Genomic DNA, 56,967 nt, shown 5'->3' with positions numbered 1-56,967 from the left:
CATGAAGAAGAAGAACGAATGCAGCGACAACGCGGTCGCACGTGCCTCGACCGAGAGCTCGCTGGCAAACATCTGAAGACAGCCATGGGCGATGTAGAAGCCCCATCCCATCACGATGAGATTGAGCGCCTGCACCTCCCAGCGTAGGCCGAAGGCGACGACAACGAGCTGCGAGGCCACCAGTGTCATGCCCGCGATCATCATTCGCTTCATGCCCAGCCATGGCAGCAGGCGCGACACTGTCAGCGTGTAGAACAGGCCGCCGACCGCAAAGCCCGCGATGACGAGACCGGCGATCGAGAGCGAGGTCTGACCGAGCTCGAACAGGAACGAAGCGATGTAGGGAAACAGGCCGAGCACGCAGCAGCCTTCGATGAACACCGCCGAATAACAGACATAGGCGTTCGGGTTGGTGAAGATGGTGCGATAGCCGGCCTTCAGCGCCGACAGGCTCGTCTTCGGCGGATGCTTGACCTTGGCGCCACGAAAACCGGCGGCGACCGCGATCGATGCAACGATCACGAGAACGCCGAGCACCGCCAGCACGCCGCGCCAGCCGAGGAAATCGCCGATCAGGCCGGAAGCCGAGGCGCCGAGGAGATTGCCGGTCATCGCGCCGGCGAGCGTGCGGCTGATCGCGACCTGGCGTTTCTCCGGACCGACGAGATCGCTGGTCAGGCTGAGCGCCACCGGAAACACGCCTCCGGAGCCAATGCCGGCGAGGATACGGGTCGCGAACAGAACCGAGAACGAGGTCGAGAGCGCCCCCAGGATGTTGGCAAGGCCGAGCAGCGCGAGGCAGCCGATCATCAGCCGCGTCTTGCCGAACAGATCGGCGGCGGCGCCGACGATCGGCTGGATGATCGAGAAGGTGAAGGCGAACACCGCGGCAAAGCCGGCAGCGGTCGCGATGCTGACGCCAAAATCCTCGGCGACGTGCGGCAGCACCGGATCGAGCGCGCGCGCAGAGAGCGCTGCGGCGAAGCTTGCACCGGAGATGACGTAGAGCGCGGCCGGCAGGCCGTGATCGTGCGGCCGCGCCTCGCTTTGCTGCATCAGCGCGGGTCGGCTTTGGTAGAATCTTTGGCGAGCGCGTCGAACGCCATCAGCTTCCGGATCAGCCCTTCGAACTCGCGCAGCGGCACCATGTTGGGTCCGTCGGACGGCGCGCTGTCGGGGTCGGGATGGGTCTCGATGAAGACGCCGGCAACGCCGACAGCCACGGCAGCGCGTGCGAGCATCGGCACGAATTCGCGCTCGCCTCCGGAAGACGTCCCCTTCCCGCCCGGCTGTTGCACCGAATGAGTCGCGTCGAAGATCACCGGTGCGCCGGTGGTACGCGCCAGGATCGGCAATGCGCGCATGTCGGAGACCAGCGTGTTGTAGCCGAAGGAGACGCCGCGCTCGGTGACGAGCACGTTGGGATTGTTCGCGCTCGTGATCTTGGACACGACGTTCGCCATGTCCCAAGGCGCGAGGAATTGGCCCTTCTTGACGTTGACGACCTTGCCGGTCGCGGCGGCCGCCAGCAGCAGATCGGTCTGCCGACACAGGAAGGCGGGGATCTGCAACACGTCCACCGCCTGCGCTACCTCGGCGCACTGCGCAGCGTCATGCACGTCGGTCAGGACCGGCAGGCCGAGCGACGATTGGATTTCAGCGAAGATCGGCAGCGACTGGGCAAGCCCGAGGCCACGCGCAGCCGAGGCGCTGGTGCGATTGGCCTTGTCGAACGAGGTTTTGTAGACAAGGCCGATCTGCAGCCGCGCGGCGATCTCCTTCAGCGCGGAGGCCACCTCCAGCGCATGCTGGCGGCTTTCGAGCTGACACGGCCCGGCAATGATCGAGATCGGCAGATCATTGCCGAATTTGACCTTGCCAATGGTGACGACCGGCGCCGCTGATGTCGAAGAGCTCAAGGCAAATCCCTCGTTTCGGCGCGACCATAGCCGCGATGAAGGGCGGATCAACCCGATTCGGCCTGGGCTTCCAGAATATCAGGGTTGCGCCCAAGCTCCCCGCGACGCCCTCGCGCCGGCAGCCTCTACTTCACCGCCGAGAAGGCGGTCGGCGTCAGCAGCTGGCTGACGATGTTGCCGACGATCTGGCCGTCCGCCTCGCTCTCAGCGCGCCCTTTCATCCAGTCCGGATCGGTCATGAAGGCGGCCCACTTCTTCTCGCGCTCGGCGAGTGACTCCCAGGCCAGGAAATAGGTCAGCTCCTGGTTGGATTCGCCGATCAGCGTCGTGAAGAACCCGGCCTGCTTGATGCCGTGCTTTTCCCACACCTTCAGCGTGACGGTCTCGAACCGCTTGAGCAGTGCCGGCAGGCGGCCGGGCACGCAGCGATAGATGCGCATTTCGTAGATCATTATCGTTCCTCCCTGATCAAGTCCGGCGGTTATAACGGCTGGCCCTGACGGTGTCTTGAGGCCGCTCGGCCGCCCCCTGTGGCGTTCCGCGCATGGCTAGGGCCCGCTCAAAGTCGGGTCCTCGAGAGCCGGTTCCCGCAATGCTGCCGCAATGATACGGCCGCTAGATTGGCGTGATTGAGGTTGAGGTGCGGATCATGCGGATTTTGCTCGTCGAGGACGAGGCCGAGATGGCCGACGCGCTGGCGTCAGCGCTGAAGCGCTACGACATGGTGGTGGACCATGCCCCCACGCTCGCCGAGGCGGAAGAGGCCATTTCTGCCGACGTCCACGCCGCCGTCCTGCTCGATCGCCAGCTTCCCGATGGCGACGGTCTCACCCTGATCCCGAAACTCAGGGCGCGCGCCGACGGCGTGCCGATCATCGTGTTGACGGCGCGCGGCGAACTCGCCGACCGGGTCGCCGGACTAGACTGCGGGGCGGATGATTATCTGGCAAAACCGTTCGCGGTGGAGGAATTGCTGGCGCGGCTGCGCGCCGTGCTGCGCCGGCCCGCCGGGCTGCAGCCCGACATCATGCATGCCGGCCGCCTCGCCTTCGATTTCGGCCATCGCGAGGCAAGCATCGACGGGGCTCCGCTCGAGCTGCCGCGGCGCGAGCTCCTCGTGCTGGAAGCCCTGGTCCGTCGCATGGGCCGGACCGTGCTGCGCTCCGCGCTGGAAGAAGCCGTCTACAGTTTCGACGACGAGATCCAATCGAATGCGCTCGATACGCACGTGTCGCGGCTGCGCCGCAAGCTCTCAGAAGCCGATGCCCGCGTGGAGATCCACGGCATCCGCGGCGTCGGCTATCTGCTGAAGAAGCTGCCATGAGCAAGCACGACGATCCCTATTGCCTGCGCTCACGGCTGAGCTGGCGCCTGCTGTCGCTCCAGGCGGCGCTGCTCACCGCGCTCGTTGCCGTCGTCGTCGGGGCATTGTGCGCGTCGGGCTTCGTGATCGCCGATCGCGACGAAGATCGCGTGATCGACATCGTCCAGCACGCGCTCGCGCGCGATACGCAAGGCAACCTGACCCTGCGATCGACGACCGAGCTGAAGCAATTGCGCGGCGAGACCCCCGACCTCTGGTTCCTGGTCCGCGACAGGCAAGGACATTCGGTCAGCGAAGGCGCCGTGCCGGCCGAATTCGCCGCGATCGGCAGCGGCCTCGATCAGATCAGCCAGGCGCGGCTCGGCTGGCAGCTGTTCGAGGACGATCCGCGCAAGCCCCCGGCGCGACTGAAGCGGGTCGATACCGACGCCGGCAATGTGCAAATCATCACGGCGACGCAGGGCAGACTCACCGGCGCCAAGGCGCTGTTCATGACATCGCTTGCATTGCTCGGCATCGCCCTGCCCGGCCTGCTCCTCATGGGAACGGCGACGTTCATCGCCACACCGATGATCGTACGGCGCGCCTTCAAGGGACTCGACACCACGGCGGACCAGGCGCGGCGCATCGACATCCACCAACGCGGCGCGCGGCTGTCGCTGGACCGGATTCCGCTGGAGGTCGTGCCGCTCGTGACCGCGGTCAACGACGCGCTGGCGCGACTCGACCAGGGCTATGCCCGCCACAAGCGCTTCGTCGCCGATGCCGCCCACGAGTTGCGTACACCGATTGCGATCCTGAACACGCGGCTGGAGTCGCTTCCGCCAGGGCCGGACAAGACCCGGCTGCTGGAGGATTCCGCGCGGCTGGCAACGCTTGCTGAGCAGTTGCTGGACATTCAGCGGCTCGACCGCTGCGGTCATCCCTTCACGCGCGTCGACCTCGTTGCCATCGCGCAAAGCGCGGCCGCGGATCTTGCACCGCTGGCGATTGCCGCCGGCTACGAGCTGGCGCTCGATGCTCCCGCCACGCCGATCGAAACGATCGGCGATGCGGCGGCGCTGGAGCGCGCGCTGACCAACCTCGTGCAGAATGCGATCCAGCACGGCCCTCGCCGCGGCACCATCGGCATTCGTGTCAGCAGGCCCGCGAGCATCGAGGTCACAGACGAAGGCGCCGGCATTCCGGCCGATCAGCGCGACGCGATTTTCGAGCCGTTCTACCGGCTGACGCCGCTCGATCGCGGTGCCGGCCTCGGCCTCAACATGGTGCGCGAGATCGTGCTCCTGCATGGCGGCGACATCTCGGTCGCGGACGGAGCGATCGGCGGCGCGTGCTTCAGGATGACGCTGCCGCCAATCCGGGAGAATTGACGCAATCGACATGCGGCACGCAATGCTGTCGCAATGCACTCAAGCGATGGTTCGGCCGCCTCACTTCTGACCTGCGAGGCGCAACCAAGATGCCGGAGTGCGCATGCCCAACGACTTCCTCTCGTTCTTCCTGTCATGGATGGCGGCCCCGCGTCGCGTCGGCGCGATCGCGCCGTCAGGCGCGGCGCTCGCCGATCTCATCACCCGCGAGATCACTGCATCGACCGGCCCTGTTCTCGAGCTCGGCCCCGGCACCGGCGCGTTCACCTACAAGCTGCTCAAACGCGGCGTGCGCCAGCAGGACCTCACGCTGATCGAATACGGCTCCGACTTCATGAAGCTGCTCCAGATGCGCTTTCCCAACGCGCGCGTGTTGTGGATGGATGCGGGGCGGCTGGCCACGGAGCGCCTCTATGACGGCGCGCCCGTCGGCGCGGTCGTGAGCGGCCTGCCGCTGCTCAACATGTCGACACGCAAGGTCATCTCGATCGTCGGCGGCGCGTTCAGTCATGTCCGACCCGGCGGCGCCTTCTACCAGTTCACCTACGGCATGAGTTGCCCGATCGCGCGGCCCGTGCTCGACCGGCTGGGCTTGCGCGCAAAGCTGGTGGACCGTGCCCTGCTGAACGTGCCGCCGGCCGCCGTCTACAAGCTGACGCGACGGCCGCAGATGAAGCTCGTCACGGGATCGCTTGCGCCTGATACGTCAATGCCGGCCGCGCCGGAGCAGATGCATCACGCACGCGACTACATCGCGGCGCGCTGAGCCGATTACACCAGCCGGCTCTGCACCATCGCCGCCCGGATGAACGACGCGAACAGCGGATGCGGCTCGAAGGGGCGTGACTTCAGTTCGGGATGGAACTGGACGCCGATGAACCAGGGGTGATCCTCGTACTCGACGATCTCCGGCAGCACGCCGTCGGGCGACAGGCCCGAGAATTTCAGCCCGTGCTGTTCGAGGCGATCCTTGTAGGCGGTGTTGACCTCGTAGCGATGGCGGTGGCGCTCGGAAATCTCGGTCGCGCCGCCATAGACCTCCGAGACGCGGCTGCCGCGATTGAGCGCCGCGGGATAGGCACCCAAGCGCATCGTGCCGCCGAGATCGCCGGCATTGGTGCGCTTCTCGAGCTCGTTGCCGCGCAGCCATTCCGTCATCAGGCCGACCAGGGGCTCCTTGGTCGGGCCGAACTCGGTGGAGTTGGCCTCCTCGATCCCGACGAGATTCCGAGCGGCCTCGATCACCGCCATCTGCATGCCGAAGCAGATGCCGAAATACGGCACGTCGCGCTCCCGCGCGAACTGCGCCGCGCGGATCTTGCCTTCGGCGCCGCGCTGGCCGAAGCCGCCGGGCACCAGAATGCCGTTGACGTGCTCGAGGAACGGCGCGGGATCTTCCTTCTCGAATATCTCGCTTTCGATCCAGTCGAGATTGACCTTCACCTTGTTGGCGATGCCGCCATGCGAGAGCGCCTCGATCAGCGACTTATACGCATCCTTCATGCCGGTATATTTGCCGACGATGGCGATGGTGACGTTGCCCTCGGGATTGCGGATGCGCTCGTTGATCTGCTGCCAGCTCCGCAGCTCCGGCGGAATCCGCGAGCCGATGCCGAAGGCGGCAAGCACTTCGTCGTCGAGGCCTGCGGCATGGTAAGCCTGAGGGACAGCGTAGATGCTGTCGGCGTCGCGCGCCTCGATGACGGCGCTCTCGCGCACGTTACAGAACAGCCCGAGCTTGCGCCGTTCCTCCTTCGGGATCTCGCGATCGGTACGGCAGAGCAGGATGTCCGGCTGGATGCCGATCGAGCGCAGCTCCTTGACGGAGTGCTGCGTCGGCTTTGTCTTCAGCTCACCGGCGCTCGGGATGTAAGGCAGCAGCGTCAGATGAATGTAGATGGCGTGATCGCGCGGCAGCTCGTTCTTGAGCTGGCGGATCGCCTCGAAGAACGGCAGGCCCTCGATGTCGCCGACGGTGCCGCCGATCTCGACCAGCACGAAGTCGTAATCGTCGTTGCCGTCGAGGACGAAGTCCTTGATGGCGTTGGTGACATGCGGAACCACCTGGATGGTCGCGCCGAGATAATCGCCGCGCCGTTCCTTGGAGATGATGTCCTGGTAGATGCGCCCGGTCGTGATGTTGTCGGCCTTGGTCGCAGGCCGCCCGGTGAAGCGCTCATAGTGACCGAGATCGAGGTCGGTCTCCGCGCCGTCATCGGTCACGAACACTTCGCCGTGCTGATACGGCGACATCGTTCCGGGATCGAGGTTGAGATAGGGATCGAGCTTGCGGAGGCGGACCTTGTAGCCCCGGGCTTGCAACAGGGCACCGAGTGCCGCTGAAGCCAGACCTTTGCCGAGCGAAGAGACCACGCCGCCGGTGATGAATATGTACCGCGCCATGGGGCTTAACCTCTAATCCCTCGAATTCGATTCGCCAAAGCGATTCGTATTCCGCCCCAAAGATTTTGCGGGCCTGTGGGTGAGCCAAAACTAAGAGTGGTGACAGAGCCTTGATGGGGATTGTTGACGCAGGACGGTAGAAGCCGCCCTGCATGGCCCCCCTGCTTTATTGCGAACGCGGTACCTGCGGGCCGCTCGGTGCCGGAGCCTGCTGCTGCTCGTCGGCCTTCTTCAGCGAATCCAGGATGCCGCCCGAGGTCGGCGGCGCGATCGGCCCGCCTCCGGCCGGCTGGCTCTGCGACGCCGGCGCGCCGATGATCGACGACGGCTTGCGGTCGTAACCGGCATACCAGGACAGGAACAGGCTGGTGAGGAAGAAGCCGACGGCCAGGATCGCGGTGGTCCGCGTCAGAAGGTTCGCGGTGCCGCGGCTCGACATGAAGCCTGCGCCACCTCCCATGCCGAGGCCCCCGCCTTCCGACTTCTGGAGCAGGACGGCGCCGATCATGACGGTGACGATCATGAGGTGAATGACGATGACAACAGTCTGCATAGTGTCCTTCCGTCACAAGCCGACAGCGCCGAGACGGCGGCCAATCGTGCTTCGCGGGTTTTCCTGAAGTTGCGCGGTGTTACACGATCGGACGGGGCATTGCCACCCCCGATCAGCTCCGGACCAATGGTTTGAATGAGCTAGGAGCAGCCCACCCTAGTTAGGACAGCCCTTGGCAATCGCAAGGAATTCGGCCGCCTTCAGGCTGGCTCCGCCGACCAGCGCGCCATTGACGTTCTTCACGGCCATCAGCTCGGCCGCGTTCGAGGGCTTGACCGAGCCGCCATAGAGAATGCGCATTTTGGCGCCGTCGGCTTTGAACCTGGAGGTCAGGAATTCCCGGATAAAGCCATGAATCTGCTCGACATCCTGGGACGTGGGGGTCAGGCCGGTACCGATCGCCCAGACCGGCTCATAGGCCACGACCAGGTTGGCGGCGGTCGAGCCGTCCGGCAGCGAGCCGTTGAGCTGGCCGCGCAGGATATCCAGGGTCTGGCCGGCATCGCGCTGCGCTTGCGTCTCGCCGATGCAGACGATCGCCGCCACCCCGGCGCGCCAGGCGGCCTCAGCCTTCTGCCGGATCAGGGCATCGCCCTCGCCATGGTCGGCGCGGCGCTCGGAATGGCCGACGATGATGGCGGTCGCACCCGCATCCACCAGCATTTCGGCGGCGAGATCGCCAGTATGGGCGCCGGAGGCCTTGGGGTGGCAATCCTGGGCCCCCACCGCGACCTTCTTGCCGCGTGCCTTCTCGGCAAAGGCTGCGATCAGGGTCGCCGGCGGGCAAACCAGCAGGTCGGCTTTGCCGGCCACCTCTGCCGCACCATTGAGCATGGCGTCGAATTCGGCAGTCGAGGCCTTCAGGCCGTTCATTTTCCAGTTGCCGGCGATCAGGGGGCGGATGGCATCGGTCATGTCAAATTCCAGCAAAATTCGGTTTGTGCATGCGCTAGCAGAGGTCCCGCGGCAGTTCCAGAGACCAGGGGCTTTTAACCGCAGGGATCGAAAGCCTGCCGGACCTGAGGTTGCGGGGGGAAAGCCACCACTTTATGATGATTGATCAATTTGGTGACGCGCTTTTGCGGAATCTGCATTAAGACGCGCTCCCGTTCCCCTCCTGCCAAACAAGTTGGACCAAATGCTTCGAGGAATGCGCAAGGCCTCATCAAACTGGCTCGGCAAGACCATCATGGCCGTTGTGATGGGCGTGCTGATCATCAGTTTCGGCGTTTGGGGCATTGCCGACATCTTCAAGGGCTTTGGGCAATCCACCGTGGCCAAGGTCGGCCGCACCGAGATTTCGTTGAACGAGTTCCGCCAGATCTACACCGATCGCCTCCAGCAGATCAGCCGCCAGTTCGGCCGTCCGCTGTCGCCTGACCAGGCGCGCGCCTTCGGCCTCGACCGTCAGGTGCTCCAGCAGACGATCGCGGAAGCCGCTCTCGACGAAGAGGCGCGCCGGCTCGGCCTCGGCCAGTCCGACGACCAGATCCGCCAGCTCATCATGAACGACCCGAACTTCAAGGGCGTCGGCGGCAGCTTCGATCCGAACCGCTTCCAGTCCGTGATCCGCAATTTCGGCTATACCGAGCAGCGCTACGTCTCCGAGCAGCGCAAGGTCTCGCTGCGCCGGCAGATCACCGGCACGGTCGGTGCCGGCCTCGAGCCGCCGAAGGCGATGCTCGACGTGCTGACGCGCTTCCAGAACGAGCAGCGCGCCATTGAATTCGTCAGGCTCGACGCAGCCCAGGCAGGCACCATCGACGCGGCCTCGCCCGAGGCGCTCGCGGCCTATTTCGAGGATCACAAGGTCCAGTTCCGCGCACCCGAATATCGCAAGATCGCGTTCGTCGTGGTCTCGCCGGAGGAGATCGGAAAGTGGAGCGAGGTGTCGGACGACGACGCCAGGAAGATGTTCGACCAGCGCAAGGACCGGCTCGGCACGCCGGAGAAGCGCCAGATCCAGCAGATCGTATTCCCCAACGCCGCCGAGGCGCAGACCGCACGCGAGCGGCTCACCAGCGGGACGTCGTTCGAGGATCTCGGCAAGGAGCGCGGCCTGAGCGCATCCGACGTCGATCTCGGGCTCGTGACCAAGTCTTCGCTCGATCCGGCGACCGGCGATGCCGTCTTCGCGCTTCCCGCGGGTGAGATCAGCCAGCCGATCCAGGGCCGTCTCGGCACGTCGATCGTCAAGGTCGACAAGATCGAGCCGGGCACCGAGGCGAACTACGCGAGCCTTGCCGGCGACATCAAGCGCGAGATCGCGACCGAGCGCGCGCGTGTCAAGGTCGCCGATCTCCGCGACAAGATGGAAGACGAGCGCGGTGGAGGTGCCAGCGTGATCGACGCGGCGCAGAAGCTCGGCCTCACCGCCGTGACCATCGACGCCGTCGACCGTTCCGGCCGCGCCCCGAGCGGCCAGCCGGTCTCCAACATTCCGCAGGGCCTCGACGTGGTGTCGCAGGCCTTCAACACCGATGTCGGCGTCGACAACGACTCGATCTCCTTCAAGGGCGGCTATGTCTGGTACGACGTGCTCGCCATCACGCCCTCGCGCGACCGCAATCTCGACGAGGTTCGCGACCAGGTCGAGGCGCGCTGGCGGCAGGACCAGATCGCGACCAAGCTGAAGGCCAAGGCGACCGAGATCGTGCAGAAGCTCGAATCTGGCGGCAAGCTCGCCGACGAAGCCGCCGCGGTCGGCGCCAAGGTCGAGACCGCCACCGGCTTCAAGCGCGACGACTCGCCCGCCAGCGTGCCCGCAACCGTCGTGTCGGCAGCCTTCCGCATCGCCAAGGACGGCGTCGGGCAGTCGCCGGTGACCGGCGGCACCGAGGTGATCGTGTTCCGTGTCACCGAGATCGTCGATCCCACGGTCGACGCCGCTTCCGAGGCGGTCAAGAAGCTGAAGGACAGTATCGACCGCGCGCAGACCGAGGAGCAGGTCGCTTCCTACGTCAACAAGCTTGAAACCGACATCGGGACCACCATTAATCAGGCCGCCTTCGCGCAGGTGACCGGCGCGAACCAGTGAGTTGAAAGCACGCGATGGACGACCTGAAATCGATCATTGGAAAAGTGGCGACCGGCGCCAGCCTGTCGCGTGACGAAGCGGCTTCCGCCTTCGACGCCATGATGTCCGGCGAGGCTACGCCCTCGCAAATGGGCGGCCTCCTGATGGCGCTGCGGGTGCGCGGCGAGACCGTGGACGAGATCACCGGCGCTGTCTCGGCCATGCGTTCCAAGATGCTCACGGTCGATGCGCCCGCGGACGCCGTCGACATTGTCGGCACCGGCGGCGACGGCTCCGGCTCCGTCAATGTCTCGACCTGCGCCTCCTTCATCGTTTCAGGCGCCGGTTTGCCGGTGGCCAAGCACGGCAACCGCGCGCTGTCGTCGCGCTCGGGCGCCGCCGACGTGCTGGCTTCGCTCGGGGTGAAGATCGATCTGAGGCCGGAGCAGGTCGGCCGCTGCGTGCGCGAATGCGGCATCGGCTTCATGTTCGCCCCCGCCCATCACCCCGCCATGAAGAACGTCGGCCCGACCCGGGTCGAGCTTGCGACACGCACGATCTTCAATCTGCTCGGCCCCTTGTCCAATCCGGCCGGCGTGAAGCGGCAGATGGTCGGCGTGTTCTCCCGGCAATGGGTGCAGCCGCTGGCGCAAGTGCTCAAGAACCTCGGCTCCGAATCGGCCTGGGTCGTGCACGGCTCCGATGGCCTCGACGAGATCACCCTCACCGGCCCGACCTTCGTCTCCGCGCTCCACAATGGCGAGATCCGGAATTTCGAGGTGACGCCGGAGGACGCGGGCCTGCCGCGCTGCGAGGCCGGTGCACTCAAAGGCGGCGACGCCGACGCAAACGCCATCGCCTTGCAGAGCGTGCTCGAAGGCAAGCCGAGCCCCTACCGTGACGTCGCGCTGATCAACGCCGCTGCCGCATTGGTCGTGGCCGGGCGTGCCAGGGACCTCAAGGAAGGTGTCGTGATCGGCGCAAAATCACTCGACAGCGGCGCGGCGAGCGCGCGGCTGAAACACCTGATCGCGGTCTCGAACGGCTGAGCCTGACATGTCGGACATCTTGACCAAGATCGAAGCCTACAAGCGCGAGGAAATCGCTGCGGCCAAACGCGCGCAGCCGCTGTCGGCGGTGGAGGCGAAGGCCAAGGCTCAAGCGGCACCGCGCGGCTTCGTGCGCGCGATCAAGGCCAAGCACGCCAATGGCGACTACGCGCTGATCGCGGAGGTCAAGAAGGCCTCGCCGTCAAAGGGCCTGATCCGCGCCGATTTCGATCCGCCGCTGCTCGCCAGGGCCTATGAGGCCGGCGGCGCTGCCTGCCTGTCGGTGCTGACGGACACGCCCTCGTTCCAGGGCCATCTCGACTTCATGGTGGCGGCCCGCGCGGCGACGTCACTGCCGGTGCTGCGCAAGGATTTCATGTTCGACACTTATCAGGTGGCGGAGGCCCGCGCGCACGGCGCCGACTGCATCCTGATCATCATGGCGGCGCTCGATGATGCCGCGGCAAGAGACCTCGAGGACGCCGCCATCGCCTATGGCATGGACGTGCTGATCGAGATCCACGACCGCGCCGAGCTTGACCGCGCGCTGAAGCTGCGCTCGCCGATGATCGGCGTCAACAATCGCAATTTGCGCACCTTCGAAACCACGCTTGCGACCAGCGAAACATTGGCGCCGCTGATCCCCGGCGACCGGCTGATGGTCGGCGAGAGCGGCATCTTCACGCCTGCCGATCTCGCCAGGCTCGAGCGCGTCGGCATGTCGACCTTCCTGGTCGGCGAGAGCCTGATGCGGCAAGCCGACGTTACCGCTGCGACGCGCACGCTGCTGGCGCGCGAGACGACGGCGCGCGCGACAGGCACGCGTTGACATGGCCCGCAAGCCGACCACTACGAAACCAGCCAAGACCAAGACCGGCCCTGCCCTCACCCATATCGGCGCCTCCGGCGAGGCGCGGATGGTTGACGTGTCGGACAAGCCCGCGAGCGAACGGCTCGCGGTCGCGGAAGGACGCGTCGTCATGACCAGGGCGACGCTTGACCTGATCGTGTCCGGCAACGCCAAGAAGGGCGACGTGCTCGGCACCGCCCGCATCGCCGGCATCATGGCCGCCAAGCGCACCTCGGAGCTGATCCCGCTCTGCCATCCGCTCGCGCTGTCGAAGGTGACTGTCGAGATCGAGCCCGACGCAAAACTGCCGGGCTGCCTCGTCCGCGCCAGCGTGAAGGTCACGGGCCCGACCGGCGTCGAGATGGAAGCGCTCACCGCCGTCTCGGTCGCCTGCCTCACCATCTACGACATGATCAAGGCGGTGGAACGCGGCGTGCGCATCGAAGGCATCCATCTGGTCGAGAAGGTCGGTGGCAAGTCCGGCCATTACCGCGCCTGATTGCGCGGTTACTTCAGCGACGCGCTGATCGACGCGAATTTTGTATTGAGCTTGCTGCCAAGGCCGTTCACCACGGTGATGATCGCAAGCGCGATGCCGGCGGCAATCAGGCCGTACTCGATCGCGGTTGCTCCGGTTTCGTCGGCGAGAAAATTCTTCAAAGTATTCTTCATGATCGTATCCTCTCTGCGTCGTTGCGGAGACGCTCGCAATTCGTGTGCCAATGCGGACTTGAGGATCGCCAGCACCTTAGATGGTTAAGCTTCGATTGATCGTCGCGACGGTCGGCAGAATTGTCCGGCCGCGCGGAAGCTTCCGGCAATTCCTGCACCTCTCGCGGCCCGCACATTGATTGCTTTTGTGAGTGTCCATTCACGGCGCGTTAACCCAGCTTCCTAACTTTGCCTCCACTCCGTTCCCGTAAACCAACGGATGTTTCCGGGGCCAAGGATTGACCCTGACGTGTGCACGACAATGATCGATCATGATGACGAGATTCGGCAGTCGCCTTTTTGACCAGGCCTTCGTGCGCAGCGGACCGATCCGCTGGCTGGTGGTGGGCGGCACGTTGCTGATCGCTGCGATCGCCGTCGGCGCGACGCTGATGGCGCAGAACTTCCGCGAACGTGCGCTGCGCAGCTCCGGCCGCGAACTCGAAAACACCGTGCTGATGCTGGCTCATCATTTCGACCAGCAATTGCAGGATTTCGCGGTCATCCAGAAGGATTTCGTCGACCACGTTCGCACGAACGGCATCACCAGTGCAGCGGACTATCGCAAACGCCTCTCCGGCCAGGACCTCCACCGGATGCTGCGTTCGAAGATCGAGGCACTGCCCTACATGGGCGGCGTCAATGTCATCGATGCCGAAGGCAATGTGATCAATTCGTCGACGGCATGGCCGGCCCCGAAAGTGAACGTTGCCGATCGCGCCTATTTCCGGACCTTCCGGTACGATCCCAATGCTCCCGACGTCCTGATCGAACCACTTTACAGTCGTATATCCGGCGCCTGGACCATCCTGATCGTGCGCAAGATCGTCGGACCGAACGGCGAATTCATGGGTGTGGTCGGACGCGGCATCGAGCCGGCAAGCTTCGAGAAGTTCTTCGAGTCCGTCGTGCTCGGCGACGGCGCGACGATCTCGATGCTGCACCGGGACGGCACGCTGCTCGCCCGTTATCCCCATTCCGGCGAATTGATGGGGCGGAATTTCAAGAACGGTCCGTTCGCGCATCAAAGGGTCTTCGGGCTCGACCATTTTGCCGGCCGCTTCATGAGCCCCGTCGACGGCGAGGACCGGCTGATTTCCTCGCACGCCCTGCCTCACTTCCCGATCCTGATGATGGCCACCACGACACGCGCGGCGGCCCTGACGGACTGGCGCGAGCAGATCGGCATCCTGATCTCGGTTGCCGCCTCTTCCGCGCTCGCCATCGCGGGCGTGCTGATCGCGATCGTGCGCAAGCTCCTGGAGCAGCATCGCCTTTCGCGGGAACGGCTGACGCTGGAAAAGCAGCGCCTCGACCGCGCCGTCAACAACATGACCCAGGGCCTGCTGCTGTTCGACGCCTCGCAGCAACTCGTGATCTGCAATCAGCGCTACATCGAGATGTACGGGCTGTCGGCCGACATCGTAAGACCCGGCTGCAGCTTCCACGACATCATTACGCACCGCAGAGCCACCGGCTCGTTCACCGGCGATCTGGACGCGTACGTCGCGCGGGTCCTGCGCGACATCCATGTGCGCAATTCCATGGTGGTCGAGACCTCCGACGGTCGCTCGATCCAGATCCTCAACGAACCGCTCGCGGACGGCGGCTGGGTGGCGACGCATGAGGACATCACGGAGCGCCGGCGTATCGAGGAGCGCATCACCCATCTCGCTCATTACGACGCGCTGACCGACCTGCCCAACCGCACCATGTTCCACGAGCATCTGCGCCAGGAACTCAATCTCGTCGCCCGGGGCGAACAACTCGCGGTGCACTACATCGACATCGACGAGTTCAAGGGCGTCAACGACGCGCTCGGGCATCTCGTCGGGGACGAACTCCTGAAGTCGGTCGCGCAGAGCCTCCACCGGTGTGCGGGTCCGGCGGATTTCGTGGCGCGGCTCGGCGGCGACGAATTTGCCATCGTACAGAGCGCGGTGACATCGCTGGATCAGGTCAACGAGCTCGTCGCGCGGCTGTTCGAGGCCATCCGCGCGCCGTTCGACTGCATGGGCCATCATCTTGCCGCCGACGCCAGCATCGGCATCGCGCTGGCGCCGGAACATGGAACGGCGCTGGACCAGATCCTGAAGAACGCGGACATGGCGATGTACGCCGCCAAAGCCGCCGGACGCCGCACCTATCGCTTTTTCGAGCCGGAGATGGACGCCAAGATCCACGAGCGGCGGCAACTCGAGATCGACCTGCGCCACGCCATCGCCCATGGCGGTCTCGATGTGTATTACCAGCCTTGCCTGAGCCTGAAGGACGACCGCATCACCGGCTGCGAGGCGCTGGTGCGCTGGCGCCATCCCGAGCGCGGCATGGTCTCGCCGGCCGAGTTCATTCCGATCGCCGAGGACACCGGCCTGATCAACGAGATCGGCGAATGGGTGCTGGCGACCGCCTGCCGGGACGCGGCGAACTGGCCCGACGACATCCGCCTCGCCGTCAACGTCTCGCCGGTGCAGTTCAAGAGCGGCACGCTGGCGCTGAAGATCATGGCGGCGCTCGCCGCCTCCAATTTGCCGGCGAGCCGGCTCGAGCTCGAGATCACCGAGGCGGTGCTGATCCGCGACGACGACGCCGCGCTTGCGATCCTGCATCAACTCCGCGCCATCGGCGTGCGCATTGCGCTCGACGATTTCGGCACCGGCTACTCCTCGCTGAGCTATCTGCACCGCTTCCCGTTCGACAAGATCAAGATCGACCGCTGCTTCGTCAGCGACATCGCCGGCCCCGACGGCTCCGCCAGCATCGTGCAGGCCGTCGTCAATCTCGCGGCCGCCCGCCGCATGACCACCACGGCCGAGGGCGTCGAGACCGAGGAGCAGCAGCGGCTGCTGCGCGCACTCGGCTGCTCCGAGATGCAGGGCTATCTGTTCAGCGCCGCGAAGCCCGCCGACAAGATGCTGGAGCTGTTTGCAGCTCATCGCAGCCGTCTCGCCCAGCGCAATGGCGAGGAAGGCCGCCGCCGCGAGGCAAGCTAGGGCTAGGATCCGCCCGTCCAGCTTGACGGTGAATGCAATTGCTGGAGTTGCAGCTCCATCCCCGCGACGAGGTGCTGGTCGAGCGCGATCGTGCCTGGCGCTGGGCCGAGCGCGATGGCTGCTACCGAGGTGGGACAGCGTCCCCAAAACGAATTCGCCCGGGAGCGGTCCTCCGCTCCCGGGCGATTGTCTGGACGCCGCAAGATTTAGTTCGGCACCGCAGCCTTCGGCGCCGGCTTGGCGGCGACCGCATTCGCGGTCTGACCGTGCAGGAAGTCGTAGGCCGTATGCAGGGCCTTGTCGTCTTTCGCTTCCGGCGGGACATAGGACTGCGATCCGGTCTGCTCGGTGCCATCGGCCGCCTGGAGATGGCCGCGCATCTGGGACTCCGCCATGGTGTCCATCCGGCCCTTCAGCTCGGGCGGCACGTCCTGGAGGATCTCGATGTCGGGCGCGATGCCCTGGGCCTGGATCGAGCGGCCCGACGGCGTGTAGTAGCGCGCCGTGGTCAGCGCCAACGCACCATTTCCGGCGCCGAGCGGGATGATGGTCTGCACCGAGCCCTTGCCGAACGAACGCGTGCCGATGATGGTCGCGCGCTTGTGATCGTGCAATGCGCCGGCCACGATCTCGGAGGCCGAAGCCGAGCCGCCGTTGACCAGAACCACCAGCGGCTTGCCCTTGGTGAGGTCGCCGCCATGCGCGGTGAAGCGCTGGGTCTCCTCGGCATTGCGGCCGCGGGTCGAGACGACCTCGCCGCGCTGCAGGAAAGCGCTCGACACCGACACGGCCTGGTCGAGCAGGCCGCCCGGATTATTGCGCAGGTCCATCACGTAGCCGACCAGCTTCTCCGGCGGAACGTCCTTCGAGATCGATGCGATCGCCTTCTTCAGGCCATCGGTGGTCTGCTCGTTGAACGAGCTGACGCGGATATACCCGATATCGCCGTTCTCGACGTGGAAGCGCACCGGGCGCACGTGGATGATCTCGCGCTTGATCGCGACGTCGAGCGGGGCGTCGGCCCCCTTGCGCACGATCGTGAGCTTGGTCTGGGTCTCGACCGGCCCCTTCATCTTGTTGACGGCCTGCTCGAGGGTCATGCCCTGCACGGCATCGCCGTCGATCTTGCTGATGAGGTCGCCCGACATGATGCCGGCCTTGGACGCCGGCGTGTCGTCGATCGGCGAGACGACCTTGACCAGGCCCTCCTCCATCGTGACCTCGATGCCGAGCCCGCCGAACTCGCCGGAGGTGGTCTCCTGCATCTCGGTCCAGGCCTTGTCGTTCATGTAGCGCGAGTGCGGATCGAGCGAGGTCACCATGCCGGTGATCGCGCCTTCGATCAGCTTGGCATTGTCAGGCTTCTCGACATAGCTCGCCTTCACCCGCTCGAACACTTCGCCGAACAAGTTGAGCCGGGAATAGGCGTCATCCGCGCTCGCTGCCGCCCGTGCTGCCCATATGCCGCCGTGCGGACTGGCTACCAGAAGGGTCAGACACGCTCCAGTGAGCGCGCCCAGTGGAAACAGCAGGGTTTTCCGCATGGATAGGCTGGCCTTTTTGCTTCGCGGTTCGATGGGGCTGGGGAGCCGCCATGCAAATGGCGATCCAGCCTGTTTCTCACAATACCATTCTGGTTTCTTCAAGGCCGGGATGCCACGCCGGCGGGTCCACCGTAAAAATCCCTTCGTCCGGGCCTAAACATTTGGCAACGTTGCAGGACCGGTTCGCGCGCAGCGGGGGTCGGCTGGCCGGCTCACGCCTCGCAGCCATGCGATTTTAGGATGGTTTTGGCGACCCGGACGGGTTAGGCGATGAGATAAGGCTTCAAATTCTCGGGAGGATAACAATGAACGAAGCACCCCGCATCCGGCCGGAAAGGAACGTCGAGCTCGGCGCCAGCACCGAGCCGTTCCAGAATCTGCATGAATTCATCCGGAAAGCACGTTCCAACCTCAACCAGAATGCCTGGGATTATATCGTCGGCGCGGCCGAGACCGAGACCACGATGCGGCGCAACCGCATGGCGCTGGACGAGATCGCCTTCCGCCCGCGCGTGCTGCGCGATGTCCGCAAAGTCACCGGCTCGGTCGAGCAATTCGGCCGCAAGATGCGCCTGCCTGTGGTGCTCGCCCCCGTCGGCGCGCTCGAGATCTTCGACCCGGATGGTGCGGCGAGCGTGGCACGCGCCTGCGGCACTTTCGGTGCGGCGCACATGCTGAGTTCGGTGTCCGAGCCCGGTCTCGAGAAGACCGCCGAAGCTGCACCCGACGCGCTGCGCCTCTACCAGCTCTATGTGCGCGGCGACGACGCCTTCGTCGCCGACGTCGTCAGCCGCGCCGAGAAGAACGCCTATGCCGCCTTCTGCCTGACCGTCGATACCGCTCATTACAGCCGTCGCGAACGTGACATCGCCAAGCGCTACGTTCGCGAGAGCCGCCTGCGCGCCACCGGCGGCGATTACCAGAAGGGTCTGGAGTGGCGGACGGTGAAGATGATCAAGGACAAGTTCAAGATCCCGCTGATCCTCAAGGGCATCGCGACGCCAGAGGACGCGCTGATCGCGATCGATCACGGCGTCGAATGGATCTACGTCTCCAACCATGGCGGCCGTCAGCTCGATCACGGTCGCGGCGCCATGCATGTGCTGCCCGAGATCGTCGATGCCGTGAACGGCCGCGCCAAGATCATGGTCGATGGCGGCTTCGGCCGCGGCACCGACATCGTCAAGGCGATCGCGGCGGGCGCCGACCTCGTCGGCATCGGCCGGCTGCAATGCTGGGCGCTGGCAGCGGCCGGCGAAGCCGGCGTGGCACGCATGCTGGAGCTCCTCGAGGACGAAGTGCTGCGCTGCCTCGGCCTCTTGGGTGCGACCTCGTTCGCCGAGATCGACAAATCCTGCCTGCACCCGGCGACCGCAACCAACGCGCCGAGCGTGTTCAGCGCGTTTCCGCTGTTCGACCACGAGCCATATCGATACTGAAAAGGATGCAGGTGACATCGCTCTCTCCCGGCAGCGCGGATGCGCTTCTGTTCGATCTCGGCCGCGTGGTGCTCGATATCGATTTCTCCAAGGCGATCGCCTGCTGGGCGGGACATGCCGGCTGCAAGCCCGAATCCATTGTCGCGCGCTATGTGCGGGACAGCGAAGCCTATCGGTTGCACGAGATGGGCAAGATCAGCGATGAGGACTACTTCGCCTCGTTGCGAGCTTCGCTCGGAATCGGCATTTCGGACGCGCAGTTCCTGGAAGGCTGGAACGCGATCTTCGCCGGCGAAATGCCTGACATCGCCGAGCTGCTGCCGCGGGCAGCGAAGCAGATGCCGCTGTACGCTTTCTCCAACACCAACCGGCCACACGTGGACCATTTCTCACGGGAATATGCCGACCTCCTCGGCCATTTCCGCGAGCTGTACTTGTCGTCCAGCATCGGCATGCGCAAACCGGATGCGGAGGCCTTCGACCACGTCGTCGCGGCGATCGGCGTGCCCGCCGGGCGTATCGTGTTCTTCGACGATCTTGCCGAAAACATCGAGGGAGCGCGGGCGCGCGGCTTGACGGCCGTGCATGTGACCTCGCCGCGTGACGTCGGGAACGCATTGAAAGCATTGGGCATCTGACGACGGCCCATCGTCACGAAATCCACGGTGGCACGGCCCCAACGCGACCAATTTTGCAGAAGTTGAGGAACCCGATCACTTTGTGCATTTTTATACAGAGTTCCGGGAACGGAATACCGGCTTCAGGACTCTAGAGTCCGTTGGGACTTCTACGGACGGATGCATCATCGTGTTGGGCAAAACCTACCTCACCAAGCAGGCTTCTCTTCTTCTTGAATTCGCCAGGACAACTTCGGACTCGGACCTTTCCGCCAAGCTTGTGAGCAAGGCCGCCGACCTGAAATCCCAGGCCGATCCACTGCCCGACAGGGATCAGGGGCCGAAGGCGCCCGACGTAAGTCCCGGGCAGACAGGGAGCTGATCGATGCTAGCCGGGGCGCGCGTCATTCTCGTCCTTGCCATGGCCACTCTCCTGCCGATTCTCCTGCCGATCTGTCTCGCTCTTCGGATCATGCCGCGACGCGCTTGATCCTGCCTCCCAGAACAATGTGAAGCAGCGGGATGAATTGCGCCCGCTCAGGTGTTTTTGCCTCCGCGCCGGCGCTCGGCTAGAAGACTTGCGGAACATTCGCCCGAACGTGCCGAGCAGGAGTTTTCGCCGTGGCCTTGATGCCGGTTTCTGACGCGCTTGCCGCGGTGCTGGCGGATGCAGAGCCGCTGCCCGAAGAAATGGTTTCCCTCGACGAGGCCTACCATCGCGTGCTCGCGCGTGACGTCGCGGCGCGCCGCACGCAGCCGCCGCAGGCGATGTCGGCGATGGACGGCTACGCGGTGCGCGCGGCCGATGCTGCGACGATCGATTCGGAGCTCACCGTCACCGGCGAAGTCGCAGCGGGCCGACCGTTCGCGGGGACGGTCGGAGTTGGCGAGGCCGTGCGGATCTTCACCGGCGGCGTCGTTCCCGATGGCGCGGACGCCGTCGTGATCCAGGAGGACACGGTCGCCGACGGCAAGCGTATCAAGATCAAGGAAGCCGCGATCGCCGGACGGCACATCCGCCGCGCCGGCGTCGATTTCCGCGAGGGCGACGTGCTCCTGCGCAAGGGCAGTCGTCTCACCGAGCGCGACCTCGCGCTCGCCGCCGGAATGAACCATCCGCACCTTGCCGTTTGCCGGCGTCCGAAAGTCGCGATTCTCGCCACCGGCGACGAGCTGGTGATGCCGGGCGCCACGCCAGGTCACGGCCAGATCGTCTATTCCAACGGCTACGCCCTGCACGCGCTCGCCCGCAGCGCCGGCGCCGAGACCATCGACCTCGGTATTGCCGCCGACACGCTCGAGGCCACCACCGCCGGCATCCGCCGCGCCCGCGACAGCGGAGCCGACATCCTGATCACGACCGGCGGCGCATCGGTCGGCGACCACGATCTGGTCCAGCAGGCGCTCAGGGACGAAGGCATCGCGATGGCGTTCTGGAAGATCGCGATGCGGCCGGGCAAGCCGATGATGCACGGGCGGCTCGGCGCAATGGCTGTGATCGGCCTGCCAGGCAATCCCGTGTCGTCCTACGTGTGCGCTTTCCTGTTCATGGTGCCGCTGATTCGCGCCCTGTCGGGCCGTTCAGTGATTCACCATCGCCGTGAGCGCGCCGTGCTCGGCCGCGACGTCAGCGCCAACGACCAGCGCGAGGACTATCTGCGCGCGCACCTGGAGGAGCGTGCCGACGGCACACGCGTCGCCCTTCCCGTCAACCATCAGGACTCCTCGCTGCTTGCGAATCTCGCTGCGGCACAGGTACTTCTCGTGCGCGCACCGTTCGCGCCGAAGGCCGAAGCCGGCACGGCTTGCGAAGTGTTGCGGCTTCCCGTCTGAGCGCCTCGCAACGCGCGTTCCGCGAACTTTACTCTGTTCACGGTAAATTAAGCAGTTGCGGAACATGTATCGAACATATAGTGTCCGTTCATGATTTGTTTCGAGCATGTAGCGGCATATTGCCGAATTCAGCGTCTCGGAATCGGACGACATCAACCGGGGGACTTTGGTCGAGATGTTAACGCGCAAACAATACGAGCTTCTGCGGTTCATCAGTGAACGTCTGAAGGAAAGCGGCGTGCCGCCCTCCTTCGACGAGATGAAGGATGCGCTCGACCTGCGCTCGAAGTCGGGCATCCATCGCCTGATCACGGCGCTCGAGGAGCGTGGCTTCATCCGACGCCTGCCCAACCGCGCCCGTGCGATTGAAGTCATCAAGCTGCCGGAGCTCCAGGCAGCCGCAGGCAGCCGCCGCGGCTTCACGCCAAGCGTCATCGAGGGCAATCTCGGCAAGGTGCGCGCAAGCTCCAGCCTGCCCGCGGACGAGGGCGAACGTCCCGTCGCGGTGCCGGTGATGGGCCGCATCGCGGCCGGCACGCCGATCGAGGCGTTGCAGACCCGCAGCCACACTATCAGCGTACCGCCGGACATGCTCGGCGCGGGCGAGCATTACGCGCTCGAAGTGCGCGGCGATTCCATGGTCGAGGCCGGCATCCTCGACGGCGACATGGCGCTGATTCAGCGCAACGAGAGCGCCGATACCGGTGACATCGTGGTGGCGCTGATCGACGACGAGGAAGCGACGCTGAAGCGCTTCCGCCGTCGCGGCGCCTCGATCGCGCTCGAGCCCGCCAACGCGGCCTATGAGGTCCGCATCCTGCCGCCCAACCGGGTGAAGATTCAGGGCAAGCTGATCGGGCTTTACCGGAAGTACTGATACCGGGAGTACTCGATACCGGGAGTACTCGATACCGGGAGTACTCGATACCGGGAGTAATTGGCGCCTCGCGCGCTTCCGATCGGCATCGCCGGTCAGAGATTGGAGCGGGTCATCGTCCGCTCTGGCTGGATAGTCTTTCTGGTTCTGCACAGACTATCCGGCCCCTCCTCCGGCGCTAGATCCTCGCGCCGCCCACGAAGCAGCACCGCTTTGCGGCCTCAAATGTTCGAGGAAACGGCGGCGCCAGCGATCAAGTCCGCAACGCGCGGGATGCAGCCAGGGCTGGCAATATCCAAGCTCGCAATATTCGAACACCGCCTCCCGAATGCATCGCAGCAGGCTTTGTTCCTGTTGAATTCGGGAAAGATAATGTGATCGCGGCTTGTGGAAACCAGCCGCAGATTTGCCCACAACCAAGCAGAGCGTTCGTGCTTCCACTCTGATAGAGGCCAGCGCCTCGATAAGAGACGCGGGTCGCTGTCCCAGCATGAGGAGCACCCGATGTGTGACTACAGCCTGCATGCCGTCGCCTCGCGTCCCGCCGAAGTCGGCGAGACGATCGTCACGACAACCTTCCGCGGCACCTCGACGCGCGGCTTCGCCTCAGCAGCCGATCCGTCCGTCGCCGTCTGCCTGCTGCCGGGAACGGAGCTCGCCTTCGCCGACGACGTCCGCTACGACAATCGCTGGATCTGGACGCGCACCATCAATTCCCGCGTCGGCAAGTTCGGCAAGATCGATCCGCACATTCCCGACCGCCATCATGACGCGATCGAATTCCCCGACGGCAAATACGTGCTGGTGACGCAGCTCGTCGAAGGCCAGCGCGCGACCGTGCTGCAGCTGCCTGTGACCCATCCGGTCACTGAGCGCGAGCACAAGGCGCAGATCATCGCCGACAGGCAGCCGACCATCACGCACCTGCCGATCGGCTGACGCAGCCGCCCTCCGGCTGCGAGGTCGGAGGCCAGGATTGAATTGCCATCGCCGGCCGTGGCCGGCGAGATGGTGCGGCGCGCGTCCAGCGAGATCCGATCGGATGAACCGAGCCGTTGCGCCTCTCCGCCGCACGAAGTTTGAGCCGCCCTGCCTGAATTTTGCCCGTCCGCTTCGCAGCCAAATGACCGATGCTGTCAGGGCTTGAGACGGCGGACACGCTCGATGAAAACCTTCCTTCGCGTCGTTGAACTCTGGGTGCCCGACCGGACGCGCATGCGGCTGGAATTTGGTGGCGGCCTCTACGGCGAAGGGCTGTCCACGTTCAAGGCCGTCAGCGAAGAGCTGCACTTCGGATATGACGAGGGACTTCCGGGCAAGGCCTGGGCGTCGGGCCACCCCGTGATCCTCACCAAATTCGCCAACTCCTATTTCAAGCGGACCGATCAGGCGCTCGCGGCCGGCCTCACCTGCGGCGTCGCGGTGCCGGTGTTTGCAGGCGAATTCCTGCAAGCCGTCATGGTGCTGTTCTGCGGCGACGACGAAGCGCATGTCGGGGCGATCGAGCTCTGGCACAACGACCCTGATGTCTCCCACGAGATGGGACTCGTCGACGGCTATTATGGCACCGCCGACATGTTCGAATTCAACTCCCGCCACACCAAGTTTCCTCGCGGCTTTGGCCTGCCCGGCCGCACCTGGAAAGCGGGCCTGCCGCTGATCATCAAGGACCTGCACGACGCCAGGAGTTTTCTGCGCTGGGAGGACGCGGCCAAGGTCGGGATCAATTTCGGCGTCGGCGTGCCCTATCGGACCGGCACGGACCAGACTTGGGTTCTGACATTCCTCTCCGCGCAGGCCACGCCGATTGCGCGACGCTTCGAGATCTGGATCCCGAACGAGACCCGCTCGGCACTGGTGTTTCGCGCCGGCGATTGCAGCGCGCAGACCGACCTTGCCGCGCTCTATGCGGATAAATCCATCGCCAGAGGCGAAGGCAGCATCGGCGGGGCCTGGGCCACCGGCATGCCCGCGCTCAACGACGATCTGGCGCATGACGGCTCGGTCGCCGGTCTTGAAGCCAGCACATCCGGACTGAGCCGGATGGTGGCCCTGCCGGTCATCGGCAATTCCACGCTCGATGCCGTACTGGCCTGGTACTTGTAACCGATCCGATCAATCGTCGGCCTGCAAGTCGGTCTCCGCCGGCGTTGCGTCCTTGATGCGAGGCGCGGTCGTCTTCGGCGCAAGACTGCCGTCGAAATCACCTTCGCCCGCGCCGGCCGGCAACCAGGGGCGGCTCGTGCCTCTCGCCCTCACCGCCTGAACCACAAAACCGTCACCACGCCGCGTCAGCGCCAGCGCGCTCTGGCTGGCGAGCCGCTGCCGATCGACCACCATTGCCGCGCAATTGGGCGGCGCGGGACGCGCCGTCACCACCAGCGCGGCCCGACTGCAATCGTCCGCCAGCGCGTCGACGCGCAGTGCCAGCGCGACCAGTCGCCCGTCGGCCAGTGGCGTCACGCAGCCGGCTTCGTCACAGGACACGCCGTCGACCAGCGAGGCCCTGCCGGCATCGCGCGGATCGGCGTCGGCAGCTAACCACTCCTTGAGCAGAAAGCTGTCCTTGCTCGTCCTGATCAGGTGTAGATGTCCGTCCCTGCCCCGCACCGCGACGCTCGCGCCATCCCCGGCAATCAGGATGTCGGGCTGCCGCACCGACAGTCCCCAGAGGATCGCTGCCAGCAGTACCAAGGCGCCGGACCAGCGCAGCGGCGTGCGCAACAGGCCCAGCACGATGATTCCCAGGCTCGCCGCGATCAGCGGCGCGATCCCGAACGCCGGGATGCGGCCGACCGCGCCCGGCAATGCCGCGACCCAGCGCGAGACCGCGACCATCCAGTCGATGCCGATCCCCATCAGCCACCAGAACACGCCGTCGAGTCCGAACGGCGCAGCAAGCAGCCCCAACAGCCCCGCCGGCATCACCAGTGCCGAGACCACCGGCATCGCGCCGAGATTGGCGAGCACGCCGAACGGCGTGACGCGGTGGAAGTGGAAAGCGGCATAGGGCGTGGTCGCAAGCCCCGCAATCAACGACGCCATGAACAGCATCGCGATCTCGCGGCCGCCCCACATCGCGATCCGCGCGGTCGCCGAATGATCGGGCGATGCGAACAGGTTCGGCATGCCGATCTGCACCAGCGCCACCAGCCCGAGCGTCGCGGCGAACGACATCTGGAAACTCGGATGCACCAGCGCTTCCGGCGCGACCGTCAGCACGACCAGCGCGGCCACCGCCAGCGTACGAAAGGTGATGGCGCGGCGATCGACCATCACCGCGATCAGCACCACTGCGGTCATGAAGAACGATCTTTGTGTTGCGACCTCCGCGCCTGACAGCAGCAGGTAGAACGCGGCGGCGACCAGCGCGGCGGCCGCCGACCATTTCTTGATGGCGAAGCCGGCCGCCAGTCCCGGGATCAGAGCGAGCAGCGCGCGCACCGCGAAGAACACGACACCGGCGACGACGGCCATGTGATAACCGGAGATCGAGAGCACGTGGCCGAGGCCGGAGATGAACATCGCGTCGTTGACGGGCGTGGTGATCGCATCGCGCCGCCCGGTGAGCAGCGCCGTTGCGATCGCCCGGTTGTCGCCGTCGAGCGTCGCCCGGATGCGGGCATCGATCGCATCGCGCAGGCCTTGCATGAAGGCCGCGTAACGTAGCCGCAAGCCGCCGGTTTCAGGCGGCGCCGCCACCGCGATTGCGCCCATTGCAAAACCGGAGGCGCCGATGCCCTGGAAGAACATGTCACGCGAGAAGTCGTAGCTGCCGGGCCGCACCGGCGCGAGCGGCGGCATCAGCCGCGCCTTCAACTGAACGAAGCTGCCGACCTCCGGCGCGGTGCCCTTGCGGACCGACAGGCGCACGCGCTCGAGCCTGACGTCGCTGCGCTGCGCCTCCATCGCGGTGACGCGCAGCACGAAACGGTCGGTACGCTCGCGGATGTCGCGGGCCTCGACGAAGCCCGACAACGACACCGAATAGAGCGGCTTTGCCAGCACCGGGTGGGCGATGCGCGCCGTCTTCCAGGTCGCGACGGCAAAGCCGGCCGCGACCGCCGCGATCATGATGGCCGGAGCGAACAGCCGGCTCCGCCGCAACACAGCCGCGCCGAGCAGGAGCGCGATGGCGGTCGTGGCAACGACCCACAGCACCGGCTCATGATCGGCGGAGAAATAAAGCGCGATGCCGCAGCCAAACGCGACGGGCACCCACGGCAGCAGCCGCCCGGCGCCAGCCTCGGCACGCAGCCACGCGCGCAAGGTCTCGGCCAGCGATGTCCAGAGGTCGAGGCCTGCAGGCACGAGACCGCCCGCGGACGCGGTGCGGCCCGCGGGCCACGTCCCCGCGATCCCTTGTGACCGTACCGTCCGGCCCGGCTCCGCCATTTCCCGCACCCGAGGATACGCAACGAAAGCCGAAGCTACCGGAACGTGCAGGCGGGCGGATAGCGGTACGGATCAGGAACGAAAGGGCGCGGCCGCTACTTTTCCTCTTCCATCGTCACGGCAACGTCCGCCTTGGCCGATAGCCGGACCTTGTTGCCCTCGATATCGGCGACGAGCCCTTTGTCGATGAAGTGATGGTGACCCTTGTGGCTGCCCTCGCCGCTGTCCTTCTTGGTCAGCTTGATGCGATTGCCTTCGACCTTGTCGACCGTTCCGACGTGGACGCCGTCGGCGCCGATGACTTCCATATGCTCTGCAATGTTCTGCATGGTGGGTTCCTTGTTGACCCACCCCAACGCCCGGGACGCTCGTTCGTTCTCTTACGAAAATGACGAAGCCGTGTGCCTCCCGCCCGTCAGATCAGCGGCGCCTGCGACGAAGCGTGGTGATTGACGATCTTCCAGTCGCCGTCCTCGCGAATGATGACCCAGCTCATCTTGACCGAGAAATCGGGACGCTCACCGGCAAGGTCGAACGAAATGGTTGCGGCCATATTGATCAGATCAGGACCCGCCTGCGCCGCCATCACCTCGGAAAACACCGCAGCTGGCTTGCGCCAGCGCGGCAGGCCGTTGAAATAGTCTGCGACGCCGTCTCTGCCCCGGTAGAGCTTTGGGTTGGAGCCGAAGAAGAACGCATTCTTCGCATAGAGCGATGACAGCGCGACCGCATCGAGCGTGGCGAAGCCGGCGCGCCATTTCGCGATGATGGCGGGAACGATGGCGTCGGCTTCGTTGCCCATTGTGGTCCCTCAGCCTTTGGCAACTTCCTTCGCGAACGTGTCGCGCAGACCGATGGTCCTGGAAAATACCGGTTTGCCCGGCGTCGAGTCCTTGTCGCGGACGAAATAGCCCTGGCGCTCGAACTGCATCGGCTCGGCCGAATTGCTCTCGGCTACAGATGCCTCGACTCGGGCATCAGACAGGATCTCCAGCGACTGCGGATTGAGGTCCGCCGCAAAATTCGAGGCGTCCGGGCTCGGATTGGCGAACAGCTGGTTGTAGATGCGGATTTCCGCAGGCACCGAATTCGCCGCCGGCAGCCAGTGCATGGTGGCCTTGACCTTGCGGCCGTCGGGCGCGTTGCCGCCCTTGGTCGCGGGATCATAGGTGCAGCGCAGCTCCACCACCTCGCCGGCATCGTTCTTGATCACGCCGGTGCACTTGACGAAATAGGCGTAGCGCAGCCGCACCTCGTTGCCCGGCGACAGACGGAAGAACTTTTTCGGCGGGTTCTCCATGAAGTCGTCCTGCTCGATATAGAGCTCACGGCCGAACGTAATCTTCCGGGTGCCGGCGCTGGGATCGTCGGGGTGGTTGATCGCCTCGAGCTCCTCGACCTGCCCTTCCGGATAGTTCTCGATCACCACCTTGAGCGGTCGCAGCACTCCCATGCGCCGCTGCGACGTTCGGTTCAATTCCTCGCGGATGCAGAACTCGAGCATGCCGACGTCGACGACGCTGTTGGCTTTCGCCACGCCAATGCGCTTGACGAACTCGCGAAGGGCGGCCGGCGGCACGCCGCGGCGGCGCATCCCCGCCATCGTCGGCATGCGAGGATCGTCCCAGCCCGCGACATGGCCCTCGCGGACGAGCTGGGTCAGCACGCGCTTGGACAGCAGCGTGTAGGTCAGGTTCAGCCGCGCGAATTCGTATTGGTGCGGCTTCGACGGCACCGGCAACTTCTCGATGAACCAGTCGTAGAGCGGCCGGTGGTCCTCGAATTCCAATGTGCAGATCGAGTGCGTGATGCCCTCGATCGCGTCCGACTGGCCGTGGGCATAGTCGTAGCTCGGATAGATGCTCCACTTGGTCCCGGTGCGCGGATGGTGCGCATGCAGGATGCGGTACAGCACGGGGTCGCGCAGATTGATGTTGCCCGCACCCATGTCGATCTTGGCCCGCAGCACGCGCGCCCCGTTCGGGAATTCGCCCGCCTTCATGCGACGGAACAGGTCGAGGTTCTCATCCACGCTACGATCGCGGAACGGCGAGTTCTTGCCGGGCTCGGTCAGCGTGCCGCGCGCAAGACGAATCTCCTCCTGGGTCTGGTCGTCGACATAAGCGAGCCCGTCGCGGATCAGCTGCTCCGCCCATTCATAGAGGCGGTCGAAATAATCCGAGGCGAAGAACAGGTTCTTGCCCCAGTCGAAGCCGAGCCAGCGCACGTCGGCCTGGATGGAATCGATATATTCCTGCTCTTCCTTGACCGGGTTGGTGTCGTCGAAGCGCAGATGGCAGCGGCCCGGAAACTCCTGGGCGATGCCGAAATTGAGCGCGATCGACTTGGCGTGGCCGATGTGGAGATAGCCGTTCGGCTCCGGCGGGAACCGGGTCACGATCTCCCGGTATTTGGCCTGATCGAGGTCGGCCTGGATGATGTCACGAATGAAATCGCGCCCAACCTCAGTCGCCACCGGTTCTGTCATTACGAAAATCCTGTAGGGAAATCAGCGGCCCTTCTGCCAAATTCGGGACGCTGAGCCAAGGGCTTAAGCGAGGCCTTAGCGGGTCCGCTGCCGGGCTTTAGTTATGCACCGGTCCTGCTATATACCACCGCCTCCAATGCATAGGCCTTGCCAAGAATGACCGATTCCGTCGTCACCCGCTTCGCTCCCTCGCCGACCGGCTTCCTCCATATCGGGGGCGCCCGCACGGCGCTGTTCAACTGGCTCTATGCGAAGAAGCACGGTGGCAAGATGCTGCTCCGGATCGAGGACACCGACCGGGAGCGCTCCACGGAGGCGGCGATCGGCGCCATCCTCGACGGCCTGAAATGGCTGGAGCTCGGCTGGGATGGCGACGTCATCTACCAGTTCAGCCGCGCCGCCCGTCACCGCGAGGTCGCCGAGCAGCTGCTCGCCGACGGCAAGGCCTATCGCTGCTACGCCACTGCCGAGGAGCTCACCGCGATGCGCGAGAGGGCGCGCGCAGAGGGGCGCACCCGCCTCTATGACGGCCTATGGCGCGACCGCGATCCCGCGACGGCCCCGAGCGACGTAAAGCCCACCATCCGGCTCCGAGCGCCCCAGACCGGCGAGACCGTGATCGAAGACCAGGTCCAGGGCCGCGTGGTCTGGCAGAACGAGAATCTCGACGACCTCGTCCTGCTGCGCGGCGATGGCAACCCGACCTACATGCTCGCAGTGGTGGTCGACGACCACGACATGGGTGTCACCCATGTCATTCGCGGCGACGACCATTTGATCAACGCGGCCCGCCAAAAGCAGATCTACGACGCGATGGGCTGGACGCTGCCGAGCATGTCCCACATCCCCCTGATCCATGGCCCGGACGGCTCGAAGCTCTCCAAGAGGCACGGCGCGCTTGGCGTCGATGCCTACCGAGCCATGGGATACCTCCCGGCCGCGCTCCGCAACTATCTCGTCCGGCTCGGATGGAGCCATGGCGACCAGGAAATCTTCTCGACCGAGGAGATGATCGGCGCGTTCGACCTCGCCAGCGTCGGCCGCGCCGCAGCGCGCTTCGATTTCGCCAAGCTGGAAAACCTCAACGGCCACTACATCCGCAATGCCGACGATCAATCACTCGTGAAGATGTTCGAGGATGTGCTCGACCACGTCGTGCCCAGCCGCGACGAGCTTAAGGCCAAGTTAAACGACACCACGCGCGCGCAGCTCCTGAAGGCCATGCCGGCCCTGAAGGAGCGCGCCAAGACGCTGATCGAGCTGATCGACGGCGCCTATTTCATCTTCGCCGACCGGCCGCTTGAGCTTGATCCGAAGGCGGCCGCGCTGCTGACGCCTGAGAACCGCAAGCTGATCGGCCAGCTTCATTCCGCGCTGGAGAAAGTCGAGAATTGGAGCGGCGCCGCCACGGAAGCCGCGCTGCGCGCCTTTGCCGAGGAAAATAGTCTCAAGCTCGGCGCGGTCGCTCAGCCGCTGCGGGCGGCGCTGACCGGACGGACGACGTCGCCCGGCATATTCGAGGTTTTGGACGTCCTGGGACGCCAGGAAAGCTTGGGCCGGCTTAAAGATCAGGCTTCAGGCTAAGGACTAGGCCAAGGACCGGGCTACGACGTAAGTCGACCATGCGTGGCGCCATCTTGCAGCGCACACAGCAATAATATACCCATCTCACCCGTACCTTCTGGAACATCCGGCCTGCCCCACCATCTCGTTAGGGGCCTTCCGGGTCCGGCCCGTTTCACCATACATCGGGGACCTCTGATGGACGCAAAACCAAGCAATAAGACCGCCACGCTGACGGTCGGAAACAAGAATTTCGATCTTCCGATCCACAGCGGCAGCGTCGGGCCTGACGTCATCGATATCGGCAAGCTCTACGGCCAGTCCGGCCTGTTCACCTACGACCCGGGCTTCACCTCGACCGCGAGCTGCCAGTCCAAGATCACCTATATCGACGGTGACGCGGGCGTGCTGGAATACCGCGGCTATCCGATCGAGCAGCTCGCCGAGAACGGCGACTTCCTGGAGACCTGCTATCTCCTGCTCTACGGAAGCCTGCCGACCGCCGCGCAGAAGAAGGATTTCGACGATCGCGTGATCCATCACACGATGGTGCACGAGCAGATGGCCCGCTTCTTCCAGGGCTTCCGCCGCGACGCCCATCCGATGGCGGTGATGGTGGCCTCCGTCGGCGCGCTCGCCGCGTTCTACCACGACAGCACCGACATCAACGATCCTAAGCAGCGCATGATCGCTTCCATGCGCATGATCGCGAAGATCCCGACCTTGGCGGCGATGGCCTACAAGTACACCGTCGGCCAGCCGTTCGTGTACCCGAAGAACTCGCTGTCCTTTGCCGAGAACTTCCTCAACATGTGCTTCGCCGTGCCGTGCGAGGACTACAAGATCAACCCGGTGCTTGCGGATGCGCTGGACAAGATCTTCATCCTGCACGCCGACCACGAGCAGAACGCCTCGACCTCGACGGTGCGTATCGCCGGCTCTTCCGGCGCCAACCCGTTCGCCTGCATCGCCGCTGGCATCGCCTGCCTGTGGGGCCCGGCGCATGGCGGCGCCAACGAAGCCGCGCTCGCGATGCTCGCCGAGATTGGCTCGGTCGACAAGATCCCCGAATTCATCGCCAAGGTGAAGGACAAGAACTCCGAAGTCCGCCTGATGGGCTTCGGTCACCGCGTCTACAAGAACTACGATCCGCGCGCCAAGATCATGCAGAAGATGTGTCACGCCGTGCTCAAGGAGACCGGCCATGGCGACGATCCGATGCTGAAGGTGGCGCTCGAGCTCGAGAAGATCGCGCTCAGCGATCAGTACTTCATCGACCGCAAGCTCTATCCGAACGTCGATTTCTATTCGGGCATCACGCTGAAGGCGATGGGCTTCCCGGTCTCGATGTTCACCGTGCTGTTCGCGGTCGCCCGCACCGTCGGCTGGATCAGCCAGTGGAGCGAGATGATCGAGGATCCGCAGCAGAAGATCGGCCGTCCGCGCCAGCTCTACACCGGCGTCACCCGCCGCGACTACGTGGCGATCAAGGACCGGAAGTAAGGTCGAGCCATCACGACTTTCGAAGCGGCGCCATCTCCGGATGGCGCCGTTTTTGTTTGATGACGTCGCAGGGGTAACCCCCGCGGCTGCGCGAAGCGCACTCCGCTCGGCGAAACAACTTCGCTCTGCAAACGCGGAAGCAAGGTTGGTTAGGCCTCGCCAACCCACCTTACGAACCTCCCGATCGTGCTGCCGTGCACAACAACAAGTCGGCGCAATGCGTCGGCCGGCGCTTGACGTTGAAACGCTTCGCGCGCAAATTCTTACTCTAAGTAAGAATGACGACAGGGATGGAAATGCCGGAGCAGCCGAGAAGTCGGCGGCAGACGCGTGCCGCCATTTTGACTCATCTGCTTCAGTCAGGCCGCTCGTTTCGCCCGCCGCTGGCCAAGGCCGTGCGCCTGTCGGAAGCGAGCCTGTCGCGCATCCTGTTCGATCTGAAGGCCGAAGGCCTGATCGAGGAAGTGCGGCGCCCTGCCCCTTATGTCGGTGGCCCGACCGGCCTCGTGTCGCTCGACGGCTCGGTGGCGCTCGCGGCCTTCGAGCTGAGCACCCAGCGTCTCAGCGTCGGCGTTGGCGGCCTGCCCGGCGAGCTGCATTACACCGGCCACGTGCCGCTGCCGAAGACGCCGACCGTCGCGACCGTCGGCCGGGCGTTTCGCGAGGCGATGACATTGCTGCGCGACTGGACGCGGCGCCAGCGCATCCCCCTCGCGCAGATCGGCGTCTCCATTCCGGGCCTCGGCCGGTCGGGCGCGTCAAGCAATCCGATCATTCCCTGCGATGTCGGGCGTATCGGCGAGATGCTCGGCGAGACGTTTGCCGGCGTACCGGTCGCGTTCACCAATTCGGTCGTCGCGCACGCCATTTTTCACCGTTGCCGCACGGAGAATTATCCATTCAGCGGCGCGCATCTCTTCGTCTTCGTCGGCCAGGGCGTCGCGGGCACCTGGATGGACGATCCGATCGAGGACGATGCCCTCCAGCCGGTCGAGCTCGGCCACATGGTGTTCGGAGCCGACGGACCAGTTTGTCGCTGTGGTCATCATGGCTGCGTCGAGGCCTACACGTCGCTTCCCGCCTTGGCCGAGCTTCTCGGCGTCTCTGAAGCCGAGTTGCTTCAACTCGGCGGCGAATGGGTGACCGCGATGCCGCTCTCGTCGCGTGTGCGGGAGGAATTGCGCCGGCGGCTGTTCCGGCTTGGCCTTGCGATCGGCAACACGCTGAACGTGAAGCCGTGCAAGGGCGTCGCGATCAGCGGCTGGCCGTCGCTACTCGCCGAGGACGATCGCAACGCGCTCGTCGAGGGGATCGACGCCTGCCTGTTGGGCGGCCTCGAGCACGCGCAAGTGTCGCTCGCTTTCGTGCCGCCGTCGAATGGCAACGATCCGCGGGCCGCGCTGGCATTCGCGGCTTTCTGCCTCGCTTGCCGCGGCGGCATGCCGGCCGCATCGACCGAGGCCGCCTGAGATACCTGATGCCGCGCGGCTCTCGCGCAAATGAGTTCACACCGGGAGGAACTTGCCATGCCGATCACGACAACAAGGCGCCGTCTGCTCGCCGGATCTGCTGCCGCGCTCGCGCTGCCGGCATTTGCCCGCGCGCAAGGCGCGGTGAAGCCGCGCCTGACCGCGATCTCGCAATGGTCCGCGGGCAGCGACGGGGCCGCTATCACGGCGCTCGGCAAGAAATTCGAGGAGAAAGGCGGGGTTTGGCAGCACTCGCCCGTCCCCGGCTTCACCACCGAGATGATGAACAAGCTGCGTGCCCAGATCATGGCCGGCGATCCACCGGCCTGTTCGCAGCTCAAAGGTCCCGAGATTGCGGCCTGGTCGAAGATTGCCCCAACCGTCGATCTCGATGCCGTCGTCGCTGCCGCCGGCTACGAAAAGGTTATCGCTCCGGACCTTGCAAAATTGCACAAGCCGGGAGGCAAGTGGATTGCACTGCCGTTGCAGATCTACAGCACCAACATGCTGTTTCTCTCCAAGCGCGCGATGGACAAGGCCAAGGCCGACAAGATCCCCGTCACATGGGCTGAGTTCAACGACCTCGCCGAGAAGATGAAAGCAGGCGGAGTGCCCTATCCCATCGCCAACGGTGGCACCCGGCCGGACGACGGCCAAAAATTCGAGGCCGCTTTGGCGGGCATCAGTCCCACTGCCTACCGCGCAGCCCTCATGAATCTCGACAAGAAGGCCCTGGAGGGCCCCGAGACAAAGGCGGCCTTCGTCCAGGTGCGCAAGATCGCCGACTGGATGGATCCCAACGTCGGCGCCCAGCACTTTTCGACCAACCTGAAGCGCTTCGTCGACGGCGACATGGGCATGATGATCATGGGCGGGTGGGCGCAGGGCGTGTTGCGCAACGCCGGTTTCAAGTTCGAGGACTTCATCATTGCCCCGGGCCCGAGCGACAATAGCAAGCCGGTCTTCCTGTTGAATGCCGATGCCTTCATATTTTGGCAGCGCAAGGAGCCCGACCTGCAAGCCGGCCAGACGCTGATGGCCCAGCTCGTCATGGATCCAGCGATCCAGACCATGTATTCGCAGATCACGGGATCGATCCCAGTGCGCACCGACGTCGATTTGTCGGGCGAGGGCTGGTCGGACGGTCAACGGCGGACCGCAGCAGCCCTCAAAGACGCGATCGCCAGCAATCAGGCCGTCCTCAGTCTCGCGCACAACATGGCGCAGGAAAACGGGATGACCGCAGCGATCATCGACGTGATCACGGAGTACGTGAAGAACAAGACGATCAAGCCGGAGCAAGCGGTCACCCGCCTCGCCGAGGCGGTTGAGGGCGCGCGTTGACCGACACCGTCTCTCCAGCGACGCGGCCGGGCCCGTCGGCGACCTCTGACTTGGTGCGCCGGCTGCCTGAATATCTGATGATCTGGGTGCCGCTGCTGCTGGCCGCGGGGCATCTCATCTCGTTCTCGCTGTGGACGATCTGGGTATCGTTCACCCCCTCCACCCTTGTCCCGGTTTCGGGCTGGGTGGGGTTGCGCAACTACACGGCAGTGCTGTCGTCGCGGAACTGGCAGATCGCGTTCGACAATCTGCTGCTATTTGGCTGCGCTTTCGTGGTGTTGAGCTTGATCACCGGCCTCGTGCTCGCGATCCTGCTCGATCAGCGCATTCGCGGCGAGAATGTGCTGCGATCCATCTTCCTGTATCCCCTGGCGGTGTCGTTCGTCGTCACCGGCACGGTCTGGAGCTGGCTGCTCAATCCTGGCCTTGGTATCCAGAAGCTCGCCCATGACCTCGGCTGGACCTCGTTCCGGTTCGACTGGCTGCTCGACCGCGACATGGCGATCTGGACCGTTGTCATCGCTGCGATCTGGCAATCTTCGGGCTTCGCCATGGCGCTCTTCCTTGCCGGCCTTCGCTCGGTCGACGCCGACATCATCAAGGCCGCGCAGATCGACGGCGCCGGACCTGTCCGGATCTACCGGCGGGTCATCTTGCCGACGCTATGGCCGATAACCATCACCGTCGCCGTGATCCAGCTGCAGTTCGCGATTTCGGCCTTCGACCTCGTCCGCGCGCTCACCAATGGCGGGCCTGGAATCGCGACCCAGCTGCCGGCACTCGTCGTCTACGATCTCATGTTCCAGCGCGGCCAGCTCGGCCGGGGCGCCGCGGCGGCGGTGCTCATGTTGTTTATTCTTCTCGTGGTGCTCCTGCCGTATGCGGCGTGGCGTTATTTCGAGCGACGGCGGACGACCCATGCGTGATCGAGCCTTCGCACCAAGCCGAATGTTGATCTATCTGGTCGTTTTGGCGATCGCCGCGGCATGGCTCGCGCCATTGGCTGTTGTCGTGCTGAACTCGCTCCGCAGCAACGAGGAGATTGCGCAAGCCTCGATGATCGGCTGGCCGAAACAATGGGCCTGGAGCAACTACGCCGTTGCATGGAGCGGCTTCTGCGTCGCCGAGACCTGCGCCGGCCTCCGGCCATACATGCTGAACTCCGCACTCGTCACGATTCCCGCGACGATCCTCTCTACCCTGCTCGGCGCTATCGCCGGTTACGCCGTGTCGCTCTGGCGTTTTCGCGGCGACAACTGGATCTACGGCATCGTGACCCTTGGCCTTTTCCTGCCCCAGCAGATGCGCTTGCTTCCCTGGACCATCGTGCTGCGGGACATCGGTCTCATCAACACGCTGACGGGCCTCGTGCTGATTCACACGATCCAGGGGCTCTCCTTCACCACGCTGTTCTGCCGGAACTACTATGTCGCCATTCCCCATGAACTGATCAGCGCTGCGCGCATCGATGGCGCCGGGTTCTTCCGCATTTTCTGGCGCATCATCCTGCCGCTGTCGGCTCCGATCCTGATCGTCACCGTGATCTGGCAGTTCACGCACATCTGGAACGAGTTCCTCTACGGCGTGACATTCACGACCGGCCAACAACAGCCCGTCACGGCCGCTCTCATTGCACTATCTGCCGCGATCGCAGACATCCCGCAGCATGGCGTACAGAGCGCTGCGGTGATCATCGCAGCGCTGCCCACTTTGTTGATCTATCTCCTCGGCGGCAGGTACTTCGTGCGCGGCCTTACCGCTGGGGCCGTGAAATGATCGGATTGTCATGGCAGCACTAAGCATTCGCTCCCTGTCCAAGCGCTACGCCAATCTGGAGGTGCTGAAGGGCGTCGATCTCGACATCGAGAGCGGTGAATTCACCGTGCTCGTCGGCCCATCCGGCTGCGGCAAGTCCACGCTGCTCAACATCGTCGCCGGGCTGGATCGCCCGAGCGCAGGCACCGTCGAAATCGGCGGGCGTGTCGTCAACGACGTCCCGCCGAAGGACCGCGACATCGCCATGGTGTTCCAATCCTACGCGCTCTATCCGTCGATGACGGTGCGCCAGAACATCACCTTCGGCATGGAATGCCGTCATGTGCCGAAGGCTGAGCAGGAGAAGGCGCTGGCGAATGTGGCCAAGCTGCTCCAGATCGAGCCGCTGCTCGGCCGCAAGCCGTCGCAGCTCTCCGGCGGCCAGCGCCAGCGTGTGGCGATGGGCCGGGCGCTGGTGCGCGATCCCCTGCTCTTCCTGTTCGACGAGCCGCTCTCCAATCTCGACGCCAAGCTGCGCGTCGAGATGCGGATGGAGATCAAGCGGCTGCACCAGCGCATCGGCGCCACCATCGTCTATGTCACCCACGACCAGATCGAGGCGATGACGATGGCGACGCGCATCGCCGTGATGCATCGGGGCGTGGTGCAGCAGTTTGCCGACCCCGATACCGTGTATCGCTATCCCGCTAATCTGTTCGTCGCCCGTTTCATGGGCTCGCCGCCGATGAACACGATGCCGGCACGGCTCGAGTCCGATGCCGGCGGGCCTGTGGCCGTGATCGGTGCGGGGCGGCCGGACGAGGTCCGTCTGCGCCTTCGGGGATATGACGCAGCAGCATCCTTTGTCGGTCGCGACGTGGTCTTCGGGATCAGGCCGGAATGCATTGCCGAGGGCAGCCGCGTCTTTTCCGGCGATGCGCCGATCCTCGTCAACGCGCCGGTGGAGATGGTCGAGCCGACCGGTGCCGAGACGATGGTGTTGCTGCGGCTCGGGGGCGAGCCCGCGATGGCGCGCATCACGCCGGATATCCGCCCCACACCGGGCGCCTCCGCCTCCTTCGCCCTCGACACGCGCCGCATCTGCCTGTTCGACCCCGAGACGGAGCGACTGATCGCATGACAAAAACGAACTATGCCGGTCTCAAGGACCGCGTGGTGTTGATCACCGGTGGCGCCAGCGGCATCGGTGCCGCCTTCGTGCGGGCGTTCGCGGCCCAAGGGGCTCGCGTCGCGCTCCTGGATCTCGATGAAGCAGCCGGCCGGGCGCTGGTCGCGGAAGTGAAGGCCGCAACCGGAATCGTACCCCTGTTCGTGCCGTGCGATCTCCTCGACATCGACGCCTTGCGCGGCGCCATGGCGCAGGTCCACGGATCGCTTGGCGATGCCGCGGTTCTCGTCAACAATGCCGCCAACGATCAACGCCAAGTACTGGCCGAGGTGACCCCGGCCGAGTTCGACTGGATGATCGGCGTCAATCTCAAGCACGTCTTCTTTGCCGCGCAAGCGGTGGTGCCGCAGATGCAGGCACGCGGCGGCGGTTCGATCATCAACATGTCGTCGATTGCCTGGATGCGCGGCGCGCCGGGGCTGCCGGTCTACGCCGCGGCAAAGGCCGCGATCGTCGGCTTCACCAACTCGCTGGCCCGGTCGGTCGGTCCCGACCGTATCCGGGTCAACGCGATCGCGCCGGGGATGGTGATCACGGAGCGTCAGCGCCGGCTGTGGTATCCGGACGAGCAGGCGATCGCCGAGCTGCGCACGCGACAGGCCATTCCCGACGCGGTGACGCCCGACGACATCGCAAACATGGCACTGTTCCTCGCCTCCGACGACAGCCGGAACATCACGCGCCAGTGTTTTCAGGTCGATGCTGGTCTCGGCTAGAGCGTGTACTCACAACCCGAGCTGCCTCGTAGAGGTCCGCTTCGTATCCGATAGCAGTCGCGTTGGCGTACCTCTCCCTGAGTCCGAGTTGGGCCAAAAGCGGCTGTCGTATACCGTGTCTTGAACTGGAAGGAGAGGCCGCCTTGCAAACGGCATCTCCTTCGTGCGGGAGGCGAAAATGGATGAGAGATGTCGTCAAGACCTGATGAACGAGAGCAGGTCGGGGTTGAGGACATCCGCATGTGTGGTGAGCATGCCATGGGGGTAGCCGGGATACGTCTTCAGCGACCCGTTCCTGAGCAAGTCGACCGCGCGCGGCACGGAACTTGCGAACGGGACGACTTGATCAGCCTCGCCATGCATCACCAGCACCGGCACGGTGATCTTCTTGAGGTCTTCAGTATAATCTTCGAGCCAAGAGTCGACAGTCGCGTAGTGAGCGAGAGCACCGCCGGCCATGCCTTGGCGCCACCAGTTCGCGATCACTGCCTCCGAAGGCTTGGCCCCGTCTAGGTTGTAGCCGTAGAACGGATTCTCAGGAACGAAACGGAAGAACTCCGCCCGGTTGCCCAGCACGCCTGCCCGGATCGCTTCGAACCACTCCGGTGGTTGACCGGACACGTTGTTCTCGCTCCGGTACATGTTCGGCGTCAGTGAAGCGACCAGCACCGCCTTCGCGACGCGCTCCTGGTGGCGAGCGACATAGCGAGCCACCTCACCGCCACCTGTCGAGTGCCCGATATGGATCGCGTCGCGCAGGTTGAGGTGTTCAGTCAGTGCCGCGAGGTCGGCAACCCAGTGGTCCATGTCGTTGCCGGTGCTGGGCTGGTCGGACCGACCGTGGCCGCGCCGGTCGTGGGCGATCACGCGGTAGCCGTGGCGAAGGAAGAAGGTCATCTGGGCGTCCCAGTCGTCCGCTGTCAGCGGCCAGCCGTGACTGAAAACGATCGGCTGGCCTGAGCCCCAGTCCTTGTAGAAGATGCTTACGCCGTCTGTAGTCGTGATCGTCGACATCAAGTCGCTCCATCTGCGCTGTTAGATCTTTGTTGAAAAGTTTGCGGACGGGGCTAAAAAAGCAGGCAGGCCCAAGCTGATCAGGCCACAGATCGCGCCCCCTGGCTTTCCAAAAGACACGATGTTCAGCGGCCTCGCCGGCGAGCCCTTGCCGTGGCAACACCCGATCGCCGACGCGTTATCGCCGGATCCGGCCGCGGCGCTATTCGTCGCCCCTGCGCATTCGCGCGCGTTTCCCGCTAAATGAGGGACGCCACTCTCGATCGCGCTGCAGAATTGTCGAGGCCGTACTGAATTGCGATCACGCCGTTCCTATCTGCCTGGAGTGCTGGGATCACTTTGCTGAAGACGATACTATGCTTCGGCGAAGACATTGTTCGTTGTCCTTTTTTTGGTTGAAGACTGCGAAACGGTAAATCCCTCTTTGGCTCCTGACCAAGACCTTGTAGGCTTCAAGCTATGCCTGGAAGATATACGAGGGATCATGGAGCTCCGGCACCTGCGCTATTTCGTTGCCGTCGCTGAAGAAGGCAGCCTGCTGAACGCCGCCGAACGGCGACTGAACACCTCCCAGCCGTCCTTGAGCCGGCAAATTCGCGATCTGGAAGCCGAAGTCGGCGTCCAGTTATTGGAGCGCCAGGCGCGAGGCGTGACGCTGACCGCTGCCGGACGCGTGTTTCTCGATCATGCGCGGCTGGCGCTGCTGCAGGTCGAGGCCGCGACGGAAGGGGCCCGGCAGACGGCGCAACCGCAAAGGCCCGTCCTCTCGATGGGCTTTCTCGTCGGGCTGGAGGTGATGTGGCTCCCCCAGTTGCTGCGCATCCTCCGCGAGGAAGCCCCCGATGTCGACGTGACGCTCAGCACGCAATCTTCGCCAGAACTCGCACTGGCATTGATGCGGGGAAAGCTGGACATCGCTTTCCTTCGTCCGGAGAAAGACAACGAGGGCGTCGTCTTCAAGATATTGGCGAAGGAGCCCTTGATTGCCGTGCTGCCGGCCGAACACCGCTTGGCATCACGGAAGAAGATTCGTCCGCAGGATTTCGCCCGCGAGATCTATGTCAGCTCGGCAAGAACATCGCCGGTCTTGCAAGAGGTCATACAGAATTACGCATCTCGGGTCGGCATTACCCTCAAGGCGAAGTATGAAGGCGAAAACATATCATCGGCCATGTCGCTCGTGGCTTCCACAGGCGGAATTAGCCTCGTCCCGCTCTATGCGCAGAACATGCTTGCACCGAACGTCGTCGCCAGAGCGCTCGAGGGCGGCACGCCGACGGTCGATCTGGCGCTGGGATACAATCGGACCAATCCGTCGCCCCTGCTCCGCCGTCTTTTGTCCCGCGCGGATGAATTGGTTGCAAACGTTCAAAATCAGAGCATCATTCGCTACGTTGAAGCTGACTAGTAGCCGATGCGAGAGTCCGCAACGGGTCACAAGCCGCCGATCGCGCTCTAGGTGGGAGACTTCCGCTTTGCGCCGGCAAGCCGACGTATGTGAGTACACGTCCTAGCTAGCCCGCCTGCCCTTGCGCATCGTCGCCAGCACGATGTCGGCTGCGAGCACGCTCGGCGACTTGTTGCCGGTCGACATGATCGTATCGAGCTGGGTGAACGCTTCCACCTGCTGTCGGCGCAGCGGTGAATCGGTCAGAAGCTCCGACAGCGCGGGTGCGAGCTTCTCCGGCGTGCAGTCGTCCTGCAGGAACTCCGGTATGACATCCTTGCCGATCACGAGATTGGCGAGGATCACGGAGGAGACGCGGATCGCGCGGCGCAGGATGAAGGCTTCGATCGCGCCGACGCGATAGGCAGTCACCATCGGAATGCCCGATAGCGCGAGCTCCAGCGTCACCGTGCCGGATTTTGCCAGTGCCGCGCGCGCGATGCGGAAGGCGGCACGCTTCTCGTTCTCGCCGACCACGATTTGAGGCTTGACCGGCCAGTTCGCGATGCCTTCGCGAATGGCGCTTTCGAGATGTGGCATGGTCGGCAGCATCAGTTCGAACGCGCGGCCGTCCGTCTGCAATCGGCCGAGCGTTGCGCCGAACACGTCGAGATGGTGCCTGATCTCGCTTCGGCGGCTGCCGGGCAACACCAGCAAAACCGGCGGCTCGCCGTCGCGGCGCTCCTGCTCTTCCGCGTTCGGCCGCAGCGAGGGCAATTGCTCGATCAGGGGATGGCCGACATAGCTGCATGGCGGCCCGCCGAGCTTGCGATATTCCTCCGGCTCGAACGGCAACAGGCCGAGCACATGGTCGACATAGCCGAGCATGGTCCGCGCCCGTCCCGGCCGCCAGGCCCAGAGCTGCGGCGAGACGTAGTCGACGATCGGGATCGCCGGATTGCGGGCCCGCACCCGGCGGGCGACACGATGGGTGAAGTCGGGGCTGTCGATGATGACGAGAGCGTCCGGCGCGGCCTCGGTCACGGCCTCCGCGGTCTCGCGGATCAGCCGCAGGATCTTCGGCAATTGCTGCACGACCGCGGCGAAGCCGACGATCGAGAGCTCCTCGATCGGAAACAGCGTCTCGAGCCCCTGGCGCGCCATGGTGCGGCCGCCGACGCCCACGAACTGCACGCCGTCGCCGAGGCGCTGGCGCAGCACCTTCATCAAGGCGCTGCCGAGCCGATCGCCGGATTCCTCCGTGGCGATCAGGAATATCTTGCGCTTGGGATCGCGACCTTGCATCACGCCGGCAGGCCGATGACGAAGAGATATTTTGCGTCTGCGACTGCGATCATCGCCTGCGGCTCGGCGGCGATGGTGTTGCCGGCGACGACGGCGATGCCGGCGAGCCCTGCGGCGGCGACGCCCTCGAGGGTGCGCGGGCCGATCGTCGGCAGGTCGAAGCGCAAATCCTGCCCGCTCTTTGGTACCTTCACCAGCACGCCCCGCCCGGTCGCGGCGCGGATGCGGCCCTCTTCGCGCAGCCGCGCCACGCGCGCGAGCAGCGCATCGGTGCCCTCGATATCCTCGACCGCCACCACATGGCCATCAATCACAACCGCGGCCTGGCCGATGTCGAACGGACCGAGCGCGGTCAGCACCGCGCGGCCGCGCTCGATGTCGGTCTTCCCGGTGTCGCTCGGCCACGCGCGGCTGATGCAGCCCTCGGGCATCAGCAGGTCGGGCGCGACATCCTTGATGCCGACCATGCGAAAGCCGCCCTGCTCGAGAATGCGGCCGACGCCGGACAACAAATGATCGTCGCCGCCGCGGAAGGCGCGGATGACATTGCCGAGCAGCCGAAGCGTTGTGAAATCGACCCGGACCTCCGAGAGCGAAGGCCGTACCAGCGTGCCGATGAAGATCAGGTCTCGGCAGCCCTCCTCGCGAAACAGCCGCATGGCACGGCCGAGCTGGCCGACCGAGATCCAGCGGTGACGGAATTTTTCCACCCGAGCCGGATCGCAGGCCCCCCGAAGGGGAAACAACACCGGCACAATGCCGCGGGCAGCGAGCGAGTCGGCAACCGCGAACGGCATCGCGCCGCCGCCCGCGACCACGCCGACCGGCGATGAAATCTCCGAAGCCGACGATGTCATGCCCGGGGTCATCCCATCATCACTTCGCGATGGCGGGAAGACAGAGCGGGCGCTTGCCCTTGCCGATGAAGTCGAGGATTTCTGCGATCGCCGGATCTTCACCGGCGAGCGGCCGTGCCGCCTCCAGGCGTTCGGCAAAGGTGCCGGGGCCATGGAAGAGTTTCTGGTAGAACGCTCGCACGGTCGCAAGCCGCTGCTTGGTGAACTTGCGCCGCTTCATGCCGATCAGGTTGAGGCCTTCGAGCACGGCATACTGGCCGTTGACGAGGCCGAACGGAATGACGTCGTCGCGCACGCCGCACACGCCGCCCACCATCACCTGCGGGCCGATGCGGGTGAACTGATGCACCGCGGACAGACCGCCGATGAAGACGAAATCACCGATCTCGCAGTGACCGCCGAGCGTGGCCGAGGTCGCGAAGATCACGTCGTTGCCGACATGGCAGTCATGGCCGACATGGCTGCAGTTCATGAAATAGTTGCGGTCGCCGACCTCTGTGATGCCGCCGCCGGCGACGGTGCCGGCATTCATGGTCACGGATTCGCGGATGGTGCAGCCCGAGCCGATCTTGAGCTTCGTCAGCTCGCCGCGATAGCTGAGCGATTGCGGCGGGGTGCCGAGCGAGGCGAAGGGATAGATGGTGCAATCGTCACCGATCGTGGTTTGCGCGGTGATATGCACATGTCCGATCAGCTTGCAGTTCGCGCCGATCACGACATTGGCGCCGATGATGCAATAGGGTCCGATCTCGGTGCCCTCGCCGATCACGGCGCCGTCCGCGACCCGTGCGGTGGGATCAATCTTACTCATCAAGCAATCTGACTCATCAAGAAGGGCTGATTAGGTGTTGAAGTCGCTTGGTTTTCCGCTGGTTAGCGCGACTATGCCCGATCTGTCCAGTGACGTATCATATCGGCCTGTTTCAGGCGCCGGATGAGCTGACCTCCCCAATTCGTCAACGCCTTCATGTGGAGCTTGAAGTCATCATGGTCAGGGCCCTGGCACTGCTGCTCGCAACCGCGCCGATCGTGTCCGAGACGATCGAGACCGCCGAACACCGCCTCGTCGATCTCAAGACATTCGAATGCCGCGACATCACCCGCAGCACGGTGCTCCAGCGGGTCTGTTACGACCGTGCGCAGCAGGCCCTCATCGTGGCTGTGGGCGGCGCTTATGACCGCTATTGCGGCGTGTCGGTCGACACGGTCGAGCGCCTGCTGGGCGCACCGTCCATGGGCCAGTTCTTCAACCAGAACATCAAGCGCGAGGTCAGCGGCGGCCGATACGCGTGTCCTGCACGCGAGCGTATCCAGAGAAGCTGATCCCGCTCAGTCGGTCAGCATGGCGCCGACGTCGGCTTCCGCAACCACCTGCCCGTTGACCTTGGCGTCGCCGTGAAACCACCACATGGCCTTGCGGCGGCCGATTGAGCGCATGTGATATTCGATGGTATCGCCAGGCAGCACCGGCTTGCGGAACTTGCACTTGTCGATGGTCAGGAAATAGACCGCGCGCGGCTTCTCGGTGCCCTCGACCGACTTGATGCCGATCACGCCAGCGGTCTGCGCCATTGCTTCGATCATCATGACGCCGGGATAGACCGGGCGATCGGGAAAGTGGCCCTGGAACGGCGGCTCGTTGAAGGTGACGTTCTTGATGCCGATGCCGCTGTAATCGGTGCGGATGTTGATCACGCGATCGATCAGCAGCATCGGAAAACGGTGCGGGAGCGTTTGCAGGATCATGTTGATGTCCACAAGCTCGAACCTGACCGGTGCTTCGTCCGTCACTCCCGTTCCTCCTGCTTCGGATCGGCTTTGCTGTCGCGCGCCAGGCGCTCCACCGCCAAAATTTCCTTGAACCACTGCCTGGTCGGCTTGGCAAAAAAACCACCCCAACGTCCGTTGGGAGGAACGTCGTCCTTGACGCCACTCATGGCAGTCACCTGAGCTCCATCCCCGATCTTGACGTGATTGTTGATGCCCACCTTCGCTCCCAGCGCCACGTTGTCGCCGAGGGTCAGGCTGCCGGCAAGGCCGATCTGGGCTGCCAGCAGGCAGTGCCGGCCGATGGTCACATTGTGACCGATCTGGACCTGATTGTCGATTTTGGTCCCTTCCCCGATCACGGTGTCGCGCAAGGACCCGCGATCAATGGTGGTGCCGGCTCCGACTTCCACATTGTTCTGGATCAGCACGCGGCCGGTCTGGGGCACCTTCAGATGGCCCTCGGGGCCGAAGAAGATGAAGCCGTAGCCGTCCTGGCCGATCGAGCAGCCGGGGTGGATCAGCACGTCGTTGCCGATCAGCGCGCACTGGATGGCGGTGCGCGCGCCGACATTGCAGTCCCGGCCGATCTTGACGCCGGGGCCGATCACGGCCCCCACACCGACCACCGTGCCGCTGCCGATCTCCACGTCGGGGCCGATCACGGCCAGGGGATCGACGATCACGCCGTCCTCGAGCCTGGCCGTGGGGTCGATGATGGCCGACGGCGCGATGCCGTCGTTGCCGGTCCAGGATTGCGGCCGGAGCGCGTCGCCATGCCACTCCCGCGCGATCCTGACGAAGGCGCGGAACGGCTGCGTCGCCCGCAGCACCGCCACATGCGCGGGTACCCGGGCCTCGAAACGCGGGCTCACCAGGCAAGCCCCGGCCTTGGTCGCCTTGAGCTCGTCGGCATATTTGAGATTGTCGAAGAACGTCAGATGCATCGGGCCGGCTTCGTCGAGCGAAGCCAGACCCGTGATGATGTGGCCACCCCTGGCGGGATCAACCAGCTCCGCCTTGGTCAGCGTGGCAATGTCAGCCAGCGCTGAGGCAGGCGGTTTTGTGAAGAAGGTCGGCTGCGCCATTCCACCCCGTCGCGGTCCGGCTTCGGCATGAAGCGGTAAGGCCGCATCATGCCTCATCTCTTGGATTGGCACGATCCCCTTCGGAAACCGGCTCCTGCGATCCGGATCGTGCCGTGCTGATCGAATTAGAACGAGGTACCGCCGCCGAACCGGAACTCCTGCGTACGGTCGTTCTTGCCCTTGGTGAGCGGCACGGCGTAGTCGAAGCGCAGCGGACCGAACGGCGAGGCCCAGATCAAGCCGACACCGACCGACGAACGGACGGAATTGCCGTTGTCATACACCAGGCCGGTACAGGTTCCAGCCGTGGCTGGATTGACCGACGACGGCGTGCAGCTCGAATTCTTGGTCGTGGTCATTTCGTTGGTCACCGACCACGTCGTCGGACCCTGATAGTCGAACAGGCCGCCGGCGTCGGCGTAGACCGCGCCCTTCAGACCGACTTCTTTCGGCAGGAACCAGAACGGCATCTGCAATTCCAGCGAAGCGCCCCAATATTTGGTGCCGCCAAGCGCGTCCTGCGTACCAAAGGGGTTCAAATCGCGCGGGCCGATGCCGTTCGGGGCGAAGCCGCGGACGAGGTTCGGGCCCATCTGGAAGTGATCGAGCATGCGCAGATCCTGGTTGCCGATCTTGTTCAGCATGCCGCCCTGGACGCGAGCGAGGCCGACGATATCGGACACCAGCGGAGTGTAGTACTTCGCATCGACAACAGTCTTCAGGTAGGAGACGTCGCCGCCGACGCCGGCGAAGTCTTGCCGGAGATCGACGAGCAGACCGTCGGTGGGGTTCTTGTTGTTGTCCAGCGTGTTGTAGGTCAGCGAGTAGCCGAGCGCCGAGGTCAGGGTCTTGCCGTTCGCAAGCTCCTTGCGCACCGGCAGCGAGGCTTCACCGTCACTGTAGCAGCCGAGGCCGTTGGTCGAGCTCAGGTCGATCTGCGGCGTCTGCGATGCGGCGAACGCCGGGCTCGGATTAAACGACGACGAGCCGAGGACGTTGTTACAGTTCGATAGGTAGTACGGCAGCGTGATCTGTTGCTGGTAGATCGAGTAGCGCAGCTGCAGCGACAGATCTTCACGCAGGGAGAAACCGAGGCGCGGCGAGAAGCCGAGCGTCTTGGTGCCGTAGGAGATGTAACTGTTGGACTTCTGCTCACGCTGATAGAGGTCGAGGCCCAGCGCGACACGGTAGTCGAGCAGATAGGGCTCGACGAACGACAGCGAGTAGCCGCGGGCGTACTGGCCATAGGTCACCGACGCCTTGGCGAACAGGCCGCGGCCGAGCAGATTGCGCTCGGAGACCGAGACTTCGGCCAGCGCGCCGTCGGTCGTGGAGTAACCGCCCGAGACCGAGAAGTCGCCGGTCGATTTCTCTTCCATGTCGACGAGCAGGATCACGCGGTCGCTCGACGAGCCGGGCTCCGTCGTGATCTTCACGGTCTTGAAATAGTCGAGGTTCTTCAAGCGGCGCTCGGCACGGTCGACCAGCGCGCGGTTGTAGGCATCGCCCTCGGAGACGTCGAACTCGCGACGGATCACGTAGTCGCGCGTGCGGGTGTTGCCGCGAAGATTGATGCGCTCGATATAGGTGCGCGGGCCCTCGTCGATGTTGAACACGACCGACACGGTGTGCGCCTCGAAGTTGCGGTCGCCGCCGGGACGGACCACGGCGAAGGCATAACCGCGGCGCGAGGCCTCGATCTGCATCTCCTCGACCGACTTCTCGACCGATTCGACGTTGTAGAGCGAGCCGACATTGACGCGCGAATAGTTGCGCATCGAGGTGGGATCGAAGTTCGGAATGCTGGAGCGGAAGTCGATCGCGCCGACGCGGTATTGCGAGCCTTCCTCGATCTTGAAGGTGACGTTGAAGCCCTTCTTCTCCGGATCGTATTCGGTCAGCGCGGCCACGACCTGGACGTCGGCGAAACCGTTCTTGAGATAGAAGCGGCGAATCAGGTCGCGGTCGGCCTCGACCCGATCGGGATCGTAGATGTCGCTGCTGGCGAGGAAGCTCAGCAGGTTCGATTCGTGCGTCTTGATGACGTCGCGGAGACGGTACGACGAGTACGCGTTGTTGCCGACGAACTCGATCGACTTGACGCCGGTCTTGGCGCCCTCCTCGACCGTGAAGACGAGATCGACGCGGTTGTTCGGCTGCTCGATGATTTCAGGCGTGACGCGGACGTCGTAGCGGCCGGAACGGCGATAGATTTCGGCGATTCGCAGCGTGTCGGACTGCACCATGGCGCGGGAGAAGGTGCCGCGGGCCTTGGACTGGACTTCGCCAGTGAGCTGCTCGTCCTTGATCTTCTTGTTGCCCTCGAAGGCAATGCGGCCGATCACCGGGTTTTCCACCACGGAGACGACGATCTGGCCACCGGCGCCGCGGTTGATCCTGACGTCCTGGAACAGGCCGGTCTCGATCAACGCCTTGAGGCCGTCGTCGATGGCGCCTTGATCCAGGCGACCGCCCGGACCCGGCTTGAAGTAGGAGCGGATCGTCTCCACCTCGACGCGGCGATTTCCCTCGACGGAAATCGACTGCACGGTCTGAGCAAGCGCAGACGAAGACACAAAAGCAGCCCCAACCGGGGCAAGCACCGGCGCGCCGAACATGATCAGGGTTGCGAGCAAGCCCCCCCGGAGTCGCAGTCCAAACTTCATTGCGCAATGCGCCCTTATCATTCCGTACCAGACCCAACCCGAACGCCCGGTCTGGAGATTCCCCAAGTTCAGGCCGCTTGTAGACAATTTCACCGACGCAGCAAACGGCCGAGCGCGCCGTAATTTCATTTTCATTCCAAGACGTTGCCCAAGAGCAACGCCCAATGGCAGCGCCACAAAAAAGCCCCTATCAGGATGCGGCCATCCGCAGGATGTCGTTGTAGGTCGCAAACACCATCAACATCAGCACCAAACCAAGCCCGATTCGGAACCCCATCTCCTGAGTTCGCTCGGACAAAGGCCGACCGCGGGCGACCTCGGCCGCATAGAACATAAGGTGGCCGCCATCGAGCAGCGGGATCGGGAACAGATTCAGCAGGCCGATCGACACCGACAGCACCGCGCAGAGGTTGATCACGAACTGGAACCCGGCGCTGGCCGCCTGCCCCGACATCTTGGCGATGCCGAGCACGCCGCTGACCTCGTTCGGATTGCCGTTCCCGACAAACAGCGAGCCCAGGAACTTGAAGGTGCTGGTGATGATGAACCAGACCTGCTCAACCCCGATCTTGAGCGCTTCGCCGACGCCGACCGGCGAAGTCGAGGCCTCGCCGGCCTGAGACTTGTGCTCGACGCCGAGCACGCCGAGACGGTGGCTGTTGCCGAAGGGATCCTTGCGCTCGAGCAGCGCCGGCGTCGCGGTCAGCGACACGATGGCGCCGTCGCGCTTGACCACGAAGGCAAGCGCCGAACCGGCATTCATCGCAACCATGCGCTGCATGTCGGCAAAGCTCTCGATCGGCTTGCCGTCGATCTGGACGACGACGTCGCCGATCTTGAAGCCGGCTGCGGCCGCCGCGCCGTCGGCGACGACACCGTCGACGCGCGCGATCGTGCTCGGCTTGCCGTAATACAGCGCCATGCCGGCGAAGATCAGCGCTCCCAGGATGAAATTGGCGATCGGTCCGGCGGCAACGATGGCGGCGCGCGGGCCGACCTTCTTGTGATGGAAGCTGCCGGCGCGCTCCTCAGCCGTCATGGCCGCAAGCTTCTCGGACGACGGCGTCGAAGCCTCGCTCTCGTCGCCGAAGAACTTGACGTAGCCGCCGAGCGGGATCGCCGAGATCTTCCAGCGGGTGCCATGGCGGTCGTTGAAACCGACCAGCTCAGGTCCGAAACCGAGCGAAAAAGTTAACACGCGAACGCCCGCCCAGCGCGCGACCAGGAAATGGCCGAGCTCATGGAAGAACACGACGATGGTCAGGACGAACAGGAAGGGAACCGCGTAGCCGAGGAGCCCATGGCTCAACGTGTTGAAACTATGGACGAAAAAGTCAATCATCGAATTCCCTCATCCAGCGCCGCAAGGCCCTGGCCCCGAACCATCTAGGATGCCTTTAAGGCAATTTGAGGCAATAGGGCGGCAGCTCTATTTCGCGCAACATGGTCAACAGAGATTGCATCGTCGGCTGACGTCAGCGGGGCCTGGTTCCCGCCACGGATCCAGTCGTCCAGCGTCGCCTCCACCAGCCGGGCGATCGCGCCGAAGCGGATCTTGCCGGCGATGAAGGCGGCGACCGCGACCTCGTTGGCGGCGTTGTAGACGGTGGTCGCCCCCTTCCCGGTCCGGAGCGAATCGAAGGCCAGGCGCAGCCCGGGGAAGCGCTCGAAATCAGGCGCCTCGAACGTCAACTGGCCGATCTTGGCCAGATCGAGCTTGGCCGCCGGGCCCTTGATGCGGTCGGGCCAGCCGAGGCAATGCGCGATCGGCGTGCGCATGTCGGGCGTGCCGAGCTGGGCCACGACCGAGCGATCGGAGAACTCGACCATGCCGTGGATGATCGACTGCGGATGAACGAGGACGTCGATCTCGTCGGGCGAGAGCGCGAACAGATAGGAAGCCTCGATCACCTCGAGCCCCTTGTTCATCATCGATGCGGAATCGATCGTGATCTTCTGGCCCATGCTCCAGTTCGGATGCTTCAGGGCTTGCTCGAGTGTCGCCTGCTCGATGTCGGCAGGCTTCCAGGTCCGGAACGGGCCGCCGGAGGCCGTGATGATGACGCGGACCAGCTCGTCACGGTTGCCTGAGCCGAGCGCCTGGAACAGCGCGTTGTGCTCGGAATCCGCCGGCAGGATGCAGGCGCCCGCTTTCGCCGCGCGCTGCATGAAGAAATCGCCGGCGCAGACGAGACACTCCTTGTTGGCGAGCGCGACATGCGCGCCGCGATCGACCGCTGCCAGTGCCGGCTTCAGCCCGGCCGCGCCACTCACGGCGGCCATCACCCAATCGGCCGGACGTGCACCGGCCTCGATCACCGCGCTTTCGCCGGCGCCGCATTCGGTGCCGGTGCCCGCGAGCGCAGCCTTGAGCTCGGCAAACTTGGAGGTGTCGGCGATCGCGACGTAGCGCGCGGAAAACTCTTTGGCGAGCTTTGCCAGCGCCTCGACATTGCTGTTCGCCGTCAGCGCCTCGATACGATAGCGCTCGGGCGAGGCGCGCAGCAAATCCATCGTGCTGTCGCCGATCGAGCCGGTGGCGCCGAGAACCGTGACGCTGCGGACGGTCGACGCCGCAGCCTTGTTGTTACGCAATGGGACCGCGCTCATATCCTCACCAAACCATAAGACCGCTTCCGGCGCTATGCACACCATGGCGGAGGAAGCCGATAATCCATGCCACCAGGATGGCAGCGACAAAACCGTCCAGACGGTCCAATAGCCCGCCGTGGCCGGGAATTAAGTGACTGGAATCCTTGACACCGAAGCGCCGCTTGACCGCGGATTCGAACAGATCGCCGCATGCCGACACGACCGACAGGATGCCGCTGACGAGCAGCAATGGAACCATCTTTCCGAGCCCGCAAGCGGCAAAGGCGGCCGCAACCAAAAGGCTCGCGGCAAAGCCGCCGAGCGCCCCTGACCAGGTCTTCTTGGGGCTCACCCGCGGCCACAGCTTCGGTCCGCCGATGCCGCGACCGGCGAAATAGCCGCCGATATCGGTCGCCCACACCACGAGCAGCACGAACATCAGCGCGGCGAAGCCGTTCACGAGATCCTGCCGCACCAGGATCGAAGCCAGCAGCGCCGCCGATGCATAGGCGAACCCGGAGGCCGCCCAGACGAACTTGCCCCGCGCGATCACCGTCACGATCGTACCGCCAATCAGGCCGGTGATGACGGCGGTCTTCAGCGCGCCGAAGGCGACGCAGGACCCCATCATGGCGATGACGATGGTCCCTGCCCCGGTCAGCGCGACCGATCCCGCGCCCACCACCATCAGCCATTCCGCGAACAGTCCGATCGACACCAGGGTGACGAGGAGCGCCCACAGCCAGCCGCCGGCATAAGCGAGCGCAATGGCGAGCGGCGCCAGCACCAGCGCTGCGAGGACCCGCATCACGAGATTGCTCGGGGCAGGCTGAGAGCCGGCCGGTGCGGCGTCGGGTTCGTTCACGAGGCGGTTTTCGCGACCAGGCCGCCGAAACGGCGCTCGCGCCTGGCAAATTCGGCGATTGCACCTTCCAGCGCCGCCTTGTCGAAATCGGGCCAGTGAATCGGCACGAACACAAGCTCGCTATAGGCGGCCTGCCACATCAGGAAGTTGGACAGGCGCTGCTCGCCGCTGGTGCGGATGATGAGATCGGGATCGGGAATGTCGGGCGCGTCGAGATGCGCCCCCAGAGTCTCGGCATCGATCGTGTCGGGATTGCGCCGGCCCTCGGCGACTTCGCGCGCGAGCTTCTGCGCCGCCTTCGCGATCTCCTGCCGCGAGCCGTAGTTGAAGGCGACGACGAGTGTGAGGCGCGTGTTATCGCGCGTCAATTCCTCGGCCTCGTTGAGGAGCGCGCAGATGTCGCCCTCCAGCCCGTCCCGCTCGCCGATGATGCGCACCTTGACGCCGTCGCGATGCAGGCTCGCCAGATCGTTGCGGATGAAGCGGCGCAGCAGGCCGAAGAGATCGCCGATCTCGCTCGCCGGACGTGACCAGTTTTCCGAGCTGAAGGAGAAGATGGTGAGATAGCGGATGCCAAGCTCGTGCGACGCGCGAACGACGCGGCGCAGGGCCTCCACGCCGCGGCGATGGCCTTCCGCCCGTGGCAAGCCGCGCGCGGCCGCCCAACGCCCGTTGCCATCCATGATGATGGCGACATGCGCAGGCGCATCGGACCGATCGGGTCCTTCCGTTGCGGGCGCGGCGGCGTTGGACATGAGGCTGCCTTAAAGCATGATCCGGAAAAGTGCGAAGCGGTTTTCCGAAAAGACCATGCGCGAACAATAACCTAAAGCGCGATCCACCGCGCTTTAGACGGTGAGGATTTCTTTTTCCTTGGCGGCCAGCAACTGGTCGATCTCGGAGATCGTGCCGTCGGTCGCCTTCTGCACCTCGTCGGCGTGGCGCTTCTGATCGTCCTCGGACATCTCGTGATTCTTCTCGAGCTTCTTGAGAACGTCGAGACCGTCGCGGCGGACATGGCGCGTGGCGACCTTGGCGGCTTCCGCGTATTTGTGCGCGACCTTGACGAGCTCCTTGCGACGCTCCTCGTTGAGCTCGGGGATGCGCAGGCGCAGCACCTGGCCTTCGGTCGCCGGCGACAGGCCGAGATTGGAATCGACGATAGCCTTCTCCACCGCCTTGACCATCGACTTGTCCCAGACCTGCACCGAGATCAGGCGCGGCTCCGGCACGCTGACGGTGGCGAGCTGATTCAGCGGCATGTGGCTGCCATAGGCGTCGACCTGCACCGGATCGAGCATCGAGGCGGAGGCGCGACCGGTGCGCAGGCCGCCAAGTTCGTGCTTGAGCGACTGGATCGCGCCCTGCATGCGGCGTTTGACTTCGTTGAGGTCGAAAGTGTCCGTGGCCATCACGTTTCTCCTTCAAAATCCCGGCGACTCTCCGCACCCTTCTCTCAGGGCGCAACGACGAGCCGTCAGCCGGCGACGATGGTTCCGTGGCCGCCGCCACGCAGTACAGCGCCGATCGAACCCGGCTCCGCGATCGAGAACACGATGATAGGCAGCGACGTCTCGCGGGCAAGCGCGAAGGCGGTCGCATCCATCACCTTGTAGCCGCCCTCGATCGCCTGCGAATGCGTCAGACGGTCGAATCGCGTCGCCGTCGGATCCTTCTTCGGGTCGGCCGAGTAGACGCCGTCGACATTGGTCGCCTTCAGCACCGCCTGGGCGCCGATCTCGGCGGCGCGAAGCACCGCGGTCGTGTCGGTGGTGAAGAACGGATTACCGGTTCCGCCGCCGAGCAGCACGATCCGGCCCTCGGCGAGGTATTTGTGCGCCGCGGCGCGGGTGAACAGCTCGGAAATCTCGGGCATGACGAAGGCCGACAGCGTGCGCGCAGGCGTGCCCTTGCGCTCGATAGTGGCCTCGAGCGCGAGGCAGTTCATCATCGTAGCGAGCATGCCCATGGTGTCGCCGGTCGGGCGCGACACGCCGCGCGAGGAGACCTCGACGCCGCGAAAGAGGTTGCCGCCGCCGATCACGACGGCGACTTCGGTGCCGAGATGGCGCGCCGCGATCAGATCGTCGGCAACCCGGTCGATGGTCGGCTGATCGATGCCAAAACCCTGCGGTCCCGCGAGATATTCGCCGGACAGCTTGATCACGACGCGACGATAAACCGGATCAGTCATGAGCACTTTCCTTGTCCGGGTGCCGCTTCCGGCGGCACGCCGGAAGGAACGTTCCGGCGCTTACTTCTTGCCGCTGGCCGCCGCGACCTCGGCCGCGAAGTCGCTTTCCTGCTTCTCGATTCCCTCACCGAGAGCATAGCGCACAAAGCCCGCGATCTTCACCGAGCCGCCGACCTTGCCTTCGGCTTCCTTCACCGCCTGCGCCACCGACTTGCCGGTGTCGTGGATGAAGGCCTGCTCGAGCAGGCAGACTTCCTTGTAGTAGGTCTTCAGGCCGGACTCGACGATCTTCTCGATCACGTTCTCGGGCTTGCCCTGCTGGCGATATTTGTCGGCGAGCACGTCCTTCTCGCGCTTGACGACCGCCGGATCGAGACCGGACGGATCGAGCGCCAGCGGGTTGGTGGCCGCGACGTGCATCGCGATCTGGCGGCCAAGCGTTGCGAGCTCGTCGGCCTTGCCCGGCGATTCCAGTGCCACGAGAACGCCCATCTTGCCGGCGCCCTCGACGACTGCGCCGTGGACGTAGCTCGACACCACGCCCTGGCTGACTTCGAGCGAAGCTGCACGACGCAGCGTCATGTTCTCGCCGATGGTGGCAATCGCGTCATTGATCGCGGTTTCGACCGTGACGTCGCCGACCTTGGCAGCCTTGATCTTCTCGACATCGGCGCCGACGTTGAATGCGACCTGAGCGACCATCTTGACGAGGCCCTGAAACTGGCCGTTGCGCGCGACGAAATCGGTCTCGGAATTGACTTCGACCACGACGCCCTTGTTGCCCTTGGTGAGCGCGCCGATCAGACCCTCGGCGGCGACACGGCCCGACTTCTTGGCGGCCTTCGACAGGCCCTTCTTGCGCAGCCAATCCTGCGCCGCTTCCATGTTGCCGTCGTTTTCGGTCAGCGCGGCCTTGCAGTCCATCATGCCTGCGCCGGTCGACTCGCGCAGGTCCTTGACCATCGCAGCTGTGATCGTTGCCATCGTTGAAAATCCTTTTTGCCTGCCGGTTCGCCGCGGCGCGGCCCGATCGCCTCGCCGCGGTCCATCTCAGGAATTCGCGTCAACTGAAATGGTGGCCGGAGCTTGTCCGGCCAACCCATCGCTCTTTTTGACTATTCCGCTTCCGCGGTCAGCGCTTTGGCCTTGGCCACCCAGGCGTCCGCGCGGCTCGGCAGGCCGACTTCTTCGCCGATCTTGTGCGCGGTGTCGTGATCGAGCTCGGCCAGCTGCCAGAAGTGGAAGATGCCGAGGTCGTTGAACTTCTTCTCGATCGCGCCCGACACGCCCGGGAGCTTCTTGAGGTCGTCGGAAGTGCCGCGCGGACCGGCGAGGCCCTGGAAGCCGCTCGTGGCGGGCAGCTCTTCTGCGACCGGCCGAACCGAAGCGCCGACGTCGATGCCGGAATCGCCCTGGGCACGCGAAATGCCGTCAATCGCTGCGCGCGCGATCAGGTCGCAATAGAGCGCGATCGCGCGGCCGGCGTCGTCATTGCCCGGCACCACATAGGTGATGCCCTTCGGATCCGAATTGGTGTCGACGATCGCGGCGACCGGGATGTTGAGCCGCTGGGCTTCCTGGATCGCGATGTCTTCCTTGTTGGTGTCAATCACGAAGATCAGGTCGGGCAGACCGCCCATGTCCTTGATGCCGCCGAGCGAGCGGTCGAGCTTGTCGCGCTCACGCTGAAGCGTCAGGCGCTCCTTCTTGGTGTAGGAGGAGGCATCGCCGCCGGCGAGGACGTCGTCGAGATGACGCAGGCGCTTGATCGAGCCCGAGATCGTCTTCCAGTTGGTCAGCGTGCCGCCGAGCCAGCGCGAATTGACGAAGTACTGAGCGCAGCGCTTGGCCGCGTCGGCAACGCCGTCCTGCGCCTGGCGCTTGGTGCCGACGAACAGGATGCGGCCGCCCTTGGCGACGGTGTCGCTGACCGCCTGCAAGGCGGTATGCAGCAACGGCACGGTCTGCGCGAGGTCGACGATGTGGATGTTGTTGCGAGCGCCGAAAATGAACGGCGCCATTTTCGGATTCCAGCGGTGAGACTGGTGACCAAAGTGCACGCCGGCTTCGAGGAGCTGACGCATAGTGAAATCGGGTAGTGCCATCGTTCTAATTCTCCGGTTGGTTCCTCCGGAAGCGTGTGAGCAGAACGGAGCGTTGTCGCCCCGGCTGCCACCGGACGGCCTTGTGAGCCATGCTTCCGTGTGAGATGGCGCGGTGTATAGCGCGATTTCGGCCAGAAGCAAGGAAATAAGGGCCTTTCGGGGCGGCTTTCGCCCGCGAGAGGCCCCCTTCCGTAAAGACCACGC

General features: G+C 64.6%; 51 protein-coding genes (1 of these 51 running past the window's edge). 24 read left to right on the top strand and 27 right to left on the bottom strand.

The features are described from left to right. The 3 genes from JQ591_RS22615 to JQ591_RS22605 all read right to left on the bottom strand — a co-directional run. Positions 1 to 1,056: the 5' portion of an MFS transporter gene (locus JQ591_RS22615; protein WP_211398177.1), read on the bottom strand. It extends 150 nt beyond the left edge of the window; 1,056 of the gene's 1,206 nt are visible here — the first part of the coding sequence; it begins with the start codon at positions 1,054 to 1,056; the stop codon falls past the left edge of the window. Next, entirely contained in the window at positions 1,056 to 1,919 is an 864-nt protein-coding gene (kdsA, locus tag JQ591_RS22610) for a 3-deoxy-8-phosphooctulonate synthase (protein ID WP_211398176.1), read from the bottom strand. The genes JQ591_RS22615 and kdsA overlap by 1 nt, the downstream gene beginning before the upstream one ends. A gap of 125 nt (positions 1,920 to 2,044) precedes the next feature. Beyond that, the gene (locus JQ591_RS22605) at positions 2,045 to 2,371 is read right to left on the bottom strand and encodes an NIPSNAP family protein (protein WP_211398175.1); all 327 of its coding nucleotides are present in this window, start codon (positions 2,369 to 2,371) and stop codon (positions 2,045 to 2,047) included. A gap of 197 nt (positions 2,372 to 2,568) precedes the next feature. Here JQ591_RS22605 and JQ591_RS22600 point away from each other — a divergent pair, with 197 nt between their 5' ends. The 3 genes from JQ591_RS22600 (at position 2,569) to JQ591_RS22590 (ending at position 5,382) form a co-directional block, all read left to right on the top strand. Further along, positions 2,569 to 3,243 (top strand): response regulator transcription factor, encoded by a 675-nt coding sequence (locus tag JQ591_RS22600; RefSeq protein WP_027518155.1) that lies wholly within the window; start codon positions 2,569 to 2,571, stop codon positions 3,241 to 3,243. After that, the gene (locus JQ591_RS22595; RefSeq protein ID WP_211398174.1) at positions 3,240 to 4,616 is read left to right on the top strand and encodes a sensor histidine kinase; all 1,377 of its coding nucleotides are present in this window, start codon (positions 3,240 to 3,242) and stop codon (positions 4,614 to 4,616) included. The genes JQ591_RS22600 and JQ591_RS22595 overlap by 4 nt, the downstream gene beginning before the upstream one ends. A gap of 103 nt (positions 4,617 to 4,719) precedes the next feature. Then, complete coding sequence (locus tag JQ591_RS22590) at positions 4,720 to 5,382, top strand: class I SAM-dependent methyltransferase (RefSeq protein ID WP_211398173.1); 663 nt, start codon at positions 4,720 to 4,722, stop codon at positions 5,380 to 5,382. Positions 5,383 to 5,387: 5 nt separating this feature from the next. Here JQ591_RS22590 and JQ591_RS22585 read toward each other — a convergent pair whose 3' ends face one another. From JQ591_RS22585 to tpiA, 3 genes are all read right to left on the bottom strand, one after another. After that, positions 5,388 to 7,019, bottom strand: a complete 1,632-nt coding sequence (locus JQ591_RS22585; RefSeq protein ID WP_007590604.1) for a CTP synthase — start codon at positions 7,017 to 7,019, stop codon at positions 5,388 to 5,390. Between the two features lie 166 nt (positions 7,020 to 7,185). Next, positions 7,186 to 7,572: a preprotein translocase subunit SecG gene (secG, locus tag JQ591_RS22580; protein WP_211398172.1), complete on the bottom strand. Its 387-nt coding sequence runs from the start codon at positions 7,570 to 7,572 to the stop codon at positions 7,186 to 7,188. 156 nt (positions 7,573 to 7,728) lie between these two features. Then, positions 7,729 to 8,487 (bottom strand): triose-phosphate isomerase, encoded by a 759-nt coding sequence (tpiA, locus tag JQ591_RS22575; protein ID WP_211398171.1) that lies wholly within the window; start codon positions 8,485 to 8,487, stop codon positions 7,729 to 7,731. A 223-nt stretch (positions 8,488 to 8,710) separates the two neighbouring features. On the opposite strand from tpiA, the gene JQ591_RS22570 reads away from it, so the two are divergent. The 4 genes from JQ591_RS22570 to moaC are packed head-to-tail and all read left to right on the top strand — an operon-like array spanning position 8,711 to position 12,986. Beyond that, positions 8,711 to 10,609 (top strand): peptidylprolyl isomerase, encoded by a 1,899-nt coding sequence (locus tag JQ591_RS22570; protein ID WP_211398170.1) that lies wholly within the window; start codon positions 8,711 to 8,713, stop codon positions 10,607 to 10,609. Between the two features lie 14 nt (positions 10,610 to 10,623). After that, positions 10,624 to 11,637 carry an anthranilate phosphoribosyltransferase gene (trpD, locus tag JQ591_RS22565; protein ID WP_211398169.1) on the top strand — a complete coding sequence of 338 codons (1,014 nt, stop codon included), beginning with the start codon at positions 10,624 to 10,626 and terminating at the stop codon, positions 11,635 to 11,637. A 7-nt stretch (positions 11,638 to 11,644) separates the two neighbouring features. Then, entirely contained in the window at positions 11,645 to 12,466 is an 822-nt protein-coding gene (gene trpC / locus JQ591_RS22560) for an indole-3-glycerol phosphate synthase TrpC (RefSeq protein ID WP_211398168.1), read from the top strand. Between the two features lies 1 nt (position 12,467). Then, the gene (gene moaC / locus JQ591_RS22555; protein ID WP_211398167.1) at positions 12,468 to 12,986 is read left to right on the top strand and encodes a cyclic pyranopterin monophosphate synthase MoaC; all 519 of its coding nucleotides are present in this window, start codon (positions 12,468 to 12,470) and stop codon (positions 12,984 to 12,986) included. Between the two features lie 8 nt (positions 12,987 to 12,994). Here the strand turns inward: moaC and JQ591_RS22550 are convergent, their stop codons facing one another. Then, the gene (locus JQ591_RS22550) at positions 12,995 to 13,159 is read right to left on the bottom strand and encodes a Flp family type IVb pilin (RefSeq protein ID WP_211398166.1); all 165 of its coding nucleotides are present in this window, start codon (positions 13,157 to 13,159) and stop codon (positions 12,995 to 12,997) included. A 311-nt stretch (positions 13,160 to 13,470) separates the two neighbouring features. Here JQ591_RS22550 and JQ591_RS22545 point away from each other — a divergent pair, with 311 nt between their 5' ends. Further along, positions 13,471 to 16,191, top strand: coding sequence for a bifunctional diguanylate cyclase/phosphodiesterase (locus tag JQ591_RS22545; RefSeq protein WP_211398165.1), 2,721 nt, complete (start codon positions 13,471 to 13,473; stop codon positions 16,189 to 16,191). Between the two features lie 206 nt (positions 16,192 to 16,397). Here JQ591_RS22545 and JQ591_RS22540 read toward each other — a convergent pair whose 3' ends face one another. Then, a complete protein-coding gene (locus tag JQ591_RS22540; RefSeq protein ID WP_211398164.1) occupies positions 16,398 to 17,735 on the bottom strand; it encodes a S41 family peptidase in 1,338 nt (445 codons plus the stop codon). A 305-nt stretch (positions 17,736 to 18,040) separates the two neighbouring features. On the opposite strand from JQ591_RS22540, the gene JQ591_RS22535 reads away from it, so the two are divergent. The 6 genes from JQ591_RS22535 to JQ591_RS22510 all read left to right on the top strand — a co-directional run bounded on the left by JQ591_RS22535 (position 18,041) and on the right by JQ591_RS22510 (position 24,607). Beyond that, complete coding sequence (locus tag JQ591_RS22535) at positions 18,041 to 19,174, top strand: alpha-hydroxy acid oxidase (protein ID WP_211398163.1); 1,134 nt, start codon at positions 18,041 to 18,043, stop codon at positions 19,172 to 19,174. Positions 19,175 to 19,179: 5 nt separating this feature from the next. Beyond that, a complete protein-coding gene (locus tag JQ591_RS22530) occupies positions 19,180 to 19,812 on the top strand; it encodes an HAD family hydrolase (protein WP_211398162.1) in 633 nt (210 codons plus the stop codon). Between the two features lie 600 nt (positions 19,813 to 20,412). Further along, positions 20,413 to 21,624, top strand: a complete 1,212-nt coding sequence (locus JQ591_RS22525; RefSeq protein ID WP_211398161.1) for a molybdopterin molybdotransferase MoeA — start codon at positions 20,413 to 20,415, stop codon at positions 21,622 to 21,624. A gap of 175 nt (positions 21,625 to 21,799) precedes the next feature. Next, entirely contained in the window at positions 21,800 to 22,501 is a 702-nt protein-coding gene (gene lexA, locus JQ591_RS22520) for a transcriptional repressor LexA (RefSeq protein ID WP_211398160.1), read from the top strand. Between the two features lie 504 nt (positions 22,502 to 23,005). After that, the gene (locus JQ591_RS22515; protein WP_211398159.1) at positions 23,006 to 23,440 is read left to right on the top strand and encodes a hypothetical protein; all 435 of its coding nucleotides are present in this window, start codon (positions 23,006 to 23,008) and stop codon (positions 23,438 to 23,440) included. Positions 23,441 to 23,665: 225 nt separating this feature from the next. Next, the gene (locus JQ591_RS22510; protein ID WP_211398158.1) at positions 23,666 to 24,607 is read left to right on the top strand and encodes a GAF domain-containing protein; all 942 of its coding nucleotides are present in this window, start codon (positions 23,666 to 23,668) and stop codon (positions 24,605 to 24,607) included. Between the two features lie 9 nt (positions 24,608 to 24,616). On the opposite strand, the gene JQ591_RS22505 is transcribed toward JQ591_RS22510, so the two are convergent. The 4 genes from JQ591_RS22505 to JQ591_RS22490 all read right to left on the bottom strand — a co-directional run bounded on the left by JQ591_RS22505 (position 24,617) and on the right by JQ591_RS22490 (position 29,384). Beyond that, entirely contained in the window at positions 24,617 to 26,896 is a 2,280-nt protein-coding gene (locus tag JQ591_RS22505) for a ComEC/Rec2 family competence protein (protein ID WP_211398157.1), read from the bottom strand. A 95-nt stretch (positions 26,897 to 26,991) separates the two neighbouring features. Next, on the bottom strand, positions 26,992 to 27,225 hold the full coding sequence (locus JQ591_RS22500) for a DUF2171 domain-containing protein (protein WP_211398156.1): 234 nt from the start codon (positions 27,223 to 27,225) through the stop codon (positions 26,992 to 26,994). A gap of 86 nt (positions 27,226 to 27,311) precedes the next feature. After that, on the bottom strand, positions 27,312 to 27,698 hold the full coding sequence (locus tag JQ591_RS22495) for a YybH family protein (RefSeq protein ID WP_211398155.1): 387 nt from the start codon (positions 27,696 to 27,698) through the stop codon (positions 27,312 to 27,314). 9 nt (positions 27,699 to 27,707) lie between these two features. Then, the gene (locus JQ591_RS22490) at positions 27,708 to 29,384 is read right to left on the bottom strand and encodes a glutamine--tRNA ligase/YqeY domain fusion protein (RefSeq protein ID WP_211398154.1); all 1,677 of its coding nucleotides are present in this window, start codon (positions 29,382 to 29,384) and stop codon (positions 27,708 to 27,710) included. A gap of 156 nt (positions 29,385 to 29,540) precedes the next feature. Between JQ591_RS22490 and gltX the strand changes: the two genes are divergently transcribed. The 8 genes from gltX (at position 29,541) to JQ591_RS22450 (ending at position 38,923) form a co-directional block, all read left to right on the top strand. Then, the gene (gltX, locus tag JQ591_RS22485; protein WP_211398153.1) at positions 29,541 to 30,968 is read left to right on the top strand and encodes a glutamate--tRNA ligase; all 1,428 of its coding nucleotides are present in this window, start codon (positions 29,541 to 29,543) and stop codon (positions 30,966 to 30,968) included. 177 nt (positions 30,969 to 31,145) lie between these two features. Continuing rightward, on the top strand, positions 31,146 to 32,450 hold the full coding sequence (gene gltA / locus JQ591_RS22480) for a citrate synthase (RefSeq protein ID WP_211398152.1): 1,305 nt from the start codon (positions 31,146 to 31,148) through the stop codon (positions 32,448 to 32,450). 290 nt (positions 32,451 to 32,740) lie between these two features. Next, positions 32,741 to 33,919 (top strand): ROK family transcriptional regulator, encoded by a 1,179-nt coding sequence (locus JQ591_RS22475; RefSeq protein WP_211398206.1) that lies wholly within the window; start codon positions 32,741 to 32,743, stop codon positions 33,917 to 33,919. A gap of 57 nt (positions 33,920 to 33,976) precedes the next feature. Beyond that, positions 33,977 to 35,263 (top strand): ABC transporter substrate-binding protein, encoded by a 1,287-nt coding sequence (locus tag JQ591_RS22470; protein WP_211398151.1) that lies wholly within the window; start codon positions 33,977 to 33,979, stop codon positions 35,261 to 35,263. Positions 35,264 to 35,340: 77 nt separating this feature from the next. Continuing rightward, positions 35,341 to 36,189: a carbohydrate ABC transporter permease gene (locus JQ591_RS22465; protein ID WP_433995211.1), complete on the top strand. Its 849-nt coding sequence runs from the start codon at positions 35,341 to 35,343 to the stop codon at positions 36,187 to 36,189. Continuing rightward, entirely contained in the window at positions 36,182 to 37,039 is an 858-nt protein-coding gene (locus JQ591_RS22460; RefSeq protein ID WP_211398149.1) for a carbohydrate ABC transporter permease, read from the top strand. Before JQ591_RS22465 ends, JQ591_RS22460 begins: the two co-directional genes overlap by 8 nt. Positions 37,040 to 37,049: 10 nt before the next feature. Beyond that, positions 37,050 to 38,159, top strand: a complete 1,110-nt coding sequence (locus JQ591_RS22455; RefSeq protein ID WP_211398148.1) for an ABC transporter ATP-binding protein — start codon at positions 37,050 to 37,052, stop codon at positions 38,157 to 38,159. After that, positions 38,156 to 38,923 (top strand): SDR family NAD(P)-dependent oxidoreductase, encoded by a 768-nt coding sequence (locus tag JQ591_RS22450; protein ID WP_211398147.1) that lies wholly within the window; start codon positions 38,156 to 38,158, stop codon positions 38,921 to 38,923. The genes JQ591_RS22455 and JQ591_RS22450 overlap by 4 nt, the downstream gene beginning before the upstream one ends. A gap of 195 nt (positions 38,924 to 39,118) precedes the next feature. Here JQ591_RS22450 and JQ591_RS22445 read toward each other — a convergent pair whose 3' ends face one another. Continuing rightward, on the bottom strand, positions 39,119 to 39,937 hold the full coding sequence (locus JQ591_RS22445) for an alpha/beta fold hydrolase (RefSeq protein ID WP_211398146.1): 819 nt from the start codon (positions 39,935 to 39,937) through the stop codon (positions 39,119 to 39,121). Between the two features lie 484 nt (positions 39,938 to 40,421). On the opposite strand from JQ591_RS22445, the gene JQ591_RS22440 reads away from it, so the two are divergent. After that, positions 40,422 to 41,345, top strand: coding sequence for a LysR substrate-binding domain-containing protein (locus JQ591_RS22440; protein WP_211398145.1), 924 nt, complete (start codon positions 40,422 to 40,424; stop codon positions 41,343 to 41,345). Positions 41,346 to 41,447: 102 nt separating this feature from the next. Here JQ591_RS22440 and lpxB read toward each other — a convergent pair whose 3' ends face one another. The 3 genes from lpxB to lpxA are packed head-to-tail and all read right to left on the bottom strand — an operon-like array spanning position 41,448 to position 44,297. Further along, on the bottom strand, positions 41,448 to 42,632 hold the full coding sequence (gene lpxB, locus JQ591_RS22435; RefSeq protein WP_211398144.1) for a lipid-A-disaccharide synthase: 1,185 nt from the start codon (positions 42,630 to 42,632) through the stop codon (positions 41,448 to 41,450). Continuing rightward, positions 42,629 to 43,486 (bottom strand): LpxI family protein, encoded by an 858-nt coding sequence (locus JQ591_RS22430; protein WP_211398143.1) that lies wholly within the window; start codon positions 43,484 to 43,486, stop codon positions 42,629 to 42,631. The genes lpxB and JQ591_RS22430 overlap by 4 nt, the downstream gene beginning before the upstream one ends. A 19-nt stretch (positions 43,487 to 43,505) precedes the next feature. Continuing rightward, on the bottom strand, positions 43,506 to 44,297 hold the full coding sequence (gene lpxA, locus JQ591_RS22425; protein ID WP_211398142.1) for an acyl-ACP--UDP-N-acetylglucosamine O-acyltransferase: 792 nt from the start codon (positions 44,295 to 44,297) through the stop codon (positions 43,506 to 43,508). A 176-nt stretch (positions 44,298 to 44,473) separates the two neighbouring features. Between lpxA and JQ591_RS22420 the strand changes: the two genes are divergently transcribed. Further along, positions 44,474 to 44,809 carry a KTSC domain-containing protein gene (locus tag JQ591_RS22420; protein ID WP_211398205.1) on the top strand — a complete coding sequence of 112 codons (336 nt, stop codon included), beginning with the start codon at positions 44,474 to 44,476 and terminating at the stop codon, positions 44,807 to 44,809. A gap of 6 nt (positions 44,810 to 44,815) precedes the next feature. Here JQ591_RS22420 and fabZ read toward each other — a convergent pair whose 3' ends face one another. The 11 genes from fabZ to JQ591_RS22365 form a co-directional block, all read right to left on the bottom strand. Further along, positions 44,816 to 45,232, bottom strand: a complete 417-nt coding sequence (fabZ, locus tag JQ591_RS22415) for a 3-hydroxyacyl-ACP dehydratase FabZ (protein WP_050992707.1) — start codon at positions 45,230 to 45,232, stop codon at positions 44,816 to 44,818. Positions 45,233 to 45,273: 41 nt separating this feature from the next. Next, positions 45,274 to 46,341, bottom strand: a complete 1,068-nt coding sequence (gene lpxD / locus JQ591_RS22410; RefSeq protein WP_211398141.1) for a UDP-3-O-(3-hydroxymyristoyl)glucosamine N-acyltransferase — start codon at positions 46,339 to 46,341, stop codon at positions 45,274 to 45,276. A gap of 125 nt (positions 46,342 to 46,466) precedes the next feature. Next, positions 46,467 to 49,007, bottom strand: coding sequence for an outer membrane protein assembly factor BamA (gene bamA / locus JQ591_RS22405; RefSeq protein ID WP_211398140.1), 2,541 nt, complete (start codon positions 49,005 to 49,007; stop codon positions 46,467 to 46,469). A gap of 190 nt (positions 49,008 to 49,197) precedes the next feature. Continuing rightward, entirely contained in the window at positions 49,198 to 50,349 is a 1,152-nt protein-coding gene (gene rseP, locus JQ591_RS22400) for an RIP metalloprotease RseP (RefSeq protein WP_211398139.1), read from the bottom strand. Positions 50,350 to 50,393: 44 nt separating this feature from the next. Next, positions 50,394 to 51,617, bottom strand: a complete 1,224-nt coding sequence (gene dxr / locus JQ591_RS22395) for a 1-deoxy-D-xylulose-5-phosphate reductoisomerase (RefSeq protein WP_211398138.1) — start codon at positions 51,615 to 51,617, stop codon at positions 50,394 to 50,396. 4 nt (positions 51,618 to 51,621) lie between these two features. Further along, positions 51,622 to 52,464, bottom strand: a complete 843-nt coding sequence (locus JQ591_RS22390; protein ID WP_211398137.1) for a phosphatidate cytidylyltransferase — start codon at positions 52,462 to 52,464, stop codon at positions 51,622 to 51,624. Further along, positions 52,461 to 53,219, bottom strand: a complete 759-nt coding sequence (locus JQ591_RS22385) for an isoprenyl transferase (RefSeq protein ID WP_027518195.1) — start codon at positions 53,217 to 53,219, stop codon at positions 52,461 to 52,463. Before JQ591_RS22385 ends, JQ591_RS22390 begins: the two co-directional genes overlap by 4 nt. A gap of 93 nt (positions 53,220 to 53,312) precedes the next feature. Beyond that, positions 53,313 to 53,876, bottom strand: coding sequence for a ribosome recycling factor (gene frr, locus JQ591_RS22380; RefSeq protein WP_211398136.1), 564 nt, complete (start codon positions 53,874 to 53,876; stop codon positions 53,313 to 53,315). 65 nt (positions 53,877 to 53,941) lie between these two features. Then, on the bottom strand, positions 53,942 to 54,658 hold the full coding sequence (pyrH, locus tag JQ591_RS22375) for a UMP kinase (RefSeq protein WP_211398135.1): 717 nt from the start codon (positions 54,656 to 54,658) through the stop codon (positions 53,942 to 53,944). Positions 54,659 to 54,718: 60 nt separating this feature from the next. After that, complete coding sequence (gene tsf, locus JQ591_RS22370; RefSeq protein WP_211398134.1) at positions 54,719 to 55,642, bottom strand: translation elongation factor Ts; 924 nt, start codon at positions 55,640 to 55,642, stop codon at positions 54,719 to 54,721. 131 nt (positions 55,643 to 55,773) lie between these two features. Continuing rightward, positions 55,774 to 56,763, bottom strand: a complete 990-nt coding sequence (locus JQ591_RS22365; RefSeq protein ID WP_211398133.1) for a 30S ribosomal protein S2 — start codon at positions 56,761 to 56,763, stop codon at positions 55,774 to 55,776. Positions 56,764 to 56,967 lie beyond the last annotated feature (204 nt).

Source organism: Bradyrhizobium canariense (assembly GCF_018130465.1).
Classification (GTDB): domain Bacteria; phylum Pseudomonadota; class Alphaproteobacteria; order Rhizobiales; family Xanthobacteraceae; genus Bradyrhizobium; species Bradyrhizobium canariense_C.
Note: the sequence above shows the minus strand (reverse complement) of the source record. Positions and strands in the feature narration are given on the sequence as shown.

Coding starts and splice junctions, on each gene's coding strand:
- JQ591_RS22495 (WP_211398155.1), bottom strand. CDS start 27,698: ATGGGCAACGAAGCCGACGCCATCGTTCCCGCCATCATCGCGAAATGG.
- JQ591_RS22420 (WP_211398205.1), top strand. CDS start 44,474: ATGGTCAGGGCCCTGGCACTGCTGCTCGCAACCGCGCCGATCGTGTCC.
- JQ591_RS22545 (WP_211398165.1), top strand. CDS start 13,471: ATGATGACGAGATTCGGCAGTCGCCTTTTTGACCAGGCCTTCGTGCGC.
- JQ591_RS22365 (WP_211398133.1), bottom strand. CDS start 56,763: ATGGCACTACCCGATTTCACTATGCGTCAGCTCCTCGAAGCCGGCGTG.
- dxr (WP_211398138.1), bottom strand. CDS start 51,617: ATGAGCGCGGTCCCATTGCGTAACAACAAGGCTGCGGCGTCGACCGTC.
- frr (WP_211398136.1), bottom strand. CDS start 53,876: ATGGCCACGGACACTTTCGACCTCAACGAAGTCAAACGCCGCATGCAG.
- JQ591_RS22600 (WP_027518155.1), top strand. CDS start 2,569: ATGCGGATTTTGCTCGTCGAGGACGAGGCCGAGATGGCCGACGCGCTG.
- JQ591_RS22490 (WP_211398154.1), bottom strand. CDS start 29,384: ATGACAGAACCGGTGGCGACTGAGGTTGGGCGCGATTTCATTCGTGAC.
- lpxA (WP_211398142.1), bottom strand. CDS start 44,297: ATGAGTAAGATTGATCCCACCGCACGGGTCGCGGACGGCGCCGTGATC.
- JQ591_RS22475 (WP_211398206.1), top strand. CDS start 32,741: ATGGAAATGCCGGAGCAGCCGAGAAGTCGGCGGCAGACGCGTGCCGCC.
- secG (WP_211398172.1), bottom strand. CDS start 7,572: ATGCAGACTGTTGTCATCGTCATTCACCTCATGATCGTCACCGTCATG.
- JQ591_RS22455 (WP_211398148.1), top strand. CDS start 37,050: ATGGCAGCACTAAGCATTCGCTCCCTGTCCAAGCGCTACGCCAATCTG.
- JQ591_RS22540 (WP_211398164.1), bottom strand. CDS start 17,735: ATGCGGAAAACCCTGCTGTTTCCACTGGGCGCGCTCACTGGAGCGTGT.
- JQ591_RS22550 (WP_211398166.1), bottom strand. CDS start 13,159: ATGAAGAATACTTTGAAGAATTTTCTCGCCGACGAAACCGGAGCAACC.
- JQ591_RS22440 (WP_211398145.1), top strand. CDS start 40,422: ATGGAGCTCCGGCACCTGCGCTATTTCGTTGCCGTCGCTGAAGAAGGC.
- gltA (WP_211398152.1), top strand. CDS start 31,146: ATGGACGCAAAACCAAGCAATAAGACCGCCACGCTGACGGTCGGAAAC.
- bamA (WP_211398140.1), bottom strand. CDS start 49,007: ATGAAGTTTGGACTGCGACTCCGGGGGGGCTTGCTCGCAACCCTGATC.
- JQ591_RS22460 (WP_211398149.1), top strand. CDS start 36,182: ATGCGTGATCGAGCCTTCGCACCAAGCCGAATGTTGATCTATCTGGTC.
- fabZ (WP_050992707.1), bottom strand. CDS start 45,232: ATGATCCTGCAAACGCTCCCGCACCGTTTTCCGATGCTGCTGATCGAT.
- trpD (WP_211398169.1), top strand. CDS start 10,624: ATGGACGACCTGAAATCGATCATTGGAAAAGTGGCGACCGGCGCCAGC.
- JQ591_RS22595 (WP_211398174.1), top strand. CDS start 3,240: ATGAGCAAGCACGACGATCCCTATTGCCTGCGCTCACGGCTGAGCTGG.
- JQ591_RS22450 (WP_211398147.1), top strand. CDS start 38,156: ATGACAAAAACGAACTATGCCGGTCTCAAGGACCGCGTGGTGTTGATC.
- JQ591_RS22430 (WP_211398143.1), bottom strand. CDS start 43,486: ATGACATCGTCGGCTTCGGAGATTTCATCGCCGGTCGGCGTGGTCGCG.
- lexA (WP_211398160.1), top strand. CDS start 21,800: ATGTTAACGCGCAAACAATACGAGCTTCTGCGGTTCATCAGTGAACGT.
- JQ591_RS22510 (WP_211398158.1), top strand. CDS start 23,666: ATGAAAACCTTCCTTCGCGTCGTTGAACTCTGGGTGCCCGACCGGACG.
- JQ591_RS22500 (WP_211398156.1), bottom strand. CDS start 27,225: ATGCAGAACATTGCAGAGCATATGGAAGTCATCGGCGCCGACGGCGTC.
- JQ591_RS22585 (WP_007590604.1), bottom strand. CDS start 7,019: ATGGCGCGGTACATATTCATCACCGGCGGCGTGGTCTCTTCGCTCGGC.
- JQ591_RS22505 (WP_211398157.1), bottom strand. CDS start 26,896: ATGGCGGAGCCGGGCCGGACGGTACGGTCACAAGGGATCGCGGGGACG.
- JQ591_RS22470 (WP_211398151.1), top strand. CDS start 33,977: ATGCCGATCACGACAACAAGGCGCCGTCTGCTCGCCGGATCTGCTGCC.
- JQ591_RS22385 (WP_027518195.1), bottom strand. CDS start 53,219: ATGTCCAACGCCGCCGCGCCCGCAACGGAAGGACCCGATCGGTCCGAT.
- moaC (WP_211398167.1), top strand. CDS start 12,468: ATGGCCCGCAAGCCGACCACTACGAAACCAGCCAAGACCAAGACCGGC.
- tsf (WP_211398134.1), bottom strand. CDS start 55,642: ATGGCAACGATCACAGCTGCGATGGTCAAGGACCTGCGCGAGTCGACC.
- trpC (WP_211398168.1), top strand. CDS start 11,645: ATGTCGGACATCTTGACCAAGATCGAAGCCTACAAGCGCGAGGAAATC.
- JQ591_RS22590 (WP_211398173.1), top strand. CDS start 4,720: ATGCCCAACGACTTCCTCTCGTTCTTCCTGTCATGGATGGCGGCCCCG.
- JQ591_RS22515 (WP_211398159.1), top strand. CDS start 23,006: ATGTGTGACTACAGCCTGCATGCCGTCGCCTCGCGTCCCGCCGAAGTC.
- JQ591_RS22605 (WP_211398175.1), bottom strand. CDS start 2,371: ATGATCTACGAAATGCGCATCTATCGCTGCGTGCCCGGCCGCCTGCCG.
- JQ591_RS22465 (WP_433995211.1), top strand. CDS start 35,341: ATGATCTGGGTGCCGCTGCTGCTGGCCGCGGGGCATCTCATCTCGTTC.
- tpiA (WP_211398171.1), bottom strand. CDS start 8,487: ATGACCGATGCCATCCGCCCCCTGATCGCCGGCAACTGGAAAATGAAC.
- JQ591_RS22570 (WP_211398170.1), top strand. CDS start 8,711: ATGCTTCGAGGAATGCGCAAGGCCTCATCAAACTGGCTCGGCAAGACC.
- pyrH (WP_211398135.1), bottom strand. CDS start 54,658: ATGACTGATCCGGTTTATCGTCGCGTCGTGATCAAGCTGTCCGGCGAA.
- JQ591_RS22535 (WP_211398163.1), top strand. CDS start 18,041: ATGAACGAAGCACCCCGCATCCGGCCGGAAAGGAACGTCGAGCTCGGC.
- gltX (WP_211398153.1), top strand. CDS start 29,541: ATGACCGATTCCGTCGTCACCCGCTTCGCTCCCTCGCCGACCGGCTTC.
- lpxD (WP_211398141.1), bottom strand. CDS start 46,341: ATGGCGCAGCCGACCTTCTTCACAAAACCGCCTGCCTCAGCGCTGGCT.
- JQ591_RS22530 (WP_211398162.1), top strand. CDS start 19,180: ATGCAGGTGACATCGCTCTCTCCCGGCAGCGCGGATGCGCTTCTGTTC.
- JQ591_RS22445 (WP_211398146.1), bottom strand. CDS start 39,937: ATGTCGACGATCACGACTACAGACGGCGTAAGCATCTTCTACAAGGAC.
- rseP (WP_211398139.1), bottom strand. CDS start 50,349: ATGATTGACTTTTTCGTCCATAGTTTCAACACGTTGAGCCATGGGCTC.